The organism is Plantibacter flavus (assembly GCF_051487245.1).
Taxonomy (GTDB): domain Bacteria; phylum Actinomycetota; class Actinomycetes; order Actinomycetales; family Microbacteriaceae; genus Plantibacter; species Plantibacter flavus_B.
In genome coordinates, this window is record NZ_JAHVDH010000004.1 from 513,262 (window position 1) to 566,832 (window position 53,571).

Sequence of the window (53,571 nt, forward strand, 5' to 3'; positions counted from 1 at the left end):
TGTGCGCCGTCCAGCGGCATAGCGCCGTTCGACCTCATCGAGGGGCTGACAGACCTCCTCGCAGACGGCAACGTCGTGGTCGCCACCGACTACGCCGGCATGGGCCTCCCCGGTCCGGCCTCATTCCTCATCGGAGCGACCGAGGCGGCGAACGTACTCGACATCGCCCGCGCAGCCCAGCATGTCGACGGCATCGGAGCAAGCAACCGCGTCGTCCTCTGGGGCCACTCACAGGGCGGGCATGCGGCACTCTTCGCCGCACAACGTGCCGCGGTACGCCCCGGAGCTCCGCCTCCGTGGAGTAGCAGTCGCGGCTCCCGCGAGCGATCTCGCCGCCCTCCTCGATGCGGACATCGGCGACGTCTCCGGGGTCACGATCGGCGCCTACGCCTTCAGCGCCTACGCGACGGCCTACGCCGACCGGCTTCCGGCTGATCCGCTGGCGACGATCCTCTCTCCGGCCGGGGTTGCCGCGGTGCCGAAGATGGCGGAGCTCTGCTTGCTCGGGCAGAACAAGCAGTTGCACGACATCGCCACTCCGATGATCGGCGACTTCGTTACCGCCAACCCAGGGACGGCTCCCGTTTGGGGCGACCTCCTCGCGGAAAACACGCCGACGCAGCCACTCACCGTGCCGCTGTTCGTTGCCCAAGGAGCTCGAGACACCCTCATCCGCCCCACTGTCACGGCTGCCTACGTCACCAAGCAGGAACGGGCGGGCACAACGGTGACGTCCCACGTGTACCCGGACGCCGACCACGCCACGGTCGCGCTCACCGCGCTCGACGACCTCAGAAAGTGGATGCGCCAACTTCCCGAATGATCACCGCGTCACACGGAGCGCGGACTCGGCGCTCGTTCACTGGCCCCGCAGCGACACGTTGCGTGCGCGTTCACATGTCGTTGTCAGCGCTCAACGCGAAGTGTCGTTGAGTACTGCCACGAACTCGTTGGTCACGTAGCCGCAGGCCTGGCCACCGCAGAACCCCCGACCCGCGCCTCGTGAACCTGCTCGCTATCATGAGCGGATGATCGCCCTCGTCGCATCAGCTCGAGCGCTCAGAGTGTTCCAAATCATGTGGGTGATCGGCTTCCTCGTTGGGACGACCACGCACACGGCGGATCTGATCCTCGGCGGATTGGACGTCTACAACGGCTTCCCTCCCGGCGTGCGGCTGTTCTGGGTGTCGTTGACGATCTTGGATCCTGTCACGGCGGTGCTGATCATCGTTCGACGGCGCTCCGGCATCGTGCTCGGCAGCGCCGTGATCCTCGCCGACATCGCAGTGAATTGGACCGTCTTCGCTCTCGTCGGTGGACTTTCGCCCTTCGGGGTCATCAGTCAAAGCCTGTTCGCGGTGCTCATTGCCGTCACGGCTCGCCCCCTGTGGATATGGTTCGGGCGATCTTCCGCACGGCAGGGCAGCAACGTGAACAGAACGGGCTGATCGCCCGCGAGCGCAAGACGCTCAGCCGGACGTCAGCTCGCGGACCGACCGCGCTGAGGAGCAGCGGCGGTGCTGGACCTCGCGTGAGGGAACGCCTTCGCGAGCAGGCCGAGGGTGGCGAGGTGCGCGAAGTCGGCGGTTGTGCGGTGAGGGTCCTGGTGGAGTGAACGGGCGGCTGTCAAGGCGTTTTCGGGGTGTTCTGGTGGTCGTTACAGTCTTCTCGGGACCGATGTCGAGCGGGGCGCATGATGCTCGGAAACGTCCTGAGCTGTGCGCGATAGCTTCCAACATGTGTCGAGCACCCCGAGACCGGGGTCACGCGAGAGGGGTCGTCCGATGTCGAGAGAAGAGCATGCACGCGAGGGAGCCCAGTCGGTCATCCCCGACGACGAGATCCTCGACGTCGCGGTCGTGATGCCTCGCGGATCGACCATCTCCGGCGTCCTCGGTGCCGCGGTCGGTGTCGGCGTGGGCGGGAGCAACCAGACCGCCTGGGGTGTCGCTGGAGGCATGCTCGCACAGCGGGCGAACAGTGCGTCACACGGCAGCTATCCGTCAATCGTGCTCGCCGTCTCCGCGACCAAGGTCTACGTCCTCGGACGCACCTCCACCGGACTCGTCGGCGGCTGGAAGCACCTCCACCCGGTGGCGCACATCGAGCGGAGCAACCTCACAGTCACCCGTCGCCACAGCGGCACCGTCCGGGTCATCGAGCTCACGGACACGACCACGGGGACCGCCCTCGAGTTCGAAGCGCTCAACATCGGCGGTCTCGGCCTCAACGACCTGTTGAAGGACCTCGGCGACTGAGGCCGACGGTTCCCGCCCCGTACGCCACGATCTCGAAGGAACGGCTCATGTCCGCAGCACTGAACGTCCGTCCCAGAGTCTGGATCGGCCTCGCGATCTACGTCGGCTACCTCGTCGTCGTCTTCAGCATCCAGTTGCTCTCCGGCGTCAGGTACGACGAACTCGGCAAGAGTGGGAGCAACCTCTTCTTCGGTGCCGGCCTGTCCCTGATCATCGCCACTGTACTGCTCGCGCTCACGACATCGCTGCTCGGTTGGTGGCGGCCTGCACTCTTCGAGCGACACCGGAGCGTTCGCTGGCCGATCATCGCACCGATCCTCATGGCCGTCGCGCTCGTCTTCAACCTCATCTCCACGGATTGGGCCGCCTACGACGGCGCGTTCTTCGCCGCCTCGCTTGTGATCCTCCTCGTCGGTTTCACGGAGGAGATCACCACCAGGGGCCTCTTGCTCACGGGCTTGCGCAGTCGCCTCAGCGAGGTCTGGGTCTGGCTGCTCACCTCGGTCCTGTTCGGCGCGATGCACCTGCTGAACGCCACCGGACAAGCCCTCGGGGCGACCATCCAGCAGGTGGTGTTCGCGTTCATCGCCGGGACGGTGTTCTACATCGTCCGACGGGTCACCGGCACGCTCATCTGGGCGATGGTGCTGCATGGCCTCTGGGACTTCTCCACGTTCGCCGTCACCCACGGCACCCCCGGGCCGCTCGCCGGCATCGGCGCCGCGATCAACCTGATCGCGGGTGTGTTCGCGCTCATCGCGGTCGCGTTCGTCATCCGAGGTGCGGACGAGCGTCACACTCCTGTGACCGCGGGTCGCTAGGCGATACGCCCTCCTCGTCCCTGCGCAAGAACGAGGTCACGCTCCGCCCAGGTCCTCCCGGCTGCGCGCGGCGTAGACGGCGGGGGTCACCGAGAAACGGTTCCGGAACGCCCCGATGAAGCCGCCCACCGAGTCGTAGCCCACGGCTGGCGCGACGTCCTGCACCGCGGCACCCCGCACGAGCATGCCCGCCGCCGCGTGCAGGCGCACCCGCACCCGCCACTCGCGGAACGACCACCCCGTGCCGTTCGCGAACGCCCGAGCGATCGTCTTCGGACTGACACCCGCATGCGCTGCCCACTCGTCGAGGCCGCGCGGGTCCGCAGGGTCGGCGATCAGGGCCGACGCGATGGCACGCGCGCGGGGCTCACGGGGGAGGGCCAACGCCTCATCGTCGCGAGCGGCAGACGACAGCAGATCGACCAGGAGTGACCAGCAGCGCCACCGCCGCGGCCCGGCGGGCTCGGCGTCGACCAGGTGCAGGAGCAGTGCGCCCGCGAGGTCGTCGACCGCGACGGTCCGTGCGCCGTTCCAGCCACCACCTCGAGGGCGCAGCGCCGGATCGGCATAGACGCAGATGAGTTCTCCCGGCTCGCTGAAGCGCATCTCGTGCACCAGGCCCGCCGGGATCCAGGCGAGGTGCTCGCGACGCAGCTGCCGGTGATCGCCGAGCACCGCCAGCTCCATCGAGCCGGAGCTCATCCACGCAAGCTGGTCCTCCTGGTGGGAGTGCTCGTCGAACCGGGTCGTCGCGTCGACTCGAGCGCGCGAAACGAGGAATTGCCCCAGTGTCTCTTCGGCGTCATCGATGGTGCCGAAGAGGTCGATGTCAGGGTCGAGATGGTCGTGACCAGACATACAGCTGTCTCCTTCTGAGCATTCCTGTCCACTCGGAGCGATGGCGCAGAGCGATTAGGCAAGGCTAACCTGACAGGCGTCATCTCACCACCCGAATCGATGAAGGACCCCATGATCGCCCCGAAGCTCCACCGCGCCACGGCCACGACAGCCGCCCGCCTGCTCGCCGCGACGAGTGCACTCGTCCTCGTCGGCGTCGCACTCACCGCCTGTTCGAGCACCGCCGCGGCAGTTGCGGAGAACCCGGACTACACGACCGAACCCAGCGACACGTTCCCGGTGACGATCGAGCACGAGTACGGACAGGCGGTCATCCCGTCGGAGCCGCAGCGGATCGTCGTGGTCGGCCTGACCGAGCAGGACATCCTCCTCGAGCTCGGCGTCACGCCGATCGCGACGACCGAGTGGTACGGCGAGCAGCCCTCCGCGGTCTGGCCGTGGGCCACCGAGCTGCTGGGCGACGCCGAACCGACCGTGCTCAGCACGACCGACGGCTTGGAGTACGAGAAGATCGCGTCGCTCAAGCCAGACCTGATCATCGGGACGAACTCCGGCATGACCGAGGAGAACTACGAGAAGCTCGCGCAGATCGCACCGACCGTGACCAACGAGGAGGGCGCCGGGCTCTACTTCGCCGACTGGCAGGATCAGACCAGGACGGTCGCACGGGCCGTCGGCCGCTCGGCACAGGGTGAGGCGCTCATCACGGGCGTCGAGGAGGCCTACGCGGCAGCCGCAGCGGAGCACCCGGAGTTCGCGGGCCTCACGGCGTCGTTCTCGCAGGGCGGGCCGTGGGACGGCAACATGTGGGTGTACCCCGACGGTCTCAACACCGACTTCCTGACCGATCTCGGGTTCACGATCACGCCCGGGTTGGAGCAGTACGTTCCGAGCGAGGGCGGTCAGGCGCAGATCGCCGCCGAGAACATGGGCGTCATCGATGCCGACGTCATCGTGTTCGCGACGGAGTCGCCCGACGCCGTCCAGGAGGTGCTGCAGTTCGGGACCACCTCGAGCCTCAGCGCCGTCACCGGCGGGCACGCGGTGTTCACCGATGAGGTCCTCGCCGGCGCGATCTACTTCCTCACCCCCCTCAGCCAGAAGTACGTCCTCGAGAAGCTGGTGCCGCGCCTGGCCGACGCTGTCCGTGGTGAAGCTCCGCAACGCACCGACGGCTGAGCCGTCCGTGACCTCGCGCACCTTGCACGCGCGCCGGGTGCGGGGACTCGGGGTCGCGGTCGTGGGACTCGCGGCCGCGGTCCTGCTCAGCGTCCTCGTGGGTTCCCACCCCATCGGCCCGGCCGAGGTGTGGCGCGCACTCACGACGCCCGACGGCTCCGTCACCGACCTGGTCGTCCTCGACCTGCGGATCCCCCGCACGGTGGCGGGGGCCGTCGTCGGCGTCGGGTTGGGCGTCTCGGGAGCTCTGATCCAAGGCCTCACCCGCAATCCGCTCGGCGACCCCGGCATCCTCGGTGTCGACGCAGGCGCGGCGCTCTTCGTCGCGATCGGCGTCGTGCTCGGCGCGCGCACGCCCGCGCAGTACCTCCCGTTCGCGTTCGCGGGTGCCCTGGTCGTGACGGCCGTCGTGTACCTGATCGGTTCGGCGGGGCGGGGCGGGCCGGATCCCGTCCGGCTGACGCTCGCCGGTGTCGCCCTGGCTGCAGTGCTCACCGGCATCACCACCGCGATGATGCTCCTCGATCCGGTGACCTTCAACACGCTGCGCGGGTGGAACGCCGGTTCCTTCGTCGAGCGCGGCTTCGACGTCATCCTGCCGGCGCTCCCGTTCGTCGTCGCCGGCGTCGTCATCGCGCTGTTCTGCGCGCGGTCGCTGAACGCGCTGGCGCTCGGTGACGATCTCGCCTCCTCGCTCGGCTCACGCCTCGTGAGCACCCGGGTCCTGTCGATCGTCGCGATCACCCTGCTGGCCGGCGCGGCGACCGCCATCGCCGGGCCCATCGGCTTCGTCGGTCTCATGGTGCCGCACATCGCGCGCTGGATCGTCGGCCCCGACCAACGCTGGATCATCGCCTACTCGACCCTGATCGCACCGACCGTGCTGCTCGCGTCCGACGTGATCGGCCGGGTCATCCTCTGGCCGAGCGACGTCCCCGTCGGGATCGTCACCGCGTTCGTCGGTGCGCCCGTCCTGATCCACCTCGTGCGGCGTGCGAAAGCGAGCGCGCTGTGAACGGGGTCGACGCGGGACCCCGCACGATCGCCTGGCGCGGCCGCGGGCTCTCCCTCCGCTTCCGCCTGCGCACCGTCGTCGTGTGCGGCGTGTTCGGCGTCGTCGTGCTCACCCTGGCGTTGCTCGCGCTGTGTCTCGGCGACCTGCCCCTGTCCGTCGGGGAGGTCGCCTCGGTGTTCCTCGGTGGCCAGGGCGGCCTGGTGCAGACGGTGGTGCTCGAATGGCGCCTTCCGCGGGTCATCGCCGCCGTGCTCTTCGGTGCAGCGCTCGGGCTCTCGGGCGCGATCTTCCAGTCGATCACCCGCAACCCGCTCGCGAGCCCGGACATCATCGGGCTCACCGCCGGATCGTACGCCGGGGGCCTGGTCATGATCATCATGGTCGGTGCGGGTGCCGGGTCCGCCGTCGTCGCGGGCGGTGCCATCGGCGGTGGTCTGATCGCGACGGCGCTCGTCTACGTGCTCGCCTACCGCAGGGGCATCCAGGGTTTCCGCCTCATCGTCGTGGGTATCGGCGTCTCGGCGATGCTCCAGGCGCTCAGCTCGTACCTCGTGCTGCGGGCGAAGCTCGAGGTCGCGATGCTGGCCTCCGTCTGGGGTGCCGGTTCGTTGAACACGGTCGGTTGGGCGCAGCTCCTCCCTGCGGCGGCGGTGATCGCGGTCGCCGTCATCGCCCTCGGCCCGCTGGGCGGATCGCTCCGCCAGCTCGAGCTCGGCGACGATGCGGCACGGTCCCTGGGGTCGCGGGTCGAGCGTTCTCAGCTCGGTCTCGTGGCCTGTGCCGTCGCACTCACGGCCGTCGTCACGGGAGCGGCCGGGCCGATAGCGTTCGTCGCGCTCGCCGCTCCGCAGATCGCACGGCGGATCACCCGCACAGCCGGCATCGCGCTGGTGCCGTCCGCGCTCCTCGGCGCCGTCATCCTGCTTGCGTCCGACATCGTCGCGCAGCATGCGCTGCCGACCTCACTCCCGGTCGGCGTCATCACCGTGGTCGTCGGTGGCTGCTACCTCATCTGGCTCCTCGTCCACGAGGTGCGGAGCAGGCGGTAGGAGACGGAACGTGCCCGATGAACCCGGGGCGAGGTTCCCAGGCTCCTGCCGACGATCGATCTGACCGGGGCTGGTTCTCCCGATGCCCGAGTGAGACGCGCGCTCGCGAGTAGCACGCCCCCTGGGTTGACTTCAAGCGACGCGTGATGGGTACGGTGTCGGCTTCGGAAACGAATGAGACAAAGGAGTATCTCTGATGCGTACGAAGTTTTCTCGGATCCTGATCACCGCAGTCGCCGCGATGGGGCTGACCGTCGGCGCAGCCGGCGCCGCGAACGCCGAACCGGCCGGCCAGTACGAGTACGTCTGCGTCGGCACCGACGGCTCGTCCTACAGCATGGCCCACGGCACGGCCCTGAGCAGCTGCAAGGGCTCCTACCTGCAGAAGTACATCAACGGTCAGCAGATCGAGACCATCGCCCTCACCGGGCATGGGACCGTCGCAGACCCGAACGCCATCAACATGGACTGCGTGGTCGCCATCGTCGGCACCGGCGCGTCGGCATACGGCATCGTCCAGACGGCGGGCACCGGCGTCATCGCCTACGTCGGCCTGGCTGCCTCGGTCTACGGGCTGAAGTCCTGCGTGGCGTGACCGCTCTCGCAGCAACGGGAGGGGCCCTGGGAATTCATCCCGGGGCCCCTTCGCGGTGCAGGCAGAACAGAGCAACCGGCGGCCCAGTGTGAGTCCGCCCGGTGATCCTTCTCGTCGCTCACCGTGTGCTGGCTGCTTGCAGTTCCACGGCCGTCTCCTGGAGGTGCCCGACGATCGCGCGTGCAGATGGTGGTCGTCCGGCGAGCAGCTCGAGGTGGATCGCCGCGGTGATCAGCGCAGAGACCAGTGTCGCCGAGGGGTTCGGAGGCCGCCCAGCGCCCGTCAGATGATCGCGTGAGAACGCGGTGAGCACGTCGAGCAATCGGGTCGCGGAGCCTGGATCGCGGAGCGACGTCTCGTAGACGGCCTGGTGCTGCCGAACGTGCTCGGTCACATGACTGATCAGCCACGAGAGCGAGCGATCTGGTGCGCTGCTCGCTGTGGACGGCCGATCGAGTTGGCTTCGGATGACGCCGGCGAGGAGGGACGTCGTGTCCGGGGCGTGCTGGTAGAACGTCGAGCGATGCACCCCGGCTTCCCGGGCGACTTCCGTCACGGACAGCTCCGAGGTCGGTCGCTCTGCTGCCAGGGTCAGGATCGTGGTCATGAGCGCTGCTTGGGTCTGGCGCTGCCGTGCGTCAGTTCGCCAGCCTGCGAGAGCCTCGGTGGGACGTTTGCGGGTCACGGTGTTCCTTGTGGTGAATCGGAGGTCCTGACGGTGGTCGGGAGCGACCGGGCTTGTGGTGCGGGCCGTGTTCGGGCAAGGCCCGCACCGTTCCGAGCGCGTTTCGGGCACGCTTCGGACGGGTGCAGAGGTCGTCTGCGCCGGGTCACTCCCAACAGGGAGAGTTCGACGGATGGGATTCGTGACGCGAATTGCCTGATTCAGAGGAGGGCGCTGTTGCGGGCTTCCTGCGGAGGCGACGGTAGGATCGCTGACCTCGATGTCATTCGCCGTGGTGATGCCGGTGTTGCCGGTGTTGCGGCGATCGAAAACTCGATCCGCTCGCCGACGTCGAGGATGCCGTTGGCATTTCGAAAGGACACCATGACGGACACGATCGCTTGGACCAGCGGGACCTGGACGAACGAACCTGAGCGCGTCTCCGCCGACGGGGACGGACTGCGGGTCACGGCCCGCGAGGGCAGCGACGCGTGGCGCACCACCTCCTACGGGTTCGTCCACGCCTCAGAGCACGCGTTGCTGGCGTCGTTCGCCCCTGAATCTGCGGTCGAGGTGCAGTTCCACCTCGACTTCTCCGAGCAGTTCGACCAGGCCGGGTTGTTCGTCAAGGTCGACGACGAGACCTGGATCAAGGCCGGCGTGGAACTCAGTGACGGGGAGGAGAGCCTGGGTGCCGTCGTGACGAGGGGCGCCTCGGACTGGTCGTTGGCCCCGGTGCCCGCCTGGGCAGGTCGGTTGGTGACGGTTCGCGGGAGCCGTTCGGGCGATGCGCTCACTGTGCGCGCCCGCGTCGACGACGAGCCGTGGCGACTGGTTCGTGTCGCACCCCTCGACCCGAATGCCACAGTGATGGCCGGGCCGTTCTGCTGCGCGCCGTCCCGTGCCGGCCTCACGGTTCGGTTCACGTCGTGGCGGCGCACCGCGGCGGACGCCAGCCTGCACCCCGAGGCCTGAGGGGTGACGGTATGCCCTCCCCGCAGACGTTGAGTGAACCAGACCGTCGCCGCGTTGCCGCCTGGGCAGCTGACTGTGCTGAGCGGGTCTTGCCCGTGTTCGAGGCGGAGGCTCCGGAAGACGGCCGACCACAGGATGCCATCGCCCGCGCGCGAGCGTTCGCAGACGGCGAGTTGGATGCCGCAGGTGAGATCCGTCGACGATTCGTGGCGAATCGGGCTTCGCACGCGGTGACGTCGCCTGCGGCCAAAGCCGCAGCCTGGGCAGCGGGGCAAGCCGCGGGTGTCGCGCACATGGGCGCGCATGCTCTCGGTGCCGCGGCCTACGCAGCGAAGGCTGCTGAGCTCGCGGCCCCGGGAAGCGGCGGCGCGGCCGAACTCGCGTGGCAGCTCGAACACCTGAGCGACCCGGTCCGATCCGCACTCCAGCAACTGCCGCTCCTCGGAGAAGACCCTTCGGGCCCGCTCGGCTCCGGGCTGCTCGCCTCGGGAACGCTCGGTGCGCACATCCGGTCGCTTCAGGAGGCACTGGGGCGAACGCGCTAGTCCCGGCCGTTCCATGGACCACTCGCCTGGCGCACGCGTTCCGTCAGGATCGACCGAAGGCGCGCATGGGTTCCGTGAGGGGCCGCCCGTCGCCCTCCGCCCCGGAGTAGACCGGATGTCAGACGCACATTCTGATGGAGGCAGCGCGCATGAGCAGCATGAATTCCCTGGTCTGGTATCACCGGGCGGCGCTGGCCCGCAACAGCCGCGGTGTGTGGCCGTTGGAGTCCAGCGTGCAGGAGACAGACGTGCTGCTGGGCGAGGAGTCGCTCCTCCACCTGGCTGAGGCAGAGGGAACCCCGATGCTGCGCAACGCACCGGGTGAGAACGGTCGCGTCGTGTCCGTCCTGGTCACACGCATCGAAGCGGTGATCGAAGCACTCGACTTCGCTGGCATCGACGTGTGGACCGACGCGGAGATCACCGGATGCCGGCCGCTGCTGCGCCATGCGCGCATCATCGGCCGACCTGCGGGGCCGGGCACGGTACAGGCGCGGATGCGACCGACGGCGGTGACGTGGAGCCGCGAGGAGTGCGTCGAGCTGCCATCGGACGTTCGGCAGGGTGACCTCGTTGCGATCCCCTGCGAGGGGCCTACCGCGTTGTACGACGTGCAGCGCCACTCCCGCCACGAGCGGATCATCGACTGATCCCTCGTGGGGCGTACCGCCATTCCACGGGGTGTATTCAAACTGTTCGACGGTGCTCGGGCGTCATCGGCGCTCGACCGGCGACACTGAGCTGAGGCGGTCACGACGCCGCGCTTCCTCCGGTCGGGGCCGTGCCGCCCGGACGCAGCTGCCGGAGCACTGCAGTGCCTCGGCACGGCATGGCGAGCAGGTCGCCGGGTGCGAGGTCGCGGGGGAGCAGGACGCGCTGATCGACGTCGGGTCGATCCGGTCGGCACTCGCTGTCGATGCGGAACTCGACCGTGTGGGTCGTGGAGGCACGCCCGATCAGTCGGAGCTCCGACCAGCACGGGTCGAGCTCCGACATGCAGGCGTCGATGACGAGGTGATAGCCGCCCTCACCGAACGTCGCAGACACGACGCGCGTGACGACGACCGTGGTCTGCTCTGACGGTGACGGACGCCCGCCGGAACCGGGGATGACGGCAGCAGCGGTGTGCACGCAGGGGCTCCCGCACAGTTCGAACAGGCGCACCATCGGAACTCCGGCGACGACCACATCCGTCGTGGTGAGGCTGGTGCATTCGGGCCATCGGTCGGCGACGAACGGGTCGGGGATGCTTCGGCGCAGCGAGGGCAGGATCGTCGTGAGGGTCATGACTCGCTCCCGGAGAGCGCTGCGAAGAGGGGTCTGAGCGGGTCCGAAACGGCCGATGGGATGTGCATGACGTCCGGTCTACGCCCCGGCATTCGCGCAGGCGAGCGTCTTCACGACATCCATACGTCGGTCGCCGGAAACGTGACGGTTCACATACGCTCACCGTGGTTCCGACCGCCGCGTCGTGAGCGGTCGGGCCGACGCAGGGGACGATCGGTCAGTGGGCCCCGGTCACGGCCAGGGCGATGGCGATGATGCCGCACGCGATCGCGCCGAACGCGACACTCCCGACCGCCGTCCACAGTCCGATCTTCGCGCTGCGACCGAGCCCCGGTCGAAGTCCGAGCTGCTCGCCGATCTCCTTGATGCGTGCTCGCTCGTTGTCCGGGCTGAACGCGACCTCGAAGCCACCTGGCGAGGTGCCCAACATGATCACCCTGCCGTACCGGACACGACCGGACTGCACGGAGAACGACCACGAGAGCCTCGGCACGAACCCGTTCACGCCAGCGGACCAACTCATGCTCCTGAGCGTGTCGTTGATGCTGAACCGCCGCCGTCTCTCGTCCACACGCACGGTGTAGGTGATGCTGTCCGACACGTCGTTCAGTTGCAGCACGTTCCACCACTGCGCGTCAGCCAGGTTGAAGCCCACCGTGAAGCCTCCGGCGATCGGGGTCACGGCAAAGGGGGTGTTCTGGAGTTCGGCTTCGACGAGCCACTGGTACTCCTCGAGGACGGTCACCGGCTCAACGTATCGGGTTTCGACGGTCTGATGCCGGTCGGTGCCCTCCGGGGCGAGACGCTCCCGTGTCCCATGCCGGTGCCGGAGGCAGCCCGCGTGCTGCGCGTTCCTTCTTCAGGAGCTCCTCGACGAGGGTCGGCTCGGCTGCGGTTCGACGATCGGTGAGAGGCTACCCCGAACGGTCCGCCGGTGTTCGGTCGACGATGCGCACGAGGTGTCACGGAACGAGCGGTCAGCGCCGGGTGACCCGATCAGCTCAGGGAATCGTAGAGTTCCTTGAGCCAGGTCTGGAACTCCTCGGGGCCGTGGAAGTGGGTCCCTGGGACGCGGCTCACCTCCGGCGCGACATCGGAGGCTTCGACGACGAGAGCATACCCGCCGGTGGCGAGCGCGGCCTCGAACGCCGGGAGGTCGCCGCGGTCATCGCCCGCGTATGCGACGGTGCGCAATCCGTGAGTGCGGATGATCCGGTGCAGCGCCGTGCCCTTGTCCTCGTCCAACGGCATCCGCAGCTCCTCGACGAGCTTGCCGGGTTCCCGTCTGAGCCCGTACGTGTAGCGCACGCGTTCGACGAGTGGAGCGATCGACGTCTCGGCCGCCTCGCGGTCGGGTGCACGTCGCCAGTGCACGGCGACCGCAAGTGACTTGTCCTCGACATGGACGCCGTCGACGTCGTCGAGTTCCCGGTGGAGATCCCGGGTCGCAGCGTCGACGGCTGCTGCCCATTCCCGGGCCTCGCGGAGGACATCGATGCCATCAGCGGTGAGGTGCTCGAGCCCGTACGAACCGTAGAGGTGCACGCCGGGGATCGAGGCTCGTTCGGCCAGGAAGCTCACTGGTCGCCCGGAGAGCAGTGCGACAGCGGAGAGCTTCTCGGCCAGGCTCTCGAGGATCTTCTCCGTGCCCGGCATCAACTCGCTCTTGGCCGGATCGTCCGTGATCGGCGAGAGCACACCGTCGAAGTCCATCACCAGACCCGCACCGGGGCCCGAGCTGAGAGCGTGGATGACGTCGTTATCAGAACTCACCCGCCCACCCTAGCTCCGTCCGTCGGGCGCCAGACGTGCAGACATGTCGAGTGTCCGCTGGGCGTGCCCGAAGCGACGGCCGTTCTCCGCTCACAGGTCTATCGGTTGGCTCAGCACATCGCGGCTCCATGCCTGTGTGGCCACCTGCACGGCATCCCACGGGGACCCGAGCGGCGGTGTGTAGGAGAGGTCGAGGTCGCTCATCGCGTCGATCCTCATGCCATGGTGCAGCGCGGTGGCATAGGTGTCGACGCGCTTGGCGATTTCCGCGCCGCGGGTGCCGACGAGTTGTGCGCCGAGCAGCAACCCGCTGTCGGTGGCCCCGGTGATGCGGATGCTGATCGGGGTGGCTCCCGGGTAGTAGGCCTTGTGGTCGTCCGCGATCGCCGTCGAACTGTGCGGCGAGTACCCGGCCGTGACCGCTTCCTGGTCCCGGAGGCCAGTGCGTGCGGCGACCAGGTCGAAGACCTTCACCACCTGGGTGCCGAGTGACCCGGCGAACCGGGCGTTCCCGCCGATCGCGTTCTCACCTGCGACGCGGCCCTGCTTGTGCGAGGTGGTGCCGAGGGGCAGATAGGTGACGCCCAGCAGGCGGTGGTGGGTGACGATGCCGTCGCCGGCCGCCCAGACGTGTGGCAGGCCGGTGCGCATCTGCTCGTCGACGACGACCGCGCCGCCCGGTCCGGTGGAAGCGCCGGCCTCGGTGAGCAGGCTCGTGTTCGGGCGCACACCGACGACCACCAGCACGAGCTCGGCACCACGCTCGAACGCCCTCCCGTCCTGCTGCCCGGACACGGTCAGGCCGCTGCTCGTCTTGTTGATCCGCTCAACGCGGGTGCCGGTCACGACGTCGACGCCGTGCCGGGTGAGTTCGTCATGGACGAGCGAGCCGAGTTCGGGATCGAGGGTGGAGAGCACCTCGGGGCCGCGCTGCACCTGGGTGACCTGCAGGCCGCGGACGGTGAGCGCTTCGGCCATTTCCAGGCCCACGTATCCGGCGCCGACGATGATCGCGGATCCCGGCTGATGCGTGTCGAGGTAGTTCTCGAGCGCGAAGGTGTCGCCCATGGAGTGCAGCAGATGCACGCCGTCGTCGGGGCCGAGCTGGTCGAGCCCGGCGATGCCCGCGGTGGACGGGGAGGCTCCGGTGCCGACCATGAGTTCGTCGTAGGCGATCGTCGACTCCGTGCCGCGCTCATCGCGCACGGTGAGGCGCTGACCTGCGACGTCGATGCCGGTGGCCAGGGTGTTCAGCCGCAAGCGCATGCCGGTGGCTTCGAGGTCGGCGTGGGTGCGGTGCGCGAGCGACTGCCACGGCTGGACCTCGCGGGAGAAGTAGTAGGGGATGCCGCAGATGGAGAAGTTCGGGTACGCGTCCGCGACGATCACGGTCACGTCTACGGAGGGGTCGAGTTCTCGGGCGCGGAGGGCCGTGGAGATGCCGGCGTCGCTGCCGCCGATGACTGCGAGATGCATGAGGTGGTGCCTTTCAGATCTTGGCTTCGAGAGGATGAGGAACGACGACGTCGGCCGTGCTGCGTGAGGTGCTCGGGTCCAGCACGAGCACCAGGATGAGCCCGGCGGTCGCGACGACCTCACCGAGCAGGCTCCCGGCGCTCACCCGATCGGTCGTGGAGAACGACGGGGCGGTGTCGAACATGGACCCGGCGAGCACGGTCCCTGCGATCCCGCCGAGGACTTGCGCAGCCATATACGCGGCGATGCCACGGCGCGACGGAGCAGATGCGGGCGGGCTTTCATGGCGGCACCATCTTGACTCACAAAGTTACTTCAGTCAATATTGAAGCAATGAACATCGAACGAAATGATGCGGTCGAGGCGCGGGCGGCGAAGCACGCCGCGCTGAGCGACCCGACGCGCCTGCAGGTGATCGACCTGCTCACCCTGGGAGACCTGTCCCCGACAGAGATCCGGGTGGCGCTCGGCGTGCCCGGAAACCTCATCACCCACCACCTGAACGTGCTCGAATCGGTCGGCATGATCACCCGGCACACCTCCGAGGGTGACCGGCGGCGCAGCTATGTGCACCTGACGAGCGGCGCATTCAACGGCCTCGTCCCGGGTGCTGCAGGCACCGCGAGCCGCGTGGTGTTCGTGTGCTCCGCGAACTCCGCACGCTCCCAGCTCGCCGCCGCCCTGTGGGTGCAGCAGAGCAGCATCCCCGTCGCCTCCGGTGGCACCCACCCCGCTGAGCGGATCGCGCCGGGCGCGCTCGCCACCGCCGAACGTCATCAGCTCGCCCTCCCGGCGACCGCGCCGAGCGCCCTCGACACGGTGCTGGGCGCGGACGACTTCGTCATCACCGTGTGCGACAACGCGCACGAGGACATCGGCTTCACCGGAGACCTGCACTGGTCGATCCCGGACCCCGTGCGAGTCGGCACCGATGCCGCGTTCGACGCCGCCTACGCCGAATTGGAGCGCCGCATCGCGGACCTTGCTCCCCGCCTGCTCGCCTCCTGACCAGAAAGCACCAGCACGCACCATGACCACGACCAAGCCTGTCGTCCTGTTCATCTGCCAGCACAACGCCGGCCGCTCCCAACTCGGCGCAGCCCTGCTTGAACACCTCGCCGGTGACCGCTTCACCGCAACCTCAGCGGGCCTCGACCCATCAGGCGCGGTGAACCCCGCCGTCGCGGCAACCGTCGCCGAGCTCGGACTCGACATCACCGACCGCGTCCCGCGCGCCGTGACCGCAGCGGACCTGGATCAGGCCGACGTCGTGGTGCTCATGAAGTCCGGGCTGACCCTGCCGTCTAGCCCGCGTGGTGAGGTGTTTGCATGGTCGTTCCCGAACCCCGAGGCCTGGGACGCCGAGGCCGTGCGTCCGCTGCGAGAAGCCGTGACCGAGCAGATCCGCACGACCTTGCTCACCCGGTAGCTCCCCGCAGCGTGCGGTCAGACGCTTGCTGGGGCGCGGCCGATCTGCAGCACCTGTTCCGGCACCGCGCAGCACGAACCACCCAGCGACGCACCGGCCGCGTCGAACAGGCCGGCCCCGCCACAGACACCCGTGTCCGGGAGGACGAGTTCCACCCGCTCGGCTGCAGCCTGGTCACCTGCCAGGGCGGCGACGACCGAACGCACCTGCTCATAGCCGGTCATCGCGAGGAACGTCGGCGCACGCCCGTAGGACTTCGCACCGACGATGTAGAAGTCCGGTTCCGGTTGCGCGAGGTCCCGTGCTCCGGTCGCGGCGACCGAGCCGCACGAGTGCAGGTTCGGGTCGACCTCGGCCGCGATCCGCACCGGAGCCTGGAGGGTCGGGTCGAGCTCGATCCGCAGCTCGGACAGGAACGACAGGTCAGGCCGGAACCCGGTCAGCACGATCACCCGGTCCGCGGCGGGCAGCTCTCGGCCATCCTCGGACACCAGGACGGTCCGGTCGCCGTCGCGGGCAACGCGCTCGACCCGGAACCCGGTGACAAGGTTGATGAGGCCACCGTCGACGAGCTCTCTCGCCTTCGCACCCAGCGCGCCGCGCGCGGGCAGCTCGTCAGCGTCGCCGCCGCCGAACGTGTTCCCCACCGTGCCGCGGCGCAGCACCCAGGTGATCGTCGTGTCCGGAGCCCGGCGCGCGACCCGGGCCAACGCGATCGCGGCCGTCACCGCCGAGTGACCAGAGCCGACGACGACGGTGTGCTTGCCCTCGAACCCGGCCCGGTTCCGGAAGTCCGGAATCTGGTAGCTGAGCGTCTCGGACGCCGCCCGCTCCCCGAGCGCCGGCAGACCGTCAGCACCAGCCGGGTTCGGCGTCGACCAGGTGCCCGAGGCGTCGATGACCGCGCGAGCATCGAGCCGATACTCTGTCCCGTCCGCCGCCTCGACGTGCACGGTGAACGGCTGCTCCGCACGCCCGGCGTCCACGAGTCGGTCACGACCGCGCCGCGACACCCCCACCACACGAGCATCGAACCGCACCCGCTTCCCCAGGGTGTCAGCGAGCGGCGCGAGATAGGAGCTGATCCACTGCGCGCCGGTCGGGTACCCGGTCGTCGGAGCCGTCCATCCGGTCGGCGCGAGCAGTCGCGCGGAGGCCGCGTCGACGAGCTCGGACCAGTCCGAGAACAACCGCACGTGACCCCACTCCGACACCGCAGCCGCAGCCGAAGAACCGGCCTCCAGCACCAGCACCGGCAAATCCCGCTCCAGCAGGTGCGCCGCAGCAGCCAAGCCCTGGGGGCCGGCACCAATCACGATCACGGGCAGCTCGTTCAGCATCGTCAACTCCAATCGACAATCATCAATGCATCGACACTGATCCATGTATCGACAGATGTCAATACGACGTGTCAGACTGTGTCCATGCCGATCGAACTGCCACTCCTGGAAGCCGACGCCGCCGCCTGCTGCACCCCCGTCACCGGCGGCGTGCTCGCACTCGACGAAGCCGAACGGATCGCCCACACCTTCAAAGCGCTCGGCGACCCGACCCGCGTGCGCCTCCTCTCCCTGATCGCTGCCAGCGACGGCGGTGAGGCGTGCATCTGCGACCTCACCGAGCCCGTCGGGCTCTCGCAGCCCACCGTGTCGCATCACATGAAGATCCTTGTGGACGCAGGACTTGCCACCCGTGAACAGCGCGGCCGTTGGGCGTACTTCCGCGTCATCACCGACGGGCTCGAACGCGCATCCCAAGCGATCCGTCCGTGACCGGCGTCGTAACGGTCCGTTCTCTCGTCGCCGCCGACTGGAGTTCCGTCGAAGCCATCTACCGCGAGGGCATCGCCATCGGTAACGCCACTTTCGAAGCCGAGCCCCCGAGCTGGGAACAGTTCGACGCGGGCAAACTCACCATCGGCCGGCTCGTTGCCGTCCACGAGTCGGGGACCGTGCTGGGTTGGGTCGCAGCATCACCCGTCTCTGCGCGCGAGGTGTACCGCGGCGTCGTCGAGCACTCCGTCTATGTCGCGTCCGCAGCAGCTGGACGAGGTGTCGGTACGCAGCTCCTTGCGGGCTTCATCGACGCTGCTGAAGCCGCAGGAATCTGGACGATCCAGTCGAGCGTCTTCCCCGAGAACACCGCGAGCCTCGCACTCCACGACAAAGCAGGCTTCCGCATCGTCGGACGACGCGAACGCATTGCGCGCATGAGCTACGGCCCGTGGGCCGGTCACTGGCGCGACACCGTTCTCATCGAGCGACGAGCATCGAGTGACGAGCAGAGGTGAACGCGGAGGAGTGTTCGCAAGGTGGCTACAGTTGGAGCCGTGTTCACCGCGTCCAACCTCGGAGACGGCATCGACCTGCGGCCGCTGACCCTCGACGATGCGGGGGCGCTCGCCGAAGCCTATTCGCGCAATCGCACTCATCTGGCGCCCTGGGAGCCTGCCCGGCAGGACGGGTTCTTCACCGAGGCCGCGCAATCGGCAGACCTCGTCAGCAGGATCGCGGCGAGTGACGCCGGGAACGCCTACTCCCTCGGCCTGTTCGACGGCACGACCATCGTCGGGCGGTTCAACGTGGCGGGAATCGTGCGCGGCCCGTTCCAGAGCGCAGCGCTCGGCTACTGGGTGGATGGGCGGTACACCGGCAAGGGTCTCGCGAGCGCGACGGTGCAGACGATTGTCCGCATGGCCCGCGACGATCTCGGCCTGCACCGACTCGAGGCGAGCACCCTGCTGCACAACGTCCCGTCACAGCGAGTACTGCTCAAGGCCGGCTTCGAGCACATCGGTATGGCCCCGCAGTACCTGCAGATCGCCGGCGTCTGGCAAGACCACAACCTCTATCAGACGATCCTCCACCTCTGAGCAGCGGCGCCTGGGAGAGCCACGGGCCAGACGCCCTCGGGTACGAGTCCTGACTGCATCGGCGTCACGTCCACTAGCGTGTGTCGCAAGGTGCGGCAGCGGGGCAAGCCGACGGGCGGGGAGAGGGGGAACCGTTGCACGAGGGTCTGAGTGCGGCCGAGGTCGCTGAGCGTGTTGCGACGGGCCGGACGAACGCGTTCACCCAGGCGACGAGCCGGAGCGTGTGGAGCATCGTCCGCGCGAACGTGCTCACCCTGTTCAACGGCATCATCCTCGTCTGCTTCCTCGTGCTGCTCGCGATCGGCCGGTGGCAGGACGCGCTCTTCGGATTCAGCGCGCTCGCGAACGCCGTCATCGGCAGCGTCCAGGAGTTCCGGGCGAAACGATCCCTCGACAGGCTCGCGTTGCTCAACTCGCCGAATGCCCGAGTGCTCCGAGACGGCACGGAGGCGGAGATCGCCGTCGGAGACGTCGTCCTCGACGACCTCATCGTGATCCGGGCCGGCGACCAGGTGCCCGCCGATGCCGTCGTGGTCGAGACGCACGGTCTGCAGGTCGACGAGTCGATGCTCACCGGTGAATCGGACCCCGTCGAGAAGTCGGCCGACGACCGCGTCCTGTCCGGTTCCACGGTCGTCGCCGGCGAAGGCCGTGCTGTCGTCGACCGGGTCGGAGCCGACTCGTTCGCGAACTCCCTGGCCGCCGAGGCGAAGCGCTTCTCCCTCATCGCCTCAGAGCTCAGGACATCGATCAACCGTGTCTTGAAGTGGGTGACGTGGATCGTCGGCCCCGTCGCCCTCCTCGTCCTGAACGCGCAGATGACGGCGGTCGGCGGGTGGGCGGATGCGACGTCGAACGGGGCCTGGCGCGATGCGGCGACCGCCACCATCGCCGCGATCGTGGCGATGGTGCCACTCGGGCTGGTGCTGATGACGAGCATCTCGTTCGCCGCGGGGGCGGTGAAGCTCGCGCGCAAGCAGGTGCTCGTCCAGGAGTTGCCGGCGGTGGAGGCGCTCGCGCGGGTCGACATCATCTGTCTCGACAAGACCGGGACGCTCACGCAGGGCGACATCGTGTTCGACGCCGCTCATCCGCTCCACGAACAGCCCGGCTGGGAGCAGGTCCTCGCCTGGTACGGCGTGCAGACCGATGCGAACGCCACCGCCAGGAGCCTCGCCACCCGGTTCACGGATCGACCCTCTGCCGACCCGGTCGGCCGCGTCGCGTTCTCCTCCGCGCGCAAGTGGAGCGCGGTCGTCTTCCCCGATGGCATGTGGATCCTCGGCGGCCCCGAGATGGTCTTCCCCGCGACAGGCGACGACCCCGCTCGACGCGCGCTCGCCGCGGAGGCGGAACGACTCGCGGCGACCGGGCGACGGACGCTCGTCCTCGCCTTCGGCACACCGACCGACGATGAGACCGTCCCCGACGACGCCGTACCGGTCGCCCTGCTGACCTTCCGGGAGAGCATCCGCCCCGATGCGGCCGAGACGCTGTCCTACTTCGCCGCGCAGGAGGTCGCGGTGCGGATCATCTCCGGCGACAACCCGCAGACGGTCGCAGCAATCGCCCGGGATGTCGGACTCGACGCACCCGACGGGTTCGACGCGCGGAACCTTCCGGACGACGACGACGCCCTGCTTCGGGTGCTCGACGAACATCTCGTGTTCGGGCGGGTGACCCCCGATCAGAAGCGACGGATCGTCGTCGTCCTCCGCGCTGCCGGACACACGGTGGCGATGACCGGTGACGGGGTGAACGACGCCCTGGCCATCAAGGAGGCCGACATCGGCATCGCGATGAACTCCGGTGCGGCGGCGACGAAGGCTGTCGCCCGGCTCATCCTCCTGGACGGCCGCTTCTCGCACCTGCCGTCGGTGGTCGCGGAAGGCCGCCAGGTCATCGCCAACATCGAACGCGTCTCGATGCTCTTCCTCACCAAGACCGCCTACGCGACGTTCCTGGCCATCGTCTTCGGTATCCTCATGCTCCCCTTCCCGTTCCTCCCGCGGCAGCTGTCGATCTCGGACGGGCTGACGATCGGCCTTCCGGCGTTCTTCCTGGCACTCCTCCCGAACGCGCAGCGCTACATCCCCGGCTTCCTGAGGCGCTCCTTGAGCTTCGCCGTTCCGGCCGGCGTTGCGGTGACGCTCGGCATCACGGCCTATGCACGCCTCGCTGAGGGCATGCAGATCCCGCAGGCGGAGATCCGGACCGGGTCGACGCTCATCCTGACGATCATCGGCCTGTGGATCCTCGTCGTCCTCTCCCGGCCGGTGACCCGGTTCAAGGGCGCGGTCATCGGCGTCATGATGATCGGCCTCGTGCTCGTCTACACGGTGCCGATCGTTCGGGACTTCCTGCAGTTCGTCGACCCGTCGCTGCCGACCGCGCTCCTGGTGCTCGCCACCTCACTCGCGTCGATCGCACTCATCGAGATCGTCCGGTTCGCCCACCGGCGGATCGCCAAGCGGGATGAGGAGCGGGCGATCGCTCAGCGTGCGGCGAAGTAGCGACGCCCAGCACCGAGCCAGAGCGGCAGGAGCACGGCGGCCGCGACGATCGACTGGATCAGCACCGCCGACCAGTCGCCGTCGGCGGCGACGATCAGGTCTGCGAATGCCAGCGCGAGGGCCAGCAGCACGACCACCGACGCCGTCGTCCGAGAGAGCCTGCTGCCCCGCGCCACCCCGGAAGCGACGGCGATCATGAAGAGGCCGAACAGCACCATTCCGGCTCCGAACAGCGTCACCGTGAGGGCCAGACCTCCCGCCTGCACCTCGGTCGAGTAGCGCAGGAAGATCGAGACGATGCCGAGCATGATCTGCGCGAAACCGCCCAGATACAGCACGGCGACCGCAGCTGTCACCGCGAGAGGTCGGCGGCGAGGGGTGCCGCTCGCGTCCATGGTGTCCCCAGTCCAGGTCCGGAGGACCACTCCGTCGAATCGGCGGAGAGGTCGATGCCCGGGCCGCTCCCGAGCGTGGGAACACGATAGCGCGATGAGGCTACTGTGTCGTGACTCTGGCGATCAGGTCCTGGATGAACGGGATGATGTCCTGCGATTGGTCGACACCCGCGATGGCGACGGCGACGATCGGCCACAGGGAGACGAGCAGTGCTGAGACCACAGCGGCGACGGAGAGCACCCACGACACCGCGCCGTTGCGCGACCGGAAGCTGAGGAAGAGGAACAGCGAGGCGAGCACGTAGCCGATGAGCAGCGCGCCGGCGATGCTGCCGACGGGAACGTCCAGAACACCGACAGTGGCTCCGTCGGCTGCCCCGATCAACCCGAGGATCGGCAGCAGGACGCCCATGACGACCAGGAGGACGAAGAGCAATCCGGTCAGTGCAGCGGCCCACACGGCGCGAGGACGTGCGCGGTGGCCCGACGAGGTGGAACGACGGGGGAACGACATGGACGTCTCGCTTTCAGGGCTGTGATCCGGGCTGATCGGATCCGACGCTCGGCTCGGCGTCCTGCGCTGCCACGGAGGCGTCCGGTTCGGTCTGCTGCGGAGAGCTGTCCGTCGTGCCGGCCGCAGGGCTGTCGGAGCCGGCGTCGATGGCAGCAGCCGGGTCGGGCTCGGGCGGGTCGAACGGACCGTGCACGTCGCTCACGGTGACGTCGACCGCGATCCTGCCGCCAGGCTGGTCGTCCAGCGTGTGGCCGACCGCGGCGCGAACGGTGTCGGCGAGCTCGGTGACGTTGGCGGGGTACTCGGCCACGAGATCGACCTCCACGGAGGTGGTTGCTCCTTCGACGAGCACGCTGACTCCGGGCACGGCGGTGCGCCCGAGGAGGCGGGTCCGAGCGCTGTCGATGACGCGCGCGGGAGCTGAGCCGAGGCCGTGCACCCCCGGGATCGTCGACGCCGTCTCGGCGATGCGCTCTGCGAGGTGGTCCTGCTGCGAGGCACTCGATGGTCGCGCAATCGACTCGCCGTCGTGCGATTCGATCGTCCGCACCTCGTCGTCGTTCTGGTGAGCGGGTACCAGGGCGGTCGGGTGCTTCGCCCGCACGTCCGCCGGGGTGGGGATGTGGTGGTCGTCGGGGTGCTGGATGTCGTCGCTCATGTCTTCCTCCTCGCGCCGCGAGTGCGGTGCATCGATCCTGCGTGTTGTGGTGGAACGGGTGTCCGTCGTCGAGGGGTCGATCGATTCAGACGACCCGGTTGGTGCTCGCGAATCTCGTTCGCAGCCCGCTGACGATCTGGACCACCACGGGGGTCTCGGCGCCGAGGACGCCGTCCCATTCGGTGACCACAGCGTCGACGGCGCGGCGGATCCGCACCGGTGAGCTGCCCCGGCGGGCGTGCACCGTCAGTCGGAGCGTGCGCTGGCCACGGATGCGGAACCCGGTCACATCGACGGAGACCACGTCGGGATTGCGACCGACAGCCTCTTCGAGGACCCGTGCCGCGACGGTCACATCGAGCGTCACGCTGCCTCCGGTCGGGGTGTTGCGCGAGCGCTGAGCGCCGACCTGGAGGAGTGTGCCCGTGTGCCCGTGACCCTGACGGAGCACGAACCACAGCAGGAGGACGATGAGCAGCGCAGCCGCCACCGCTGCGACCCAGAGGATCCAGGGCTGTGCGGCGATGGTGTCCACCGTCGGGGTGACGGCGCGCTCCGCGTTGTCGCTCACCGTCTTCTGAACGTCGGGGAGGACGGCTCCGACGGACACCGCCGCTCCGGCCGCCAGGGCGATGAGTCCGACGACGAAGATGAACATGCGGTTGAGGAACCGATTGGTGGAATTCATCAGGCGATGACTCCATGTTCTGCGATGCGCACCTTGGCGCGGAGGGATGGTCGGTAGTCGTACGACGCGACCTCCGCGTCGACCGCTTGCTCGACCTCTCGACGCTGGAACGAGCGTCCACTCGTGGGGGTGACCTCGACGAGGGCGCTCCGTGCACCGACGCTGACGTTCACCTGTGAGGGGTCGACGTCAGCCGCGTGTGCGGCGACGCGGGCGAGCGACTGCGCGATCACCCGGTCGTCCACCACGGCCGCCGTGCGAGCGGATGCGCCTCCGCGACGACCCAGGCGCGCCGGGGTCAGCGAGAGCACGACGAGCACGAGGCCGACGATCGCCCCGATGACGCCGGCGCCCACGAGGAGTGGTGCGGGCGCGGTCGCAGCGGTCAGCACAGCGGTGACGATGTCCTCCGGTGCCGCCAGGAGCGGCAGCTGACCGATCGCCGCGAGCACCGACTCGGTCCCGAGCCACGCGAGGACGAGTGCCAGGAGGATCGCGAGCGTGATCGCGAGACCGGAGCGTGGTGAGTGCGTTTCGCGGCGCACCACACGCCGGTACAGGGACTGGGTGCTCATGACACCCTCCTTCGTTGCTCGAGCTTCGCGCCGGTGATGTGGAGGTCGACGTGCGCGATCGTCGACCCGGTCAACTGCAGGCATCGTTCCCGAATGGTCGTCTGGGCGCGAGCGAGTCGCTCCAGCAGTGTTCCCGAGGCGCCGTCGGCGGTGCCGAGCGGCGACACGTGGACCGGCGTGTTCGCGGTGACGGTCAGGGCCCCGCGGGCGTCGGAGAGCTCGACCGAGACCTCCGACGCCCGCACACCCAGCGCTTCCGCGGTGACAGCCGACACGATGCGACGCACGGCACGGGAGGTGATGGTGTTCCTCCCGTGCACGGCCTGCTCTGCCGTCACCGCCGCGCTCACGACGACCGCCGCCCGCGGAGGGCGTCGCCGACGCTCCGGAGGTCGAGCTTGCCGTCGAGCACTCGCCCGACGCCCCAGCCGACCAGCACGAACGCTGCAACGAGGATCATGCTCCAGAAGCCGAAGGCGACGGCTGCCAGCGCCAGCACGGCGCCGACGAGCATCCCACGGTCGGCGGCGCTCACTGGACGCGGCTCTCTTCTGCGTCGTGGTCGTCGTCGGACGGGATGTGGACGTCGGCGACGGTCACGTTGACCTCGGTGACCTCCATGCCGACGACGTTCGTGATGGCGTCGGTGACACTCGTGCGAACCTGGTCGGCGACAGCCTGGAGGTCGACGGGGTACTCGGCGACGATGACGATGTCGGCGGCGACCTGCTTCTCGCCGACCTCGACGGACACGCCCTGCCCGCGGTCCTGCGCGTTGATGGCGTTGCGGATGGCGCCGATCGCGCGGGCGGCCCCGCCACCGAGATCGTGCACGCCGCGCACCTCACGGGCGGCGATGCCGGCGACCTTCTCGACCACCCCGTCGGCGATGGTGGTCTTTCCGCCGGTCGAGGTGGGAACGGAACGGTTGGTCGTGTCAGTGGTGTTCGACATGGTGTTGCTCCTTCGATGGGTGTTCTCGGTGTCGCAGTTCGGGTGCCCGGCTGCGGTGGCCCGTGTGCCGGGCGACACTGATGAGACTGATCGACACGGCCGAACCTCACGGTCGCTCAGAGAACACGCAGGATTCGCTCGAAAAGGCTCACTATTCGGATATGTCCGTGCCGGATCAGTGCCGGAGCGTGTCGCTCGGCCGTTCGCCGAAGCGGTTGCGATAGCTCACGGAGAAGCGACCCAGGTGGGCGAACCGCCACGTCTTCGCCACGGCGGCGACGGTGGTCCGGCCCGGAGAGAGGTGGGTGAGAGCCCTCCTGGCCCGGTCGAGCCGGACATCGCGCAGGTACGCCGAGGGCGAGGTGTCCAGGACCCGGCTGAAATGCTGCTGCAGGGTCCTGGTGTGGAGTCCCGCCGCGCGGGCGGCATCAGCGGGCGTGATCGCCTCGTCAGCGTGATGGTGGAGGAACTCGAGCGCGGACCGGACACGCTGCATCGAGGGCTCTCGGAGCACTGTCGGAAGGTCGATCAGCTCCCAGGGGAAGAGGTTCAGGAGGGCGGCGGCGAGATCACGCTGTGCTCGCAACCGATCGAGCGGGGCGGTGCCGTCGTCGACGAGTGCACTCGTGGTGGCCGCGAGCGTCGTCCGCCACTGCAGGATCGCGTCGGCTGACGGGACCGCTGCGGTGTCGAACGACAGCAACCGGCCGTGGTCGCCACCGCGAAGCTCAGCGGCGAGCTCGCTGAGGAACGGCGCGGCGAAGCGCACGGAGTTCTGCCGGTGGGGGGAGAGATGGATCGCGTACGGTCGCTCGAACGGCATGAGGAACGGTGCGATCGGGAGCTCAGTGGTGCTCTCGCGCAGTTCGACACGTCCGTTTCCGGCCTGGAGCCAGGCTACGACGTAGTCGTCCAGCCGCGGGATGTCTGCGCGCAGATGGCCGGTCGTCTCCGCGGAGCGCAACACGACGCGGTCGTCCCCAACGGATCTCCAGCGGAACGAGAACGGTTCCTCGCCGCGGGTGACGACGAAGCGGCTTCCCGGATAGGTGTCCTCGTAGTGCTGGCGTGCGCTCTCCGGGTCGTTGCCAGCCGCGGACCTGCGGTGCAGCGGCACGGGCAGGCTGTCGAGCCCACCGGACGGGAGGCGGAGGTGTGCGGTGCGACCCGGTTCGGTCGCTGATGCTCGAAAGTGGTGGTGCATGGGTCGTCCTCGCGAGATGGAGATGTCGATGACACGTGGTGGGCCGTGTGCCGCACCGGTTTCCGTGTCACAGGCAGAGACGCGAGGAATGGACGAACTGTCACGGCTTCACGACGGATTCGTCGCCAACGCCCAGGTGGATTCACCCCAGAAGGCGGCACGCGATCGTCGGATGAGGCCCGCATGACCATCCCGGAACAGACGAGCGCCGGGCCCCATTTGCGGGGTCCGGCGCTCGGTTCGGTGTTGCTCGAATCAGTGCTTGAACGCGTCCTTGACGTTCTCGCCAGCCTGCTTCACGTCGGACTTGGCCTGGTCGGCCTTGCCTTCGGCGACGAGCTTGTCGTTGTCGGTCACGTGGCCGACGGCTTCCTTCGCCTTGCCGGCGAGGTCTTCAGCGGCGTTCTTGATCTTGTCTGCTGCGCTCATAGGGCTTCTCCTCACATCTCCTCCGACTGCCGGCCCCGGCTTGGCCGGAGAGGGCAGGGCGACCGATTGGACGCGGTTTCTTTGTACACCCGCCTCACCCCATCGGAGGGAGCCGTCAGCAGACTCCCAGACGATTGCTCGGGGCCGTGAAGCTCGCCCGAGGGTGAGTGCGGGGTGACCGAACGGCGCAGCGCCCGCACCGTGGGGAGTGCGGGCGCTGCGGGTTCGTGCACCGGGTCAGGCGCTGACCGCGTGCGTCGGTTCGGACACGGACCGTGCCGGGCTGTCGGTCGAGTCCACGCTGATCTTCCGCGGCTTCGCCCGCTCGCTCACCGGGATGATGACGGACAGCACACCGCTGTCGTAGGAGGCGCTGATGCCGTCGATGTCCACACCGTCACCCAGGGTGAACTGGCGGAGGAAGTGCCCGCCGCCGCGCTCCCGGGCAAGCCACCGAACGCCCTCGCGAGTGTCCGCGGTGCGCTGAGCACGAATGGTGAGCTGCCCGCCGTCGACGTCCACGTCGATCGAGCCGGGGTCGATACCCGGCAGATCGGCGAGCATCACGTAGCGGTCGCCGTCTCGGAACAGGTCCACGGGCATCGGCCGGGGTGTGCGAACGGAGTCCAGCACGGTCGCAGCGAAGCGGTCCAGCTGACTGATCGGGTCAAGTGTCATTGCCATGAGGGTTCTCCTTCCGTGTCGCCCGTTTCCACGGGCTCATCGATCGAATCATCCGTGAAGTGCGATTATCTGCACCTCGTGGTGTAGATTTGTTATACCTCAAGCGCAGGATCGGTTGCAAGTCGTTCGAAGGAGCCACCCAGGATGTCCGAACGTGATTCAGCGACGCCCGTCTACGGCATCGCCGTCGCGGCGCAACTCGCCGGCGTCCCGGAAGCGACGCTGCGGCTGTTCGAGAGCAAGGGTCTCCTGACGCCGTCACGCACCGAGGGCGGCACCCGGCGGTACAGCGAGGACGACCTCGACCGGCTGAAGCGTGTCACGGACCTCCGCGACGACGGGGTGAACATCGCAGGGATCGCTCGGGTGCTCGATCTCGAGGACGACAACCGGACGCTTCGGGATCAGCTCGGGGATCATCGCGGTGGCGCGGCCTGACGAGGTCCTGAACCCGCTCAGCGGAACGCGAGCACGGTGTCGCCCCAACCTTCGCGGAGCTCGCGGTCGAGGTCGGGCACCGACCGATCGGTCTCGTCGATGACGAGGGTGCTGCGCTCGGACCGGTCGTAGGCGCCCCAGATCGCTGCACCGTTGACGTCCGGTGCGTCTCCCCGCGCGAACGCTGTCCACCGGGCGAGCATGCGCCGCGAGACCGCGCTGCCGCGACGTCGCCCACCGAGCATGAACGTCGGGTCCTTCGGCGTGGCGTCGAGGTTGCCCCACACGTACGGGAGTTCCGTCGCGTGGGTGGCGCCGATGCCGAGCAGGCGCAGCATCGGCGTGGTGAAGTCGAAGCGGTACAGCCACACGGGTGCGACCGCGCTGTGCCCTTCGGCCAACCAGACGGTCGGCATGCGGAAGCCGATGTCCCGCGCGATGCCGAGTCCGACGGCCCGGTGCCGCGCATGTTCGTACACGGAGAGCACCTGCGCCCTGCTGGGGAGTTCGGTGCCCTCGTATTCGGCCGCCATCGCATCGAACATCGCGTCGATGGTGGGCGCGGTGATGGGCATGAGCGGCGACTTCATGTACTTGAACAGCGTCGCTTCGTCCCGGTTCGTCCCGATCATCAGTGGGACCGGGATGCCGCGCCCCTGCTGGAGGACGGTGAGGGGGTGTTCGGGGATCAGGTCGCCGTCGACGACGGGTGCGAAGGGGAGCACGCCGGGCGACTCCGCCGGCACCGCCGCATAGACGGCCATGCTCGCCTCGACGATCCGGTCGGCAGTGCACTGCCGTGCTTGGTCGATCGTGTCCACACCGACCTCGTCGAAGAAGCGCTGGGCGACGGATCTCGCCCGCTCGGTGCCGTAGACGGACGTCGCGGGAGAGCTCTGCACGATCGCGCGGGCGAACAGACCACGCGCCGACGGGACCGCGAGCAGCGTCGACACGATGCCACCGCCGGCCGACTCGCCGAAGACGGTGACCCGGGCGGGGTCCCCGCCGAAGGCCGCGATGTTCGCCTGCACCCACTCGAGGGCGAGCAGGACGTCGCGGATCGCGAGATTGCTGTCCGCCTCGTCGGCGGCGCCGGCCAGGCTGGTGAGGTCGAGGAAGCCGAAGCCGCCGAGGCGGTAGTTGACGGTGACGAGGACGACCCCGCCATCCTGCACGAGGTGTCGACCGTCGAAGAGCGGTTGGCTGGACGAGCCGAAGGTGTACGCGCCACCATGCACCCACACCATGACCGGCCGCGCCTCTGCTGCACGATCATCGTCGGCAGCCCAGACGTTGAGCGACAGGCAGTCCTCGTCCATCACGGCGTCGGGGCCGAGCGGCACCGCGGGGTTCGGGCGCTGCGGGCAGGCGGGCCCGAACGCGGTCGCGTCGAGGATCCCGGTGTGCGCGCCCACCGCGACCGGTGCGCGCCAGCGAAGCCCACCGACGGGTGCCTGCGCGTAGCGGATGCCGCGCCAGGAGATGACGCCCTCGCCACCATGGCCGGCGTAGTCGCCGAGGGGCGTGTGTGCGATGCGACGGTCCTGATCGTCCATGAAGATGCCTCCGGTCATGTGAGCTGGTGGATGAGGTGCGAGCCTTCGACGGCGGCGAGGATCGCGAACAGGACCGTCATGATGACCGCGTTGTGGCGGATCATCTCGGTCTTCAGACGGACGAGTCCGGCGGAGACGGCTGGGGAACCGCTCGCTGCGAGGGCGGTCGGGAGCAGCACCCCGAAGGCTGCGACCACGGCGAACAGCAGGCTCAGGAGGATGACCGTGAGCACGGGGAGGTCCTGGGCGCCGATCAGCGATCCCGCCTTCAGCTCGATCGGGATGTTCTTCGTGTTCGTCGCGGCCATCAGCGCCCCCAGCCCCGCAGCTTTCGCCGGAGTCAGCGAGTCAACGGCGGCGAGCCAGCTCGGGGTCACCGGTTCGGCACCGGCGCGGGGTCGGCTGCGCCAGCTGAGCCAGGCGAGCACGAGGAACCCGACGAGCAGGACGGAGGTGAGGACGAGGACGACGGTGTCGTCACCGTCCGAGTGCCCGGCACCGGCACCCGTCGTGGTCAGCGCGGCGATCACGGTGACGGCGAAGCCGACGGCGGTCGTCGTCGCCGCGAAGCCCACACCGTTCGCTCGACCCCGGGGCGAGAGCAGGATCGCCACGATCGCGACGATCGGCAGCGGGCTGATGATGCTCCCGACCGCCAGCGGCAGGAGTTGGCCCAGGTCGCCAGCGTGCATGAGTCCTCTTCCTCGATCCGAACGCTGGAACGGTATCTCCCCCGGACGGGGCACACGGGGAAGGGTTCGGAGATTACGACTCGACCGACGCCTGGAGGTCGAACGAGACGGTCAGCCGCACCGTCTCGCCGTGCTGGCGCAGATCGACGGATTCGACCCGGGCCCGGAGTGCGCGGAGCCCGATGCCGTCGCCGGTGATCGAGGCGATCCCGCCCGACGACTCGACCGTCAGCCGGATGCGACCATCGGTGGCGGTAAGCATGATGTCGGCCGCTCGTTCGGTGCTGTGTCGCAGGATGTTCGTCAGCGATTCTGACATCGCGTCGACGAGCGGCTGCAGGATCTCAGGCCGCCGGTCGGCGAGCTCCCAGATGCCGTCGTCGGCCTGGTACCGGATGGCGATGACGCGCCCCCAGCCGTCGAGCAGCGAGCGGACCGTGGCCTCCGCGGTGACCGGCTGGAGCGCGCGGGGAGCATCGAGTGCTTCGACGACCCGCCGCGCGTCGGTCACCGCCGCTTCCCAGACCAGGTCTCCTTCGCCACGTTCGAGCCGGGCCGCTGCGACCAGGCAGATGGATTGGACCTCGCCGTGCAGTTCCTGCGCGGCGTCGAGCAGCCGCTGATCAGCGCGCCGTCGACCATCGTGCTCGTCGGCCCGGTAGGTGCGGATCCGGTCGGAGAGCATCGACTCCTGCGCTCTCAGTTCGGCCGTGAGACTGGCGACCGCAGCGCACATGACCCCCAGCACCGCGTACAGCACCGGTGCTGTGGGAAGGAGCGCGACGGAGCCGACGATCGGCGTCGTGACCGCGAGGATCGCCGCGCCGGTCGCACCCGTCCCGGCGACGACCGCGACCGCCGACCATCGTCGATCGCTGACGCGGGCCACCGTCCGGGCCAGGAGCACTTCACCCAGGGAGCCGGTGACGCCGGCGGCCAGTGCGGCGAGGAGCGCCACGGGGATCGGCAGTCGCGCGAACACGAACGGCATGAGCAGGAGCGTGTACAACCCGATCGGCACGCCGACGGTCGCGGGCACGATGCGCAGCTCCCGCCGCTCGGGCGGGCGGGCGCCCTGCGGTTCCTGGTCGAGCGCGCGCTCCAAGGCATCCGACTCCCGCAGCTCGAAGACGCGACTGCTGCTCGGCCGGACCACGGTCAGGGCGAACTCGCGCAACGCCTGGGCTCGGTCCGGCGCGGGCAGCCCTGCTCCCCGTTGTTCCAGGGCACGCAGCTGCACGAGGAGGAGTCGACGGGTGGAACCGAGCATCCGTCCGGCCTCGGCGACGAGCCGCTCACCGTGCGTCCGGTCCGCCTCCAACCATGCGGCGACGACGCCGAGCTGGGACACGGTCCGGCTGCGACGCCGCAACGAGTCCACGAGGATCGCGACCATCGTCGTGGCGACCACGACCGCGAGGACGTTCGTCGCGAGGCGGATGGACATCGGCACCGGGAACGCCGGCAGGCCCGCCTGCTGGGTGAACCAGCTGATGAGCAACGGTCGCATCGTCCCGATCAGCAGCAGCGCGACGATGACGATCGCGAGCCGGATGCGGTGCGAGGCCGTCGCCAGTTCCGCCCATGCCGCCGCGAGCCCGATCAGGCCGCAGACCACGTGGACACCCGCCGCGACGCCGATCCCGCCGAGACGTTCCGTCGTTGTGGACGCCGCATCGTGTCCGCCGAGCAGGGTCAGCGCGAACGGTGCCGTCAACAGCCAGCTCCAGCGGGTGAAGAACGCCCCTCCGGTGAATGCGGCGCTCCACGCCCGCCTCCACCTCCGTCCGGGGCCTGGCAGCTTCATTCTGCGGGAGGGTGGCCGAAGAGGCGGCTGTACCGGTTCGCGGCGGCGACCCTCGGGTTGATCGCGCTCACGTGGGAGACCCCGAGGGTGTCGAACACCCGACTGATGCTGCGCTCCACGGCCCGGACGCTGGCGCCACTGCGCTCCGCGATCTCCAGATTCGACAGACCGGCGGCGATCAGGGACAGGATGCGCCGCTGATGCGGGGTCAGGCGGGCGATGAGCTCGTCCTCCGGCGCCTCCATGGGCAGCGTGGCCGTCCCCGGCCGGACCGATGCGTCGATCGCGGCGATGAGTTCGCTCGAGTCGGTGAGGGTGAGTTTGTCGACCGTGACAGCATCGGTGACGGTTCGACCTGGGCCACTGCGTGCTGCGCGGGTGAAGCTGGTGAGGAACACGACGCCGAGATGCGGCGCGAGCGACCGGGCGATCATCGCGAGCTCGACACCGTCCGGACGCGAGCCCAGTTCGATGTCGGTCACGAGGACGTCCGGATCGAATCCGTCGAGGCGATCGAGGGCATCGGCGGCGCTCGAGACGGTGACCACTTCGAAGCCGGCGTTCGTCAGCAGTTCGCCGACCAGCACGCTCATGATCCGCTGATCCTCGACGAACAGCACTCGTCGCTTCCACCGCTCAGGCACGTTCACAGGGTAGGGGACGCGCGGCTGCTCCGAGCGATCCGAACCGCCGGTCGGGCGGGGACACCGCCCTCCCGACGGTGCTGCGTCCGACGGGGGTTCAGGCTTCGGATGCGAAGACGTTCTTGGCGACGCTCATCGCACTCATCCCGTTCGGCCAACCGGTGTAGAACGCGAGGTGCAGGATCGCCTCTTTCAGTTCGACCTCGGTGACGCCGTTCTGCAGCGCGTGGTCGAGGTGGAAGGTCAGCTGATCGGTCTTGCCCATCGCCGTGAGCGCGGCGACGGTGATGAGGCTGCGGTCGCGCCGTCCGAGGTCCGGGCGTTCCCAGACCTCGTCGAACAGCACCGCATCGGTGTAGTGCGCCAGGGCCGGCGCGAAGTCGCCGAAGGTTCGCTTGCCGCCGGTCCAGCGGGTCGCTGCGTCCTCGCTCATGATGGGTTCCTCTCGGGGTGGGTGAAGATGCCGGATGACTCCACCCAACCGCGTCGACGGCGAGCGGGGGAGGCACGGCCGGTGGGTGTCCTGTCAGGGCATCCCGCGCCGATCCGACAGCCCGTACGCTCGTCGTCATGGAAAACCGGAGCGAGGTACGTGAGTTCCTGACGAGCCGTCGAGCGAAGCTGACACCCGAGCAGGCGGGGATCGCTCCTGGGATGAATCGACGTGTTTCGGGACTTCGTCGCGGCGAGGTGGCGGCGCTCGCGGATGTGAGCATCGAGTACTACGCGCGAATCGAGCGCGGTGCACTGGCGGGCGTGTCCGAGGCGGTCCTGCACGCTGTCTCGCGGGCGCTGCACCTCGACGACGCCGAACGGGAGCACCTGTTCGATCTGGCCCGTGCGGCGAACGGGCAGGCAGCTCCAGTCCCGAGGCACAAGCCGAGGCAGTGGGCCGCCCGGCCGGGCCTGCAGCGGGCGTTGGACGCCGTCACCGCGGGCCCTGCTTTCGTCCGCAACGGTCGGATGGACCTGCTGGCGGTGAACCCGCTCGGGGCCGCATTCTATGACGAGGTCCTCGACGGCCCCGCGCGTCGGAACCTGGCCCGATACAACTTCCTGGACGAGCGGTCCAGATCGTTCTACCCAGACTGGGGGGCCGCATGCGACATCAGCGTGTCCATCCTGCGCACCGAAGCCGGTCGTGATCCCCGAGACAAGCAGCTGCACGACCTCATCGGCGAGCTCTCCACCCGGAGTGAGGATTTCCGTACGCGCTGGGGCGCACACGACGTGCGGCGCCATGGATCAGGAACGAAGCACTTCCACCACCACATCGTCGGTGCGTTGACGCTCTCCTACGAAGGTCTCGAACTCACGGCCGAGCCAGGGCTGTCGTTCCTCATCTACACGGCCGAATCCGGCTCGCCATCGGAGGAGCGGATCCAGCTGCTGGCCAACTGGGCCGCGACGAACCATCACGCATCGCCCGAACACCTCAGTGTTCGAGAACCGCTCAATCTGGAGGAGTAAGACCATGGAATACACCCGTCTTGGATCGTCGGGGCTCCGCGTGAGCCGACTCGCCCTCGGCTGCATGACCTACGGTGACCCGACGCGCGGCTTGCACAGCTGGACGCTCGACGAGGAGGCCTCTGCGCCGTTCTTCCGCCAGGCGGTCGAACTCGGCATCACCTTCTGGGACACCGCGAACGTGTACCAGCAGGGCAGCGGTGAGGAGTACGTCGGCCGCGCGATCGATCGCTTCAGTCGCCGCGAGGAGATCGTCCTGGCGACCAAGGTGTCGGGGAGGATGCACGACGGACCCGGCGGATCCGGGCTCTCTCGCGCAGCAATCCTCGAGCAGGTCGACGCTTCCCTGCGCCGACTGGGGACGGACTACATCGACGTGTACTACCTGCACCGGTTCGACCCCGAGACACCGGTCGAAGAGACGATGCAGGCCCTGGACGACGTGGTGCGTGCGGGCAAGGTCCGATACCTCGGCGCGTCGTCCATGTACGCCTGGCAGTTCGCGAAGCTGCAACGGGCTGCGGCCGTCAACGGCCTGGCCCAGTTCGTGGCCATGGAGAACCAGTACAACCTCCTGAAACGCGAGGAGGAGCGGGAGATGATCCCGTTGTGCGCGGACACCGGTGTGGGACTCACCCCGTACTCGCCGAACGGCAAGGGGCGTCTCGCTCGACCGCGCGGTGCAGACACGGAGCGCTCGCAGGTCGACCAGGTCGCCAAGGCGTTCGATGTCGACGCCGATGGTCCGATCATCGACGTCGTCGAGCACATCGCGCGCGAGCGCGGAGTGCCGATGGCGCAGGTCGCGCTCGCCTGGGTGCTCCACAACCCGGTCGTCGCCGCTCCCATCGTCGGTGCGACCAAGCCGAACCACCTCGCCGACGCCGTGGCCGCCCTCGACGTGCGACTGACGGCGGACGAGATCGAGCGCCTGGAGGCACCGTACGTCCCACAGCTCCCGTTCTGGTGGTGATCACGGGGGCCGCTGCGGCGTTCAGTCCTGTCGCGAAGGTTCGGACGCTGCCGAGCCCCGTCGCCCTTCGAGAAGGTCGACGCTCGTCCATTCGCTGAGTGCACGCAGGAGGGCCGTCTGGAACGCCCGGTCGTCGACCGCGGGATGAGATGCCTCGCGGCGCTGATGATGCCAGTAGCCCGAGGTGTCTGCAGCCCGCCCTTCCGCCAGCGCGACCTGCGTGCGGTGGCCGAGTTCCAGGTCGTCCGGAGCGCTCGGTCCTCCCATGCGTGTCGGCACCCACCCAGGATCGACCGCGTTGCTGAACACGCCGGGGCGGACCCGGGCGATCGCTGCCGCCAAGGTGGTGACGAGGAGCTTGCTGTCCGAGTAGCTCGCGGTGACCCTCGATCCCGACCAGTCGAGGCCGTCGATGGTCGGATGGCCGCCGCGGTGCATGCTGCTGCTGACGAAGACGAGCCGTGGTGCCGGGACCAGCGCGGACAGGAGGTACGGTGCGACGACGTTGACCGGAAGGATCGCCGGGCCGTCGATCACGCCCGCATTGTGGATGATGGCGTCCACGTCGCCCGCGCCGCTCACCTGTGCAGCGAGTGCATGGACGCCCGCGATGCTGGCGAGGTCCCCCGTGACCACGCTGGCACCCGGTCGGTGACGGACGGCCAGCCCATCGGAACGTTCGGCGTCGCGGACGTGCAGGAGCACCTCGTGACCGTCGTCGAGGAGCTCGGTCGCGGCGCCCAGTCCGAGCCCTGAAGCCGCTCCGGTGACGAGGATGCGCGCCATCAGTTCGCCTCCTGCTGCCCGGCACGCTCCGGCGCACGTTCGGACGCCGCCCAGTTCGCGAGGAGTTGCAGTCGATCCGCTGACGCAGACCCCGGTTCAGCGGTGTAGACGAGCACGACATGGCCGGGCTCGGCGGTGATCGCCAGCTCCTCGTACGCCAGGACGAGCTCGCCGACGACAGGGTGCACGAACCGTTTCGTGCCGGTGCCGTGCATCCGCACGTTGTGCGCGCCCCAGAGCGTGCGGAAGGTGTCGCTGCGGGTGGAGAGTTCCCCGACGAGGTCGTGCAGGGCCTTGTCATGCGGGTCCCGTCCGGCCTCGGCGCGCATGACCGCGACGCACATCTCGGCGAACAGGTCCCAATCGGGATAGAAGTCGCGTGACGCGGGGTCCAGGAACTGGAACCTGGCGAGGTTCGGGACGCGCCCGCCGTCGCCGATCACGGGTGAGTAGAAGGCGCGCCCGAGCTCGTTGGTCGCGAGGATCTCCTGATGGGTGTTGCGGACGAACGCGATGCCGCCGGTGATGGCGTCGAGCATCCAGTTGAGGCTCGGCCGGGTGGCAGGGTTCCTGCCAGCACGACGGCGGGGTCGACCCGAGAGGGGGACACCGTCGGCGGCCCGGGCGAGGTCGAAGAGGTGGGTGCGTTCGGCGTCGTCGAGTTGGAGGGCGCGGGCGATCGCGTCGAGCACCGTCGACGACGCTCCGCCGATCCCACCGCGCTCCAGTTTCGCGTAGTACTCGACGCTCATGTCGGCGAGCATCGCGACCTCGGAACGGCGGAGCCCCGCCACACGACGGTTCGCTCCGGCGGGGAGCCCTGCCTGTTCCGGGGTGAGTCGCGCCCGGCGGGTCATGAGGAACTCGCGTACCTCGGATCGGTCGTCCATGCGATCGACGATACGACCGTTCGGGCGACCCTGGGGTGCTCTCCCGGTACACCTCTCGACAGAGACTCCCGCGGGTACTGCGGACGACGTTGACTGGGCCTCTGCCAATCCGAGAGAAGGAGTCAGCCATGCGCGCTGTCGTCATGCACTCACCCGGGGACGTCCGGGTGGAGCACCGCGAGGACCCCACGATCATCGATCCGACCGATGCCGTCATCCGGCTCACCGCCACCTGCATCTGCGGGTCGGACCTGTGGCCGTACCGCGGTGTCGAACACGTCGACCACACGAACATGGGACACGAGTACGTCGGTGTGGTCGAGCAGATCGGCGACGCCGTGCGCACCCTGTCCGTCGGCGACTTCGTCGTCGGCTCCTTCGTGACCTCCGACAACTCCTGCGAGATCTGCCGGGCCGGTTACCAGTCGAAATGCGTGCACGCCGAGTTCGTGTCGGTCGCCGCCGGGACGCAGGCCGAGCTCGCGCGGATCCCGCACGCCGACGGCACGCTCGTCGCGACCCCCGGGCAGCCCGACGCCGACCTCATCCCGTCGCTGCTCGCCGCTTCGGACGTGCTCGGCACCGGGTGGTTCGCCGCCGTCGCCGCCGAAGTCGGCCCGGGGAAGACCGTCGTGGTCGTCGGCGACGGCGCGGTCGGACTGATGGGGGTCCTCGCAGCACGAGAGCTCGGGGCGGAGCGGATCATCGCGATGTCACGGCACGCCGACCGCCAAGCGCTCGCCCGGGAATTCGGCGCGACGGACATCGTCGAGGAACGCGGGGCAGAGGGCGTCGCTCGCATCATGGAACTCACGGGAGGGCTCGGTGCGCACAGTGTGATCGAGGCCGTCGGCACCGAGGAGTCCATGCTGCAGGCGATCCGGTCCACCCGCGGCGGCGGTCACGTCGGCTTCGTCGGCGTCGCGCACGAGGGCGTCTCGCTGCCCCTCGACGAACTGTTCTTCGCCGAGGTGCACCTGCACGGCGGACCGGCACCGGTGCGACGGTTCCTGCCGGAACTCATCCAGATGATCTGGGAGCGGAGGATCGACCCGGGTCGCGTCTTCGACCTCACCCTGCCCATCGAGGACGCCGCGGGGGGGTACCGGGCGATGGACGAGCGTCGGGCGATCAAAGTGCTGCTGACACTGTGAACCAGGCCGTTCCCGCGCCGACGGTCTCGCCGCTCCGGCCCACCGACACGCGTTCCACGGCACCGACCCGCATGCCGTGGCTGTCGCTCGCCATCCTCGCCGCGATGGGGTTCATCCTCGTCGCAGCGGAGACGATGCCGGCGGGGCTGCTCCCCGTCATCGCTGCGGACCTCCAGACGAGCGAGGGGGTGGTCGGGCAGTTCATCAGCGTCTGGGCGCTCGGCACCGTCGTCGTCACGATTCCGGCGCTCGCACTCACCCGCGGTTTCCGGCGGAAGCCGCTGATCCTCACGGCCATCCTCGGCCTCATCGTCGCGAACTCGGTCACGGCCATGTCCGGCGATGTCGTCACCGCGCTCGTCTCGAGGTTCTTCGCGGGTGCCTTCACCGGTGTCGTCTGGGGCATGCTCGCTGCGTACGGACGCCGCATCAGCCCGCCGGCCAGAGGAGGACTCGCGCTGTCGATCGTCTCGATCGGTGCACCGGCGGGCTTCGCTCTCGGGACCCCGCTCGGAGCGACGCTCGGTACGGCGTTCGACTGGAGGTGGGCCTTCATCGGGCTCACCCTGCTCGCGATCATCGTCTTCGCCCTCATCGCATTCGTCGTGTCCGACGCCCCTGGGCAGGCGGCGAGTGCCCGACTCCCGCTGCGCAGGGTCTTCCTCCTGCCGGGGGTCGCGATCGTGCTCGCCGTCATCCTCGTCTGGATGCTCGCACACAACACCATCTACACCTACATCGCGCCGTATCTCCGCGCCACCGGCACGGGCATCGGGCCAGACCTGCTCCTCCTCGTGTACGGCCTCGCCTCGATCGGAGGCATCGGCATCACCGCCGTCCTCATCGACCGGGTACCGCGTGGGCTCCTCCACGGGAGCGTCGCGCTGTTCGTCATCGCCGGTACGGTTCTCCTGCTGGCGCACTCCTCCGCCCCGGCGGTCATCGCGGCGGCCGCGGTGTGGGGACTCACGTTCGGTGGTGCGTCCGCGCAGCTCCAGTCGGCACTCACGCTGGCGGGGCGCGAGCATTCCGACGTCGCGAACTCCTTCCTCCCCGTCGCGTTCAACCTCGCGATCTTCGCAGCCGGGATCCTGGGAGCCGTGCTGCTGCAGTCCGCGGACGGCCTCGTCCTCCCGATCGTCATGATCGCGCTCGGTGCTGTCGCATTCACCCTCACGATCGTCGGCCGTCGGACCGCCTTCCTGCCGCGCCGTTGACGACGCTGCACGGCGGCGCACTCGACCGCTAGCGTTGGCCGTGACATCGATCCGACTCCGGGAGGCGCACGACATGTCCGAGGCACATCACGTACAGCACGTGCAGGCGGACGCGTCCGCGTCCGCATGGCGGCGCTTCTGGGAGCGCGGCGACTGGTGGCGTGCGGTGCTGCTCGCGGCCGTCTACTACGGCGTCTACCAGCTGCTGTCGCTCGCCGTGAAAGCGGTCTTCCCCGCGGGCGGCGTCGCGCGTGGTGTGAAGGACGGCGCTCTCGACGTGTTCATCGGCACGGGACTACCGATCCTCCTCGGCGCGATCGTGCTGCTGGCCTTCGCGGCATCGCTCGGGTGGGTGCGCGAGCTGTTCGGGCCGCAGCCGGTGCGCGGTCGGGGCTGGATGTGGGTCGGTGTCGCCGTGGTGCTCGTCATCAACGTGTCGGCATTGCTCTCCGTGGACGCCGGAGCTGCCGGTGCCGCGCTGATCTTCTCCTGGCTCCTCACCGGGCTCTTCGTCGGGCTCGCGGAGGAACTGCTCACGCGCGGCTTCGTGGTGAACCTGATGCGCAAGGCCGGCCACGGCGAGATCGCTGTGGCCCTGGTGTCGTCCGCCGTGTTCGGCGCGCTGCACGCGGGGAACTTCTTCACCAGTGATCAGGGGCTCACGACGACGGCCACGCAGGTGGTCTACACCTTCTTCTTCGGCGTCATCATGTACCTCGCACTGCGCCTCACGGGCCGCCTGATCTGGCCCATCCTGCTCCATGCGTCCACCGACCCGACCCTGTTCCTCTTCGGGGCGCACCCGCAGCAGGGCAATCCGCTCATCATCATCCCGTCGATCAGCACCTACCTCGTGATCCTGACGGGCGCGATCCTGCTCATCGTCTTCATCGTGAGCGAGCGTCGTCGCACCCGCGCCGCTGTGCAGATCGCTCCAGGGGCGGACACTGCTGCCGGCAAACCGCGAATCGGGTAGTCGGCCGAGGCGGGATCCCGGCGCAATCGCGCCGCACCGTCGCCGGCAACGGCTCACAGCCCTCGCGACACCGCGGCCGCGGCTGCGAGCCAGGCTCGCTGCGTTCCTGAGCGCAGCGCGTCGTGGCGGATGACCCCGTTCTTCAGTGCTGGGTCGAACGGGACCACGACGACGTCGCGCACGTAGGGGCGGAAGTCCTCGGCGTAGGCGTTCGCGATCGCGGTGTCCTTCGCCTCCGCTTCGGAGACGATCACGACCGCGTTGCGTGCGAGTTCAGCGCCGCGTTCGCTCACCCGGCTGATCGCGGTGAGGGTGAGCCGGGCTCCCTCCTTCTTGTCCTCGACCGTCGTGGTCGGGACGACGAGCTGATCGCTGAGTTCCACCATGCGCCGCCAGTTCGGGGCGCCGGCGGAGTTGCCGGAGTCCATGACGATCAACCGGTAGTACTTCGCGAGCACACGGTGCACGAGGTCGACCTCGTCCGCGGTCACGACGTGCTCGCCGTCTGCGGCCGAACGGAGGACCTCGTACTTGTCGCCCGGCTGGTGGTGCACGAACCGCGACAGGTCGGCGCGCTCGGCTCCCGGGGACAGGAGGTCTGCGGCCGCCGCGAGGAGGTCGAGGACGGTCGAGTCGTGTCCGCCCTGCTCCGTGCGCCAGCCGAGGGTGCCCATCGTCTCGTTGTTGTCCCAGGCGGCCACACCGCCGCCGCCGTACCGTGCGAACACCGACGACAGGTTGACGACGGTCGGCGTCTTGTTCGCGCCGCCCTTCTGGTTCGCGACGGAGATGGTGCGGCGGCGGGGGAAGTGTCGCGAGACCGCGTGCACGTCGTCGCGCTCCCGGCGCTCGGCGGCCGACGGTGCGACGGAGAATCCGAGCTTGTTCAGGAGTCCGGCGACTCCCTGCTGAGCCGGACCGACGGTCGGTGGAGCGAGGAACGACGGCGCGTCACGCAGGTCGCGGCGAGCCGTCGGTGGGGCCGGTTGCCCTGGCTGCGGGGGCTGGGGAGGCACCTGCTGCTGGACGCCGCTCGGCTGCTGGACGACCGGCTGGAAGGGCTGGTCGTCGAACTCCGGCGCCTGCACCACGGGCCGCTGCGCCCGAACAGGCTGCGGCGAAGCGGGTTCCGCGGGCGTCGGGACGGTGTGCGGTGGCGTGGGCTGCTGTGCCTGGATCGGTTGTGCTGGTGCGGGCGAAGCTGGAAGGGGCGCCACGGGGAGGACGGGCGGTGTCGACGCCGCCACCGGGGCGGGCGCGGGGATCGGCTGTCGTGCCGAGGGGGCGGTGACGGGTGCCATCGGAGGAGCCTGGATCGGCGAGACGCGCTGAGCGGTGGGGGCCTCGGACGGCGCAGACGGCGCAGGCGGCGCAGGTGGCTCGGGCGCTGAGCTCGGCTGGGCCGTGCCCTGAGGGAGCGCCTCCTGCCGCTCCTCCTCGAGCGCTCCGCTCACGTCGATCAGCAGGACGGTGATGCTCGTCGGGTCGGTCACGGTCACGCGGATGGGTCGACCCGCCGAACGGGCCTCGGCCTGCATCAGTTCGACGAGCTGGCCACGGGCGGCACCGTCGTCTGCGGCGGTGAAGTGGTGCTCTGCGGTGCCGACTCGGAACACCCCGGAATTGTCCGCCAGCAGCGAGGCTGTCATGGGCGGGAGGTCCCGTATCGCGGTCTTGTCGATCATGCTGTAGCTCCTTCGCGGCGGGTGCGAACCCGTCACCACTATGCCTTAGTACGCCGAATGTCGGTTGTATCGCGTACCCCTTGCATCCCACCGGACGTGCTCGTTCCGCTCAGCTCGCCGGCACTCACCGGCTGATCCGCACGTCACTGAGCTCGCCTCCGGCGTGCGACGATCCGCGAGGAGCGGTGTCTGCAGGCAGGCACCCTTCCGGAGTCGCCAGCGCGAGAGGATGATCGGGGTATGCCGCTCCTCCCGTTCCTCTCCCGTCCGCCGAGACTGCACGTCGCGGTCGACCGGGGGACGGGGCCGACGGTCGTCCTCCTCCACGGGATCGCATCGTCGTCCGTCACCTTCCAGAACGTCCTGCCGCTCATCGAGGATCGACATCGGTGCATCGCGATCGACCTCCTCGGCTTCGGAGGATCACCCATCCCGGAGGACGCCGAGTACACGGTCGGGGAGCATGCCGCTGCGGTGGCAGGGACGATCGACGCGCTGCGTCTGGACGGTCCGATCACGCTCGTCGGGCACTCGATGGGATCGCTGATCTCGGCACGGCTCGCAGCCACCCGCCCACGTGACATCGATCGGGTCGTGCTCGTGAGCCCACCGATCTACCTGTCCCCGCAGGAGCTGGCGAACCCGATCGACCAGCGCATCATGGGCTTCTACCTGAAGGCCTATGAGTACTTCAGAAAGAACAAGAAGTTCACCCTCCGACACGCGCAGGTGGTGGAGCGGATGCTGCCCATCCCGAAGGCCATGGACATCAACGAGCGCACCTGGGTGCCGTTCGTGAAGTCGCTCGAGCATGCGATCGAATCGCAGACGACCGTCAGCGACATCGCGTCCATCCGGGTGCCGGTGGAGGTCATCTACGGCTCACTCGACGAGTTCCACTCCGACGGCGTCCTGAAGATCGTCTCGCGGATGAGCGGCGTCAACGTGCATCGGGTCTTCGGCAGCGACCATCTCATCGGGAAGCGACTCGCGCGCGCCGTCGCCGCAGCGATCGGCTGAGCCGACCGCCCCGGTTCGAACCCCGCTCAGGACCGCGTAAGCTGGTGGAGACTTCCTGCAAGAGATGAGACGTTCCCCGTGCCCAGCATCCCGTTCGACGGCGCCAAGCACGATCGGTACTGGTTGGTGCCGATCCTGCGCGCGGTGATCGCGCTCGCCACGGCCGTCGTCATCACCTTCAGTCAGGGGCACTCCTCCCAGTTCGGTCTCGTCGTCTTCGGCGTCTTCACGCTGCTGTCCGGCGTGGTCGTCGCAGGTTTCGCGTTCCCGAACTTCTCCGACACCGTCACGCGGGCGTTCTTCCTCGGCCAGGGCGTCATCGGTGTCGTGACCGGTGTCTTCGCGCTCATGGTGAGCGGTGGGGGATTGAGCATCTTCCTCTACGTCGTCACCCTGTGGGCTGCGCTCACCGGATTCCTCGAGCTCTACAGCGGCATCCGCTGGCGTGGCCGAATCGCTGCCGCGAAGGACTGGACCGCGGTCGGCGCGTTCACCGTGCTCCTCGCTCTCGCGACGCTCCTCGTGCCCCCGGGCCTCGAGCAGCGCTTCGCCGCCCCTGGTGGTGTCGAAGGTGTCCTCCGTGCGGACATCGTCGTCGTCGGCCTCGTGGGTGCCTATGCCGCCATCATCGGCGTCTACCTGGTCATCGGCGGACTCTCGCTTCGCTGGGCCGTCAAGCGCCCCGTCGCCGCAGCCGGCGACGACATCGACGGCACGGTCGGAGCCGCATCATGAGCAAGCCCAACCGCGACGACCTGTTGCGTCCCATCGAGCTCCTGGTGCTGTCGGGAGTCATGGGTGTGTTCACGGGCCTCGTCGTGCTCATGTCCACACGCGAGATCGTCCTCGGCCTCATCGGCTTCGGCATCGCGTTCATCGCCTCGCTCGTCGTGCTCGCGATGCTGGCGCTCGCCGTGAAGCCCGACTTCCAGGAGAAGCTGGACCTCGACGAGCAGGACGGCGAGGACCCGCGTCCGCCGCGCTCCTCCGGTCACTGACGTCCCACGCGTGGACCGAGCGTTGGCCCGTTCTCTGAGCGCATTCCTCGGTCTCTGAGCGTTCTCCTCGGTCTCTGTGCGCTCTCCTCGGTCTCTGTGCGCTCTCCTCGGTCCCTGAGTTTGTCGAAGGGCGCACCGCGACAGGCTCGGCGACCGGGTTCGGCTCGGCGACCGGTTCGACCGGGCGACGGCCGCGCGGCAGACTCAGGGAACGGATCAGCCTGCAGGCCGTCCCGTCCCCTGAGCCTGCCGGAGGGCGCTACGGCAGGTAGTCGACGAGGTCGTCCGAGAGCCCGATGTAGGTGGCCGGCGTGAGCTCGAGCAGGCGCTGCTTCGCGGCGTCGCCGATGTCGAGGCGGCTGACGAACTCGACGAGGTCGGCCTGGCCGATGCGCTTCCCGCGCGTCAGCTCCTTGAGGAGCGCGTACGGGTCCTCGATCGTGGAGCGACCAGCGGTGACCTCGGCGCGGATGACGGTCTGGATGGCCTCGCCGAGCACCTCCCAGTTGTGGTCGAGGTCGTCGGCGAGCACCTCGGTCGCGAGGTCGATCTGCCCGAGGCCGCCGAGGATGTTGTCGAGGGCGAGGAGCGAGTGACCGAAGCCGACGCCGATGTTGCGCTGGGCGCTGGAGTCGGTGAGGTCGCGCTGCAAGCGTGAGGTGACGAGCGTCGCGGCGAGGGAGTCGAGGATCGCGCTCGAGAGTTCGAGATTCGCCTCGGCGTTCTCGAAGCGGATCGGGTTCACCTTGTGCGGCATCGTCGACGAACCGGTGGCGCCGGCGACCGGGATCTGGCGGAAGTACCCGATGGAGATGTAGGTCCAGATGTCGGTGGCGAGGTTGTGCAGCACGCGGTTGGCGTGGGAGATCTTGCCGTAGAGCTCTGCCTGCCAGTCGTGCGACTCGATCTGCGTGGTGAGCGGGTTCCAGTCGAGACCGAGTCCCTCGACGAACTCGCGCGAGATCTTCGGCCAGTCCGCCTCAGGGTCCGCCACCAGGTGGGCGGCGAAGGTGCCGGTCGCGCCGGAGAACTTGCCGAGGTACTCGTTCGACTCGATCTGGCGGGCGATGCGCTCGAGACGGTACACGGTGACCGCGAGTTCGCGGCCCATCGTCGTGGGGGTCGCCGGCTGGCCGTGCGTGCGCGCGAGCATGGGGACGGCACGGAAGTCGACGGCCTTGGTGCGCAGGGCGTCGAGCACGAGGCGCAGCTTGGGCAGCCAGATGGACTGCACGGCGGAGGAGACGGTGAGGGCGTAGGAGAGGTTGTTGATGTCCTCGCTCGTGCACGCGATGTGTGTGAGTTCGGCGATGCGGTCGAGACCGAGTTCCGACAGGCGGTGGCGCACGAGGTACTCGACGGCCTTCACGTCGTGACGCGTGACGGCCTCCTTCTCGGCGAGCCAGTCGATGTCGGCCTGGCCGAAGTCGAGGTAGAGGGCGCGCAAGCGCTCCGTCTCCGACGGGGTGAGGGGGGATGAGCCGAACATGGAGTGGTCGGTGAGGTAGATGAGCCATTCGACCTCGACCTGCACCCGGGCGCGGTTGAGGCCGGCTTCGGAGAGGTACTCGCCGAGGGCGGTGACGGCGGGGCGGTAGCGGCCGTCGAGGGGGCTGAGTGGCTGGGCGGGGAATTCGGTCATGGGGTGGCTCCCTGGGTCAGTGCTGGTTCGAGCTGGTGGAAGAGGGCGCGGCAGGCGTGGTCGATCATGCCGAGGACGGAGTCGAACATCTGTGCGTCCGAGTAGTACGGGTCGGGGACGTCTCGGATGCCGGCCTGACTGCTGTCGAAGCTCAGCAGCAGGTGGACCTTCGAGCGGTCCGTGTCGTCGTTCGCCCAGGAACGGAGGATCCGTTCGTGGCTGCGGTCGAGGGCCACGACCAGGTCGTAGCTCGCGAAGCGGTCGGGGTCGAACTGTTTGGCGCGGTGCGCGGTGGCGTCGTGCCCCTGGTTCTGCAGGGCGGCGATGGTGCGGTGGTCGGCGCGTTCACCGACGTGCCAGTCGCCGGTACCCGCTGAGGAGACCTCGACGAACTGGTCGAGGCCGGCCGCCGCAACGAGGTCGGTGAAGACGCTCGCGGCCATCGGGGATCGACAGATGTTGCCCGCGCAGACGAAGCAGACGCGGAACGGGGTGGTGCCGGGGTCGGCCTCCCCGAGGGTGTTCATGCCTCTATTCTGGCCGACTGCGCGCGGGGCGTCGAACAGGTGATGTTCAGCCTCCTCCACAGCGTGCCCACCTGTGCCGCCGCTCCACATCCGGGCCGGATCGCGTCCGGTGGGCTGCGGCACTCGGGCAGAGTCGGCGGTGGTGTCGGCGGCGGGCGGGCACCGGGAAGGAGCCCGTGTGATCGACTGGGACGGATCGCCGTTTGGCACGGTCCGAGGAACAGCGGAGGACATCATCGCAACGCTCGAGACGCGAGCGCGATGTGTCGAGGAAGCGCTCGACGCCGTGGATGCCGGCATCGCCGGGTTCCAGCGGTCGCGGTCCGACCTGGAGTGGGTCGGTCCGGCGTCGATGCAGTTCTCCTGGGCGGCCGACGAACTCGACGCTCAGTTGCGCACCGCGGCTGCGGCCCTCGAGGAGTCGCTCGGGCAGGTCCGTTGGGCCGTCAGCGCCGTGTCGGCTGGGCGTGCAGGATGAGCGACGACCTCACGCTCCGCGGCGGAGGCGTCGTCGCGGTGGCGACCGACGGCCATCTCGCCCTGGCCGACGGGCTCGTGCTGCTGGCGGCTTCGTGCGAGGAGTGGGCGTCCAGGGTCGAGGCGGTGGCCGTCCTCGACGTCGGTCAGGCTCCCATGGGTCCGACGGTCGTGCCGGTCGCGGACGGTGAGGCGGGGCGGGCGGCCGCGGTGAGAGCCGCGCGCGACCTTCGGTCGGCGGCCGAGGGCGCGGGCCGACTCGGCGGCCAGCTCCTGATGACGGCTGAGGCGTACGGCAACCTCGAGCGCGCGGTCGCCGCGTTCTTCGAGCGCACCGATGGGGCCGTGGGATGGGCCGTCGGAAGCACACCGGCACTGTGGATGACCGGGGTCGTCAGTCTTGCGGCTGTCGCGCTCCTCGGCACCGTCGTGCGTGGCGCCGTCGGCTTCGCGTCGGCCGACGCAGGCCAGTGGCTCGACGATCAGGGGAGTCGGAGGCTGCGCGAGCTCGCAGCCGACCCGGCGTTCGTCCAGACCGTGCGCCGAGTGGTCTCCTCAACCGATGAGGCACTGGCGGGGTTCGGTGGCCCGATCGTCGGCCTCGACCTCCTCCGACGGACAGCGGACGGCGTTCCGGGCGTCGCGGTCTCCACCCTGCTCGTCGCGCGGGGCGCGGATGCCGCCGGACTGTTCACACCGACGGGCGTGCGCGTCGCGGAGGCACCTCGGCCGGCTGGGGAGCCCGACCGGGTGCTGCCGCCGACGACGCACGAGGAGCTCGCGGCGCGGATGCCGCGCGGCGGCGAGGGGAGCGCACAGGTGCGGATCGAGCGGCACGTCGATGCGGCGGGTGCCGAGCAGTGGATCGTGTGGTCGGGCGGGACGATCGACACCGGCTTCCCGACCGATGGGACCGAGCCCTGGGACAACCGCAGCAACCTGTACGCGGTTGCGGCGGCTGCCGTCCCAGGGCTCGCAGCCGAGAGCACCCGGGCCACTCTCGACGCGATGGCGCTCGCCGGGATCCCGAAGGGGGCGTCGGTGCTGCACGTCGGCTACTCACAGGGCGGCATCGTCGCCGGAGCCATCGCGGCGAGCGGCGACTACGACTCCTCGCTCGTCACCTTCGGCTCGCCGGTCGAGACGATCGACCTGCCCGACGGTGTGGCGCGCACGCACTTCGAGCACACGGAGGACCTCATCCCGGCTCTCTCGGGGCGACACCAGGACCCGCTCGACGGGGGCACCGTGGTGAGCCGGTCCGTGTTCGACGGCCGGACGCCTCCGGACGGCGACCACCCGTTGCCGGCGCACGACTTCGAGCTATACCGCGAGACCGCTGCGCTCGCCGACGCCTCAGACGACCCTCGCGTGCGGGAGGCGATCCAACCGCTCACCGGCCTGGTCGGCAGCAGCGGGTCGACCCTGTATCGGGCGGACCGGACGCAGTGAAGACGCCGTCGGCCTCGGTCTCAGCCCTTGGTGCTGGGGCGGATGACGATGCCGAGGAGCCAGTTCACGATCGAGATGACGATCGCGCCCAGCACGCCCCACCAGAACCCGTCGACGCTCAGACCGAAGCCGAACCAGCTGCTGATTCCCGCGGTGATGAGCAGGAGCAGTCCGTTGATGATCAGACCGATGAGCCCGAGCGTCAGGATGTAGAGGGGGAACGCAAGCACCTTGATGACCGAACCGATGATCGTGTTCACGATCGCGAAGATCAATGCGACGAGGGCGTAGCTGAGGATGATCTCGAGCGTGCCGCCCGGAGCGTACGGGGTCATGTGCACCCCTGCCACCAGCAGGGTGGTGACCCAGATGGCGAAACCGTTGGCGATCAGTCGAAGCAGGAAGCGTCCCATGCGGCCATCCTCCCACTCGTGTCCAGTGCGGCCAAGGGGCCGTGCCGAGCACGCGCAACGCATTCCGCCGCAGGTATCCTTCGCGCCCTAGACTCGTGGGGTGAGTGAGAACCAGCCAACCACAGCCCAGCCGGCCGCTCAGTCCGATCGGATCCCGGTCCGCGTCCGACCCGAGATCGCCGGCCTGCCTCGGTACAAGCAGGGCAAGGCCGCCGCAGCGGACGCCTTCAAGCTCTCGAGCAACGAAGTGCCCTTCCCGCCGCTCGAAGCGGTCCTCGACGCCATCACGTCCACCGCGGCGGAGGCGCACCGGTACCCGGACGGCGCAGCCCTCGCCCTCCGCAACACACTCGCTGAGCGCAACGGTGTGACGCCCGAGCGCATCCACGTGGGTGCCGGGTCCGTCGCGCTCCTCAGCCAGTTCATCACCGCGGCCGCGGGCCCGGGCGACGAGGTCGTCTTCGCCTGGCGTTCCTTCGAGGCCTACCCCGTCCTGGTCACCGTCGCAGGCGCCGTCGCCCGCCCGGTCCCGAACCTCGCCGACGGGTCGCACGACCTCGACGCGATCGCCGAGGCCATCACCGACCGCACGCGCGTCGTCATCGTCTGCACACCGAACAACCCCACCGGCACCATCGTGGAGCGCGAGGCCTTCGAGGCCTTCCTCCAGCGGGTCCCCTCCGACGTCCTCGTGCTGCTCGACGAGGCGTACCGCGAGTTCGTCACCGACGCCGCCGCGATCGACGGCATCCCCCTGCTCGACGCCCACCCGAACCTCGTCGTGCTGCGCACCTTCTCGAAGGCCTACGGGCTCGCCGGCCTCCGGGTCGGATGGGCAATCGGCGACGAGCGCGTCCTCGACGCCGCCCGCAACGCCGCAATCCCGCTCTCCAGCACCGCGCCCGCCCAGCAGGCGGCGCTCGCCGGACTCGCGCACGCCGACGAGGTCCGCGTCCGGGTCGGTGTCATCACCGAGCGCCGAGACGCGCTCGCGACCGCGCTCCGCGAGCAGGGCTGGTTCATCCCCGAGGCGCAGGGCAACTTCCTCTGGTTCGGCCTGGGGGAGCACACCGAGGCGGCGAACGAGGTCTTCGTCGCCCACGGCATCGTCGGGCGCGTCTTCGCCGGTGACGGTGTGCGCGTCAGCATCGGCGAGCCGGAGTCGGTCGAGCCGCTCCTCGCGGCAGCAGCGGAGATCATCACCAGCCTGCCGGCAGCACACCCGGCACGAGAGGCGGTCCGCTGAACATGAGCCGTTCCGGAGACGATCCCACCGTGCCCACCGTCCGATTCGTGGACGCCGACGGCACCTTCGCCCCCAACGAGGAGGCCGAGCAGTACCAGCCGTTCCTCGACCGACTCACCGAGACGGACCTGCAGCAGTTCTACCGCGACATGGCGAACGTCCGAGCGTTCGACGTCGAGGCGACGAACCTGCAGCGTCAGGGCCAGATGGCACTCTGGCCACCGAGCCACGGCCAGGAGGCCGCGCAGGTCGGTTCCGCACGAGCCGCGCGCGCCCAGGACCACATCTTCCCGTCCTACCGCGAGCACGTCGTCGCGATGATCCGCGGTGTCGACCCCATCGACATCGTCCGACTCATGCGCGGCAACACGCACGGCGGCTGGGACCCGGCAGACCCGTCCAACGGCAACGTCCACCTCTACACGCTCGTCCTCGCTGCGCAGACGCTGCACGCGACCGGCTATGCGATGGGCATGACGTTCGACAAGGTCGTCGGCACAGGCGACCCCGCGGTCGACTCCGCCGTGCTCGTCTACTTCGGCGACGGCTCGAGCTCCGAGGGCGACGCGAACGAGGCGTACATCTACGCGGCGAGCTATCAGACGCCGCAGGTGTTCTTCCTGCAGAACAACCAGTGGGCGATCTCCGTCCCCGTCTCGCGTCAAGCGCGAGAACCCCTGTACCAGCGTGCGGCCGGTTTCGGTCTCGACAGCGTCAGGATCGACGGGAACGACGTGCTTGCGAGCTATGCGACTGCCGCGAAGCACCTCGACGACGCCCGCGCCGGTCGCGGCCCGAGCCTCATCGAGGCGATGACCTACCGGGTCGGCGCCCACACGACGAGCGACGACCCGACGAAGTACCGCACCGACGACGAACTGCAGTCCTGGATCGCCCGCGACCCCATCGTGCGCTTCAAGACCTACCTCCAGGGCCTTGGCGCCTCCGAGGCGTTCTTCACGGAGGTGGACGAGGAGGCCGCGGCGCTCGCCGAGGACACCCGCGTCCGCACCCTTGCGCTCGAGGCTCCCGGCCGCGAGCTCATCTTCGAGGGTGTCTACTCCGAACCGCACCCCCTCATGGTCGAGCAGCAGGCGTGGCTCGAACGCTACGAGGCCTCGTTCGAAGGAGGCGCCGAATGACTGTGACCACGATGCCGATGGCCAAGGCGTTGAACGCCGGCCTGCGCAAGGCGATGGCGGAGAACGACAAGGTCCTGCTCATGGGCGAGGACATCGGACCGCTGGGTGGCGTGTTCCGCGTCACCGAGGGACTGCACGCCGAGTTCGGCGGCGACCGCGTGCTGGACACCCCGCTCGCGGAGTCCGGCATCGTCGGCACCGCGATCGGTCTCGCCATGCGCGGGTACCGCCCGGTGTGCGAGATCCAGTTCGACGGATTCGTCTTCCCGGCCTTCAACCAGATCACCACGCAGCTCGCGAAGCTGACGAACCGCCACGAGGGCAAGCTGCAGATGCCGGTCGTGATCCGTATCCCGTACGGCGGACACATCGGCGCGGTCGAGCACCACCAGGAGAGCCCGGAGGCGTACTTCGCCCACACGGCCGGGCTCCGCGTGGTCAGCCCGTCGACGCCGAACGACGCCTACTGGATGATCCAGGAGGCGATCGCCTCGAACGACCCCGTCGTGTTCCTCGAGCCGAAGAGCCGCTACTGGCCGAAGGGCGAGGTGGACCTCGATGCGTCCGCAGCCCCCCTGCACGGCAGTCGTGTGGTCCGCACGGGAACCGAGGTCACGCTCGCGGGCCACGGCGCGATCGTCAGCGTGATGCTGCAGGCCGCTGAGCTCGCCGCAGCCGAGGGGACGAGCATCGAGGTCGTCGACATGCGTTCGCTCTCGCCGGTCGACTACGACCCACTCGTCGAGTCCGTCCGTCGCACCGGCCGTCTCGTCTACGTGCAGGAGGCCCCCGGCTTCACGAGCGTGGGCTCGGAGATCGCGGCGACCGTGACCGAGCGCGCGTTCTACTCGCTCGAGGCGCCTGTCCTGCGCGTCTCCGGCTTCGACACCCCGTTCCCGCCGGCGAAGCTCGAGGGCACCTACCTCCCGGATGCCGACCGCATCCTGGAGGCGGTCGACCGCGCGCTGGCGTACTGAATCCCTGAGGAAGACGAGGAACCACGATGAGTGATCTCCAGTTCGAACTGCCGGACGTCGGCGAGGGCCTGACCGAGGCCGAGATCGTGCAGTGGAAGGTCGCGCCCGGTGACGCCGTGGCGGTCAACCAGGTGCTGGTCGAGATCGAGACCGCGAAGTCGCTCGTCGAGCTGCCGTCTCCGTTCGCCGGGACGGTCGGCGCACTGCTCGTGCAGGAGGGCCAGACGGTCGATGTCGGCACGCCGATCATCAGCGTCAGCACTGCGGGGGCGACCACGGCGACCGAGTCGGCCGCTGCCGCCGCCTCTGCCGTCGTCGAGTCCGAGGCCAACGCCCTCGCCGCCGACACGGCCGCGAGCGTCTCCTCAGAGGAGCCGCGCGCGGGTGCGGTCCTCGTCGGCTACGGCAGCGCGGGCCACACCTCGAGCCGTCGTCGTGGCCGTGGGGCGACCCCGGTCGTCGAGGCTTCTGGTGCCGTGGCGCCCGCGGCTCCTGCTGCTCGTCGTCAGCCGCCGTCGAGCATCCCGGCCGCCTCGGCTCTGCCGGTCATCGCGAAGCCCCCGATCCGGAAGCTCGCGAAGGATCTCGAGGTGGACCTGTCCACGATCGAGGGCACGGGTCTCGCGGGCGAGATCACCCGCGACGACGTGGTCCGCACGGCCAGCCAGGCGAGCGTCTTCCGGAACATCGAGACGCCGGAGTGGGCCGACGAGCGCGAGGAGCGCATCCCGGTCAAGGGTGTCCGCAAGGCGATCGCGACAGCGATGACCCGGAGTGCCTTCACCGCGCCGCACGTGTCCCTCTTCGTCGACGTGGACGCCACCCGCACGATGGAGTTCGTGAAGCGCCTCAAGTCGTCGACCGACTTCGCGGGCGTCAAGGTCTCGCCGCTCCTCATCATGGCGAAGGCGATGATCTGGGCGGTGCGCAGGAACCCGACCGTCAACAGCGAGTGGACCGATCAGGAGATCATCGTCCGCCACTACGTGAACCTCGGCGTCGCCGCAGCCACGCCGCGTGGACTCATCGTGCCGAACGTCAAGGAGGCGCAGGCGATGAGTCTGCTCGAGCTGGCGCGGGCGTTGGAGAGCCTCACCCTCACCGCTCGCGACGGCAAGACGCCACCGGCCGACCAGCAGAACGGCACGATCACGGTCACGAACATCGGTGTCTTCGGTATGGACACCGGTACGCCGATCCTGAACCCGGGCGAGGTCGGCATCGTCGCCCTCGGCACGATCAAGCAGAAGCCGTGGGTCGTCGACGGTGAGGTGCGCAGCCGCTTCGTCACGACGCTCGGTGCCTCCTTCGACCACCGAGTGGTCGACGGCGATGTCGCGAGCCGCTTCCTGGCGGACGTCGCGTCGATCATCGAGGAGCCCGCACTCCTGCTCGACTGAGCCAGACGTGGGCGGCGTCCGTGCGACGGCCGTTCGGACGACTCGATTTTGAGAATCAGTATCAATAGGCGTAGCGTTGATGCTCTCACCCCGATCGAGAAGGTCCATCAATGCGCGCTCGCACCCTGCTCCCGGCTCTCGCCGTCCTCCCGGCCGCCGCCCTCGTCCTCGCCGGCTGCTCCAGCAGCGCCTCGACGAGCGCGGCAGACGACGGGAAGCTGCGCATCGTCGCCTCCACGAACGTCTACGGCGACATCGCCGCGCAGATCGGTGGCGACGGCGTCGAGGTCACCTCGCTCATCTCCTCGGCCGCGCAGGACCCGCACTCCTACGAGGCGAGTGCGCAGGATCAGCTCGCGATCAAGCAGGCCGACATCGTGATCGAGAACGGCGGCGGCTACGACCCCTTCATCGACACGCTCCTCGACGCGGCGAAGAACCCCTCGGTCGAGGTCGTGAACGTCGTGGACCTCTCGGACCTCGCGCCCGACGACGACCACGCGGACCACGCGCACAGCGAGGACGAGCACGCCGAGGACGACGGTCACGACCACATCGAGGGCTTCAACGAGCACG

64 protein-coding genes (2 of these 64 cut by a window edge) are annotated in these 53,571 nt (G+C 69.0%); 34 read left to right on the top strand and 30 right to left on the bottom strand.

Annotation, left to right across the window (positions count from 1 at the left end):
* From KXS11_RS12645 to KXS11_RS12665, 5 genes are all read left to right on the top strand, one after another.
* On the top strand, window positions 1-435 hold the 3' portion of the coding sequence (locus tag KXS11_RS12645; RefSeq protein ID WP_437385944.1) for an alpha/beta fold hydrolase. It extends 423 nt beyond the left edge of the window; only the last 435 of its 858 coding nucleotides appear in the window; its start codon lies beyond the left edge, outside the window; the stop codon is at window positions 433-435.
* Between the two features lie 40 nt (window positions 436-475).
* Window positions 476-823 (top strand): hypothetical protein, encoded by a 348-nt coding sequence (locus tag KXS11_RS12650; protein WP_437385945.1) that lies wholly within the window; start codon window positions 476-478, stop codon window positions 821-823.
* 205 nt (window positions 824-1,028) lie between these two features.
* Entirely contained in the window at window positions 1,029-1,448 is a 420-nt protein-coding gene (locus tag KXS11_RS12655) for a hypothetical protein (RefSeq protein WP_437385946.1), read from the top strand.
* A 336-nt stretch (window positions 1,449-1,784) separates the two neighbouring features.
* Window positions 1,785-2,258, top strand: a complete 474-nt coding sequence (locus KXS11_RS12660; RefSeq protein ID WP_437385947.1) for a hypothetical protein — start codon at window positions 1,785-1,787, stop codon at window positions 2,256-2,258.
* Window positions 2,259-2,305: 47 nt separating this feature from the next.
* The gene (locus KXS11_RS12665) at window positions 2,306-3,079 is read left to right on the top strand and encodes a CPBP family intramembrane glutamic endopeptidase (RefSeq protein ID WP_437385948.1); all 774 of its coding nucleotides are present in this window, start codon (window positions 2,306-2,308) and stop codon (window positions 3,077-3,079) included.
* 36 nt (window positions 3,080-3,115) lie between these two features.
* On the opposite strand, the gene KXS11_RS12670 is transcribed toward KXS11_RS12665, so the two are convergent.
* Window positions 3,116-3,937, bottom strand: coding sequence for a helix-turn-helix domain-containing protein (locus KXS11_RS12670; RefSeq protein WP_437385949.1), 822 nt, complete (start codon window positions 3,935-3,937; stop codon window positions 3,116-3,118).
* A 111-nt stretch (window positions 3,938-4,048) separates the two neighbouring features.
* On the opposite strand from KXS11_RS12670, the gene KXS11_RS12675 reads away from it, so the two are divergent.
* From KXS11_RS12675 to KXS11_RS12690, 4 genes are all read left to right on the top strand, one after another.
* Window positions 4,049-5,116, top strand: a complete 1,068-nt coding sequence (locus KXS11_RS12675) for an ABC transporter substrate-binding protein (protein WP_437385950.1) — start codon at window positions 4,049-4,051, stop codon at window positions 5,114-5,116.
* Complete coding sequence (locus KXS11_RS12680; RefSeq protein WP_437385951.1) at window positions 5,088-6,131, top strand: FecCD family ABC transporter permease; 1,044 nt, start codon at window positions 5,088-5,090, stop codon at window positions 6,129-6,131. Before KXS11_RS12675 ends, KXS11_RS12680 begins: the two co-directional genes overlap by 29 nt.
* Window positions 6,128-7,180 (top strand): FecCD family ABC transporter permease, encoded by a 1,053-nt coding sequence (locus KXS11_RS12685; protein WP_437385952.1) that lies wholly within the window; start codon window positions 6,128-6,130, stop codon window positions 7,178-7,180. The genes KXS11_RS12680 and KXS11_RS12685 overlap by 4 nt, the downstream gene beginning before the upstream one ends.
* 196 nt (window positions 7,181-7,376) lie before the next feature.
* On the top strand, window positions 7,377-7,775 hold the full coding sequence (locus KXS11_RS12690) for a hypothetical protein (RefSeq protein WP_437385953.1): 399 nt from the start codon (window positions 7,377-7,379) through the stop codon (window positions 7,773-7,775).
* A gap of 118 nt (window positions 7,776-7,893) precedes the next feature.
* Here KXS11_RS12690 and KXS11_RS12695 read toward each other — a convergent pair whose 3' ends face one another.
* A complete protein-coding gene (locus KXS11_RS12695) occupies window positions 7,894-8,382 on the bottom strand; it encodes a TetR/AcrR family transcriptional regulator (RefSeq protein WP_437385954.1) in 489 nt (162 codons plus the stop codon).
* A 441-nt stretch (window positions 8,383-8,823) separates the two neighbouring features.
* On the opposite strand from KXS11_RS12695, the gene KXS11_RS12700 reads away from it, so the two are divergent.
* From KXS11_RS12700 to KXS11_RS12710, 3 genes are all read left to right on the top strand, one after another.
* Window positions 8,824-9,414 carry a DUF1349 domain-containing protein gene (locus tag KXS11_RS12700; protein WP_437385955.1) on the top strand — a complete coding sequence of 197 codons (591 nt, stop codon included), beginning with the start codon at window positions 8,824-8,826 and terminating at the stop codon, window positions 9,412-9,414.
* A gap of 11 nt (window positions 9,415-9,425) precedes the next feature.
* Entirely contained in the window at window positions 9,426-9,959 is a 534-nt protein-coding gene (locus tag KXS11_RS12705) for a putative immunity protein (RefSeq protein WP_437385956.1), read from the top strand.
* A 134-nt stretch (window positions 9,960-10,093) separates the two neighbouring features.
* Entirely contained in the window at window positions 10,094-10,609 is a 516-nt protein-coding gene (locus KXS11_RS12710) for a hypothetical protein (RefSeq protein ID WP_437385957.1), read from the top strand.
* A 100-nt stretch (window positions 10,610-10,709) separates the two neighbouring features.
* On the opposite strand, the gene KXS11_RS12715 is transcribed toward KXS11_RS12710, so the two are convergent.
* The 5 genes from KXS11_RS12715 to KXS11_RS12735 all read right to left on the bottom strand — a co-directional run bounded on the left by KXS11_RS12715 (window position 10,710) and on the right by KXS11_RS12735 (window position 14,730).
* Window positions 10,710-11,246: a hypothetical protein gene (locus KXS11_RS12715; protein WP_437385958.1), complete on the bottom strand. Its 537-nt coding sequence runs from the start codon at window positions 11,244-11,246 to the stop codon at window positions 10,710-10,712.
* Window positions 11,247-11,463: 217 nt separating this feature from the next.
* Window positions 11,464-11,991 carry a hypothetical protein gene (locus KXS11_RS12720; RefSeq protein WP_437385959.1) on the bottom strand — a complete coding sequence of 176 codons (528 nt, stop codon included), beginning with the start codon at window positions 11,989-11,991 and terminating at the stop codon, window positions 11,464-11,466.
* Window positions 11,992-12,242: 251 nt separating this feature from the next.
* On the bottom strand, window positions 12,243-13,019 hold the full coding sequence (gene otsB, locus KXS11_RS12725) for a trehalose-phosphatase (protein ID WP_437385960.1): 777 nt from the start codon (window positions 13,017-13,019) through the stop codon (window positions 12,243-12,245).
* A 90-nt stretch (window positions 13,020-13,109) separates the two neighbouring features.
* Window positions 13,110-14,495, bottom strand: a complete 1,386-nt coding sequence (locus KXS11_RS12730; RefSeq protein WP_437385961.1) for an FAD-dependent oxidoreductase — start codon at window positions 14,493-14,495, stop codon at window positions 13,110-13,112.
* 13 nt (window positions 14,496-14,508) lie between these two features.
* Complete coding sequence (locus tag KXS11_RS12735) at window positions 14,509-14,730, bottom strand: hypothetical protein (protein ID WP_437385962.1); 222 nt, start codon at window positions 14,728-14,730, stop codon at window positions 14,509-14,511.
* A 98-nt stretch (window positions 14,731-14,828) separates the two neighbouring features.
* On the opposite strand from KXS11_RS12735, the gene KXS11_RS12740 reads away from it, so the two are divergent.
* Together KXS11_RS12740 and KXS11_RS12745 are read left to right on the top strand one after the other, a co-directional pair.
* Entirely contained in the window at window positions 14,829-15,503 is a 675-nt protein-coding gene (locus tag KXS11_RS12740; RefSeq protein ID WP_437385963.1) for a helix-turn-helix domain-containing protein, read from the top strand.
* Between the two features lie 22 nt (window positions 15,504-15,525).
* Window positions 15,526-15,924 carry a low molecular weight phosphatase family protein gene (locus KXS11_RS12745; protein WP_437385964.1) on the top strand — a complete coding sequence of 133 codons (399 nt, stop codon included), beginning with the start codon at window positions 15,526-15,528 and terminating at the stop codon, window positions 15,922-15,924.
* A 17-nt stretch (window positions 15,925-15,941) separates the two neighbouring features.
* On the opposite strand, the gene KXS11_RS12750 is transcribed toward KXS11_RS12745, so the two are convergent.
* Window positions 15,942-17,264, bottom strand: a complete 1,323-nt coding sequence (locus tag KXS11_RS12750) for an NAD(P)-binding domain-containing protein (RefSeq protein ID WP_437385965.1) — start codon at window positions 17,262-17,264, stop codon at window positions 15,942-15,944.
* An 84-nt stretch (window positions 17,265-17,348) separates the two neighbouring features.
* Between KXS11_RS12750 and KXS11_RS12755 the strand changes: the two genes are divergently transcribed.
* The 4 genes from KXS11_RS12755 (at window position 17,349) to KXS11_RS12770 (ending at window position 21,309) form a co-directional block, all read left to right on the top strand.
* Window positions 17,349-17,696: an ArsR/SmtB family transcription factor gene (locus KXS11_RS12755; RefSeq protein ID WP_437385966.1), complete on the top strand. Its 348-nt coding sequence runs from the start codon at window positions 17,349-17,351 to the stop codon at window positions 17,694-17,696.
* Window positions 17,693-18,214, top strand: coding sequence for an N-acetyltransferase family protein (locus tag KXS11_RS12760; RefSeq protein WP_437385967.1), 522 nt, complete (start codon window positions 17,693-17,695; stop codon window positions 18,212-18,214). The genes KXS11_RS12755 and KXS11_RS12760 overlap by 4 nt, the downstream gene beginning before the upstream one ends.
* A 39-nt stretch (window positions 18,215-18,253) precedes the next feature.
* A complete protein-coding gene (locus tag KXS11_RS12765) occupies window positions 18,254-18,796 on the top strand; it encodes a GNAT family N-acetyltransferase (protein ID WP_437385968.1) in 543 nt (180 codons plus the stop codon).
* Between the two features lie 134 nt (window positions 18,797-18,930).
* On the top strand, window positions 18,931-21,309 hold the full coding sequence (locus KXS11_RS12770) for an HAD-IC family P-type ATPase (protein ID WP_437385969.1): 2,379 nt from the start codon (window positions 18,931-18,933) through the stop codon (window positions 21,307-21,309).
* Here KXS11_RS12770 and KXS11_RS12775 read toward each other — a convergent pair.
* From KXS11_RS12775 to KXS11_RS12825, 11 genes are all read right to left on the bottom strand, one after another.
* Window positions 21,291-21,704 carry a hypothetical protein gene (locus tag KXS11_RS12775; protein ID WP_437385970.1) on the bottom strand — a complete coding sequence of 138 codons (414 nt, stop codon included), beginning with the start codon at window positions 21,702-21,704 and terminating at the stop codon, window positions 21,291-21,293. The genes KXS11_RS12770 and KXS11_RS12775 overlap by 19 nt on opposite strands.
* 100 nt (window positions 21,705-21,804) lie before the next feature.
* On the bottom strand, window positions 21,805-22,218 hold the full coding sequence (locus KXS11_RS12780) for a hypothetical protein (protein WP_437385971.1): 414 nt from the start codon (window positions 22,216-22,218) through the stop codon (window positions 21,805-21,807).
* A gap of 13 nt (window positions 22,219-22,231) precedes the next feature.
* Window positions 22,232-22,876 carry an Asp23/Gls24 family envelope stress response protein gene (locus KXS11_RS12785; RefSeq protein ID WP_437385972.1) on the bottom strand — a complete coding sequence of 215 codons (645 nt, stop codon included), beginning with the start codon at window positions 22,874-22,876 and terminating at the stop codon, window positions 22,232-22,234.
* A gap of 85 nt (window positions 22,877-22,961) precedes the next feature.
* Window positions 22,962-23,564: a hypothetical protein gene (locus KXS11_RS12790; protein WP_437385973.1), complete on the bottom strand. Its 603-nt coding sequence runs from the start codon at window positions 23,562-23,564 to the stop codon at window positions 22,962-22,964.
* The gene (locus KXS11_RS12795) at window positions 23,564-24,139 is read right to left on the bottom strand and encodes a hypothetical protein (protein ID WP_437385974.1); all 576 of its coding nucleotides are present in this window, start codon (window positions 24,137-24,139) and stop codon (window positions 23,564-23,566) included. The genes KXS11_RS12790 and KXS11_RS12795 overlap by 1 nt, the downstream gene beginning before the upstream one ends.
* Window positions 24,136-24,489, bottom strand: coding sequence for a hypothetical protein (locus KXS11_RS12800; protein ID WP_437385975.1), 354 nt, complete (start codon window positions 24,487-24,489; stop codon window positions 24,136-24,138). Before KXS11_RS12800 ends, KXS11_RS12795 begins: the two co-directional genes overlap by 4 nt.
* A complete protein-coding gene (locus KXS11_RS12805) occupies window positions 24,486-24,674 on the bottom strand; it encodes a DUF2273 domain-containing protein (protein WP_437385976.1) in 189 nt (62 codons plus the stop codon). The genes KXS11_RS12800 and KXS11_RS12805 overlap by 4 nt, the downstream gene beginning before the upstream one ends.
* Entirely contained in the window at window positions 24,671-25,093 is a 423-nt protein-coding gene (locus KXS11_RS12810) for an Asp23/Gls24 family envelope stress response protein (protein ID WP_437385977.1), read from the bottom strand. The genes KXS11_RS12805 and KXS11_RS12810 overlap by 4 nt, the downstream gene beginning before the upstream one ends.
* 175 nt (window positions 25,094-25,268) lie before the next feature.
* On the bottom strand, window positions 25,269-26,297 hold the full coding sequence (locus tag KXS11_RS12815) for a helix-turn-helix transcriptional regulator (protein WP_437385978.1): 1,029 nt from the start codon (window positions 26,295-26,297) through the stop codon (window positions 25,269-25,271).
* 255 nt (window positions 26,298-26,552) lie between these two features.
* Entirely contained in the window at window positions 26,553-26,726 is a 174-nt protein-coding gene (locus KXS11_RS12820) for a CsbD family protein (protein ID WP_437385979.1), read from the bottom strand.
* A gap of 237 nt (window positions 26,727-26,963) precedes the next feature.
* On the bottom strand, window positions 26,964-27,410 hold the full coding sequence (locus tag KXS11_RS12825) for an Hsp20/alpha crystallin family protein (RefSeq protein ID WP_437385980.1): 447 nt from the start codon (window positions 27,408-27,410) through the stop codon (window positions 26,964-26,966).
* 144 nt (window positions 27,411-27,554) lie between these two features.
* Here KXS11_RS12825 and KXS11_RS12830 point away from each other — a divergent pair, with 144 nt between their 5' ends.
* Window positions 27,555-27,848, top strand: a complete 294-nt coding sequence (locus KXS11_RS12830) for a MerR family transcriptional regulator (protein WP_437385981.1) — start codon at window positions 27,555-27,557, stop codon at window positions 27,846-27,848.
* A 17-nt stretch (window positions 27,849-27,865) separates the two neighbouring features.
* Here KXS11_RS12830 and KXS11_RS12835 read toward each other — a convergent pair whose 3' ends face one another.
* From KXS11_RS12835 to KXS11_RS12855, 5 genes are all read right to left on the bottom strand, one after another.
* Entirely contained in the window at window positions 27,866-29,425 is a 1,560-nt protein-coding gene (locus KXS11_RS12835) for a carboxylesterase/lipase family protein (RefSeq protein ID WP_437385982.1), read from the bottom strand.
* Window positions 29,422-30,099 (bottom strand): GAP family protein, encoded by a 678-nt coding sequence (locus KXS11_RS12840; RefSeq protein ID WP_437385983.1) that lies wholly within the window; start codon window positions 30,097-30,099, stop codon window positions 29,422-29,424. Before KXS11_RS12840 ends, KXS11_RS12835 begins: the two co-directional genes overlap by 4 nt.
* Before the next feature lie 73 nt (window positions 30,100-30,172).
* Window positions 30,173-31,906 carry a hypothetical protein gene (locus KXS11_RS12845; RefSeq protein ID WP_437385984.1) on the bottom strand — a complete coding sequence of 578 codons (1,734 nt, stop codon included), beginning with the start codon at window positions 31,904-31,906 and terminating at the stop codon, window positions 30,173-30,175.
* Entirely contained in the window at window positions 31,903-32,550 is a 648-nt protein-coding gene (locus KXS11_RS12850; protein ID WP_437385985.1) for a response regulator, read from the bottom strand. Before KXS11_RS12850 ends, KXS11_RS12845 begins: the two co-directional genes overlap by 4 nt.
* 97 nt (window positions 32,551-32,647) lie before the next feature.
* A complete protein-coding gene (locus KXS11_RS12855) occupies window positions 32,648-32,983 on the bottom strand; it encodes a carboxymuconolactone decarboxylase family protein (protein WP_437385986.1) in 336 nt (111 codons plus the stop codon).
* 137 nt (window positions 32,984-33,120) lie between these two features.
* Here KXS11_RS12855 and KXS11_RS12860 point away from each other — a divergent pair, with 137 nt between their 5' ends.
* Window positions 33,121-34,020, top strand: a complete 900-nt coding sequence (locus KXS11_RS12860) for a helix-turn-helix transcriptional regulator (protein WP_437385987.1) — start codon at window positions 33,121-33,123, stop codon at window positions 34,018-34,020.
* A gap of 4 nt (window positions 34,021-34,024) precedes the next feature.
* The gene (locus tag KXS11_RS12865; RefSeq protein WP_437385988.1) at window positions 34,025-34,993 is read left to right on the top strand and encodes an aldo/keto reductase; all 969 of its coding nucleotides are present in this window, start codon (window positions 34,025-34,027) and stop codon (window positions 34,991-34,993) included.
* A 21-nt stretch (window positions 34,994-35,014) separates the two neighbouring features.
* Here the strand turns inward: KXS11_RS12865 and KXS11_RS12870 are convergent, their stop codons facing one another.
* Complete coding sequence (locus tag KXS11_RS12870) at window positions 35,015-35,779, bottom strand: SDR family NAD(P)-dependent oxidoreductase (RefSeq protein ID WP_437385989.1); 765 nt, start codon at window positions 35,777-35,779, stop codon at window positions 35,015-35,017.
* Window positions 35,779-36,669 carry a helix-turn-helix transcriptional regulator gene (locus tag KXS11_RS12875; protein WP_437385990.1) on the bottom strand — a complete coding sequence of 297 codons (891 nt, stop codon included), beginning with the start codon at window positions 36,667-36,669 and terminating at the stop codon, window positions 35,779-35,781. Before KXS11_RS12875 ends, KXS11_RS12870 begins: the two co-directional genes overlap by 1 nt.
* 128 nt (window positions 36,670-36,797) lie before the next feature.
* Between KXS11_RS12875 and KXS11_RS12880 the strand changes: the two genes are divergently transcribed.
* From KXS11_RS12880 to KXS11_RS12890, 3 genes are all read left to right on the top strand, one after another.
* Window positions 36,798-37,823, top strand: a complete 1,026-nt coding sequence (locus KXS11_RS12880; RefSeq protein ID WP_437385991.1) for a zinc-dependent alcohol dehydrogenase family protein — start codon at window positions 36,798-36,800, stop codon at window positions 37,821-37,823.
* Complete coding sequence (locus KXS11_RS12885; protein WP_437385992.1) at window positions 37,820-39,040, top strand: MFS transporter; 1,221 nt, start codon at window positions 37,820-37,822, stop codon at window positions 39,038-39,040. The genes KXS11_RS12880 and KXS11_RS12885 overlap by 4 nt, the downstream gene beginning before the upstream one ends.
* A gap of 73 nt (window positions 39,041-39,113) precedes the next feature.
* Window positions 39,114-40,016, top strand: a complete 903-nt coding sequence (locus KXS11_RS12890; RefSeq protein WP_437385993.1) for a CPBP family intramembrane glutamic endopeptidase — start codon at window positions 39,114-39,116, stop codon at window positions 40,014-40,016.
* A gap of 53 nt (window positions 40,017-40,069) precedes the next feature.
* On the opposite strand, the gene KXS11_RS12895 is transcribed toward KXS11_RS12890, so the two are convergent.
* Window positions 40,070-41,701, bottom strand: a complete 1,632-nt coding sequence (locus KXS11_RS12895) for a chromosome partitioning protein ParA (protein ID WP_437385994.1) — start codon at window positions 41,699-41,701, stop codon at window positions 40,070-40,072.
* Between the two features lie 240 nt (window positions 41,702-41,941).
* Here KXS11_RS12895 and KXS11_RS12900 point away from each other — a divergent pair, with 240 nt between their 5' ends.
* From KXS11_RS12900 to KXS11_RS12910, 3 genes are all read left to right on the top strand, one after another.
* A complete protein-coding gene (locus KXS11_RS12900) occupies window positions 41,942-42,721 on the top strand; it encodes an alpha/beta fold hydrolase (protein ID WP_437385995.1) in 780 nt (259 codons plus the stop codon).
* A 78-nt stretch (window positions 42,722-42,799) separates the two neighbouring features.
* Entirely contained in the window at window positions 42,800-43,456 is a 657-nt protein-coding gene (locus KXS11_RS12905; protein WP_437385996.1) for a hypothetical protein, read from the top strand.
* The gene (locus tag KXS11_RS12910) at window positions 43,453-43,719 is read left to right on the top strand and encodes a hypothetical protein (protein WP_437385997.1); all 267 of its coding nucleotides are present in this window, start codon (window positions 43,453-43,455) and stop codon (window positions 43,717-43,719) included. Before KXS11_RS12905 ends, KXS11_RS12910 begins: the two co-directional genes overlap by 4 nt.
* Window positions 43,720-43,978: 259 nt before the next feature.
* Here KXS11_RS12910 and purB read toward each other — a convergent pair whose 3' ends face one another.
* Both purB and KXS11_RS12920 read right to left on the bottom strand, forming a co-directional pair.
* Window positions 43,979-45,361, bottom strand: coding sequence for an adenylosuccinate lyase (purB, locus tag KXS11_RS12915; RefSeq protein ID WP_437385998.1), 1,383 nt, complete (start codon window positions 45,359-45,361; stop codon window positions 43,979-43,981).
* A complete protein-coding gene (locus KXS11_RS12920; RefSeq protein WP_437385999.1) occupies window positions 45,358-45,888 on the bottom strand; it encodes a low molecular weight protein-tyrosine-phosphatase in 531 nt (176 codons plus the stop codon). Before KXS11_RS12920 ends, purB begins: the two co-directional genes overlap by 4 nt.
* Before the next feature lie 178 nt (window positions 45,889-46,066).
* Between KXS11_RS12920 and KXS11_RS12925 the strand changes: the two genes are divergently transcribed.
* Window positions 46,067-46,366, top strand: a complete 300-nt coding sequence (locus KXS11_RS12925; RefSeq protein WP_437386000.1) for a hypothetical protein — start codon at window positions 46,067-46,069, stop codon at window positions 46,364-46,366.
* Complete coding sequence (locus KXS11_RS12930; RefSeq protein WP_437386001.1) at window positions 46,363-47,817, top strand: hypothetical protein; 1,455 nt, start codon at window positions 46,363-46,365, stop codon at window positions 47,815-47,817. The genes KXS11_RS12925 and KXS11_RS12930 overlap by 4 nt, the downstream gene beginning before the upstream one ends.
* A gap of 20 nt (window positions 47,818-47,837) precedes the next feature.
* Here KXS11_RS12930 and KXS11_RS12935 read toward each other — a convergent pair whose 3' ends face one another.
* Window positions 47,838-48,230, bottom strand: a complete 393-nt coding sequence (locus KXS11_RS12935) for a phage holin family protein (RefSeq protein WP_437386002.1) — start codon at window positions 48,228-48,230, stop codon at window positions 47,838-47,840.
* 100 nt (window positions 48,231-48,330) lie between these two features.
* Between KXS11_RS12935 and KXS11_RS12940 the strand changes: the two genes are divergently transcribed.
* The 5 genes from KXS11_RS12940 to KXS11_RS12960 all read left to right on the top strand — a co-directional run.
* The gene (locus KXS11_RS12940) at window positions 48,331-49,476 is read left to right on the top strand and encodes a histidinol-phosphate transaminase (protein WP_437386003.1); all 1,146 of its coding nucleotides are present in this window, start codon (window positions 48,331-48,333) and stop codon (window positions 49,474-49,476) included.
* A gap of 2 nt (window positions 49,477-49,478) precedes the next feature.
* On the top strand, window positions 49,479-50,618 hold the full coding sequence (locus KXS11_RS12945; protein WP_437386004.1) for a thiamine pyrophosphate-dependent enzyme: 1,140 nt from the start codon (window positions 49,479-49,481) through the stop codon (window positions 50,616-50,618).
* On the top strand, window positions 50,615-51,595 hold the full coding sequence (locus KXS11_RS12950) for an alpha-ketoacid dehydrogenase subunit beta (RefSeq protein ID WP_437386005.1): 981 nt from the start codon (window positions 50,615-50,617) through the stop codon (window positions 51,593-51,595). Before KXS11_RS12945 ends, KXS11_RS12950 begins: the two co-directional genes overlap by 4 nt.
* A gap of 26 nt (window positions 51,596-51,621) precedes the next feature.
* Window positions 51,622-52,995: a dihydrolipoamide acetyltransferase family protein gene (locus KXS11_RS12955; protein WP_437386006.1), complete on the top strand. Its 1,374-nt coding sequence runs from the start codon at window positions 51,622-51,624 to the stop codon at window positions 52,993-52,995.
* 110 nt (window positions 52,996-53,105) lie between these two features.
* Window positions 53,106-53,571 carry the start of a metal ABC transporter solute-binding protein, Zn/Mn family gene (locus tag KXS11_RS12960; RefSeq protein ID WP_437386007.1) on the top strand. Its footprint extends 506 nt past the window's final position, so 466 of the gene's 972 nt are visible here — the first part of the coding sequence; the start codon lies at window positions 53,106-53,108; its stop codon lies off the right edge, out of view.

Coding starts and splice junctions, on each gene's coding strand:
- KXS11_RS12655 (WP_437385946.1), top strand. CDS start 1,029: ATGATCGCCCTCGTCGCATCAGCTCGAGCGCTCAGAGTGTTCCAAATC.
- KXS11_RS12660 (WP_437385947.1), top strand. CDS start 1,785: ATGTCGAGAGAAGAGCATGCACGCGAGGGAGCCCAGTCGGTCATCCCC.
- KXS11_RS12665 (WP_437385948.1), top strand. CDS start 2,306: ATGTCCGCAGCACTGAACGTCCGTCCCAGAGTCTGGATCGGCCTCGCG.
- KXS11_RS12670 (WP_437385949.1), bottom strand. CDS start 3,937: ATGTCTGGTCACGACCATCTCGACCCTGACATCGACCTCTTCGGCACC.
- KXS11_RS12675 (WP_437385950.1), top strand. CDS start 4,049: ATGATCGCCCCGAAGCTCCACCGCGCCACGGCCACGACAGCCGCCCGC.
- KXS11_RS12690 (WP_437385953.1), top strand. CDS start 7,377: ATGCGTACGAAGTTTTCTCGGATCCTGATCACCGCAGTCGCCGCGATG.
- KXS11_RS12695 (WP_437385954.1), bottom strand. CDS start 8,382: ATGACCACGATCCTGACCCTGGCAGCAGAGCGACCGACCTCGGAGCTG.
- KXS11_RS12700 (WP_437385955.1), top strand. CDS start 8,824: ATGACGGACACGATCGCTTGGACCAGCGGGACCTGGACGAACGAACCT.
- KXS11_RS12705 (WP_437385956.1), top strand. CDS start 9,426: ATGCCCTCCCCGCAGACGTTGAGTGAACCAGACCGTCGCCGCGTTGCC.
- KXS11_RS12710 (WP_437385957.1), top strand. CDS start 10,094: ATGGAGGCAGCGCGCATGAGCAGCATGAATTCCCTGGTCTGGTATCAC.
- KXS11_RS12715 (WP_437385958.1), bottom strand. CDS start 11,246: ATGACCCTCACGACGATCCTGCCCTCGCTGCGCCGAAGCATCCCCGAC.
- KXS11_RS12730 (WP_437385961.1), bottom strand. CDS start 14,495: ATGCATCTCGCAGTCATCGGCGGCAGCGACGCCGGCATCTCCACGGCC.
- KXS11_RS12735 (WP_437385962.1), bottom strand. CDS start 14,730: ATGGCTGCGCAAGTCCTCGGCGGGATCGCAGGGACCGTGCTCGCCGGG.
- KXS11_RS12740 (WP_437385963.1), top strand. CDS start 14,829: ATGAACATCGAACGAAATGATGCGGTCGAGGCGCGGGCGGCGAAGCAC.
- KXS11_RS12745 (WP_437385964.1), top strand. CDS start 15,526: ATGACCACGACCAAGCCTGTCGTCCTGTTCATCTGCCAGCACAACGCC.
- KXS11_RS12750 (WP_437385965.1), bottom strand. CDS start 17,264: ATGCTGAACGAGCTGCCCGTGATCGTGATTGGTGCCGGCCCCCAGGGC.
- KXS11_RS12755 (WP_437385966.1), top strand. CDS start 17,349: ATGCCGATCGAACTGCCACTCCTGGAAGCCGACGCCGCCGCCTGCTGC.
- KXS11_RS12775 (WP_437385970.1), bottom strand. CDS start 21,704: ATGGACGCGAGCGGCACCCCTCGCCGCCGACCTCTCGCGGTGACAGCT.
- KXS11_RS12780 (WP_437385971.1), bottom strand. CDS start 22,218: ATGTCGTTCCCCCGTCGTTCCACCTCGTCGGGCCACCGCGCACGTCCT.
- KXS11_RS12785 (WP_437385972.1), bottom strand. CDS start 22,876: ATGAGCGACGACATCCAGCACCCCGACGACCACCACATCCCCACCCCG.
- KXS11_RS12790 (WP_437385973.1), bottom strand. CDS start 23,564: ATGAATTCCACCAATCGGTTCCTCAACCGCATGTTCATCTTCGTCGTC.
- KXS11_RS12795 (WP_437385974.1), bottom strand. CDS start 24,139: ATGAGCACCCAGTCCCTGTACCGGCGTGTGGTGCGCCGCGAAACGCAC.
- KXS11_RS12810 (WP_437385977.1), bottom strand. CDS start 25,093: ATGTCGAACACCACTGACACGACCAACCGTTCCGTTCCCACCTCGACC.
- KXS11_RS12815 (WP_437385978.1), bottom strand. CDS start 26,297: ATGCACCACCACTTTCGAGCATCAGCGACCGAACCGGGTCGCACCGCA.
- KXS11_RS12820 (WP_437385979.1), bottom strand. CDS start 26,726: ATGAGCGCAGCAGACAAGATCAAGAACGCCGCTGAAGACCTCGCCGGC.
- KXS11_RS12825 (WP_437385980.1), bottom strand. CDS start 27,410: ATGGCAATGACACTTGACCCGATCAGTCAGCTGGACCGCTTCGCTGCG.
- KXS11_RS12830 (WP_437385981.1), top strand. CDS start 27,555: ATGTCCGAACGTGATTCAGCGACGCCCGTCTACGGCATCGCCGTCGCG.
- KXS11_RS12835 (WP_437385982.1), bottom strand. CDS start 29,425: ATGACCGGAGGCATCTTCATGGACGATCAGGACCGTCGCATCGCACAC.
- KXS11_RS12840 (WP_437385983.1), bottom strand. CDS start 30,099: ATGCACGCTGGCGACCTGGGCCAACTCCTGCCGCTGGCGGTCGGGAGC.
- KXS11_RS12845 (WP_437385984.1), bottom strand. CDS start 31,906: ATGAAGCTGCCAGGCCCCGGACGGAGGTGGAGGCGGGCGTGGAGCGCC.
- KXS11_RS12855 (WP_437385986.1), bottom strand. CDS start 32,983: ATGAGCGAGGACGCAGCGACCCGCTGGACCGGCGGCAAGCGAACCTTC.
- KXS11_RS12860 (WP_437385987.1), top strand. CDS start 33,121: ATGGAAAACCGGAGCGAGGTACGTGAGTTCCTGACGAGCCGTCGAGCG.
- KXS11_RS12865 (WP_437385988.1), top strand. CDS start 34,025: ATGGAATACACCCGTCTTGGATCGTCGGGGCTCCGCGTGAGCCGACTC.
- KXS11_RS12870 (WP_437385989.1), bottom strand. CDS start 35,779: ATGGCGCGCATCCTCGTCACCGGAGCGGCTTCAGGGCTCGGACTGGGC.
- KXS11_RS12875 (WP_437385990.1), bottom strand. CDS start 36,669: ATGGACGACCGATCCGAGGTACGCGAGTTCCTCATGACCCGCCGGGCG.
- KXS11_RS12880 (WP_437385991.1), top strand. CDS start 36,798: ATGCGCGCTGTCGTCATGCACTCACCCGGGGACGTCCGGGTGGAGCAC.
- KXS11_RS12890 (WP_437385993.1), top strand. CDS start 39,114: ATGTCCGAGGCACATCACGTACAGCACGTGCAGGCGGACGCGTCCGCG.
- KXS11_RS12895 (WP_437385994.1), bottom strand. CDS start 41,701: ATGATCGACAAGACCGCGATACGGGACCTCCCGCCCATGACAGCCTCG.
- KXS11_RS12900 (WP_437385995.1), top strand. CDS start 41,942: ATGCCGCTCCTCCCGTTCCTCTCCCGTCCGCCGAGACTGCACGTCGCG.
- KXS11_RS12910 (WP_437385997.1), top strand. CDS start 43,453: ATGAGCAAGCCCAACCGCGACGACCTGTTGCGTCCCATCGAGCTCCTG.
- purB (WP_437385998.1), bottom strand. CDS start 45,361: ATGACCGAATTCCCCGCCCAGCCACTCAGCCCCCTCGACGGCCGCTAC.
- KXS11_RS12920 (WP_437385999.1), bottom strand. CDS start 45,888: ATGAACACCCTCGGGGAGGCCGACCCCGGCACCACCCCGTTCCGCGTC.
- KXS11_RS12930 (WP_437386001.1), top strand. CDS start 46,363: ATGAGCGACGACCTCACGCTCCGCGGCGGAGGCGTCGTCGCGGTGGCG.
- KXS11_RS12935 (WP_437386002.1), bottom strand. CDS start 48,230: ATGGGACGCTTCCTGCTTCGACTGATCGCCAACGGTTTCGCCATCTGG.
- KXS11_RS12945 (WP_437386004.1), top strand. CDS start 49,479: ATGAGCCGTTCCGGAGACGATCCCACCGTGCCCACCGTCCGATTCGTG.
- KXS11_RS12950 (WP_437386005.1), top strand. CDS start 50,615: ATGACTGTGACCACGATGCCGATGGCCAAGGCGTTGAACGCCGGCCTG.
- KXS11_RS12955 (WP_437386006.1), top strand. CDS start 51,622: ATGAGTGATCTCCAGTTCGAACTGCCGGACGTCGGCGAGGGCCTGACC.